43 protein-coding genes, 1 tRNA gene and 1 other RNA gene (1 of these 45 running past the window's edge) are annotated in these 57,671 nt (G+C 70.8%); 36 read left to right on the plus strand and 9 right to left on the minus strand.

Annotated features, from left to right (window positions below; genetic code table 11):
- Positions 1-185 precede the first annotated feature (185 nt).
- Both MT347_RS13065 and MT347_RS13070 read left to right on the plus strand, forming a co-directional pair.
- On the plus strand, positions 186-662 hold the full coding sequence (locus MT347_RS13065) for an NUDIX hydrolase (RefSeq protein WP_243501623.1): 477 nt from the start codon (positions 186-188) through the stop codon (positions 660-662).
- Positions 663-719: 57 nt separating this feature from the next.
- Positions 720-811 (plus strand) — tRNA-Ser (locus tag MT347_RS13070).
- Between the two features lie 164 nt (positions 812-975).
- Here MT347_RS13070 and MT347_RS13075 read toward each other — a convergent pair.
- Genes MT347_RS13075 through MT347_RS13085 form a run of 3 tightly spaced genes read right to left on the minus strand, consistent with a single transcriptional unit; the run spans position 976 to position 5,571 of the window.
- Positions 976-3,285, minus strand: coding sequence for a DUF3488 and transglutaminase-like domain-containing protein (locus tag MT347_RS13075; RefSeq protein ID WP_243501624.1), 2,310 nt, complete (start codon positions 3,283-3,285; stop codon positions 976-978).
- On the minus strand, positions 3,272-4,516 hold the full coding sequence (locus MT347_RS13080) for a DUF58 domain-containing protein (protein WP_243501625.1): 1,245 nt from the start codon (positions 4,514-4,516) through the stop codon (positions 3,272-3,274). The genes MT347_RS13075 and MT347_RS13080 overlap by 14 nt, the downstream gene beginning before the upstream one ends.
- An 8-nt stretch (positions 4,517-4,524) precedes the next feature.
- Positions 4,525-5,571, minus strand: a complete 1,047-nt coding sequence (locus MT347_RS13085; protein ID WP_243501626.1) for a MoxR family ATPase — start codon at positions 5,569-5,571, stop codon at positions 4,525-4,527.
- Between the two features lie 183 nt (positions 5,572-5,754).
- On the opposite strand from MT347_RS13085, the gene MT347_RS13090 reads away from it, so the two are divergent.
- From MT347_RS13090 to MT347_RS13115, 6 genes are all read left to right on the plus strand, one after another.
- Positions 5,755-6,687 (plus strand): ROK family protein, encoded by a 933-nt coding sequence (locus MT347_RS13090; protein WP_243501627.1) that lies wholly within the window; start codon positions 5,755-5,757, stop codon positions 6,685-6,687.
- Between the two features lie 223 nt (positions 6,688-6,910).
- Positions 6,911-8,116, plus strand: coding sequence for an ROK family transcriptional regulator (locus MT347_RS13095; RefSeq protein WP_243501628.1), 1,206 nt, complete (start codon positions 6,911-6,913; stop codon positions 8,114-8,116).
- 137 nt (positions 8,117-8,253) lie between these two features.
- Positions 8,254-9,612, plus strand: a complete 1,359-nt coding sequence (locus MT347_RS13100; protein WP_243501629.1) for an extracellular solute-binding protein — start codon at positions 8,254-8,256, stop codon at positions 9,610-9,612.
- Between the two features lie 2 nt (positions 9,613-9,614).
- Complete coding sequence (locus tag MT347_RS13105; protein ID WP_243501630.1) at positions 9,615-10,547, plus strand: carbohydrate ABC transporter permease; 933 nt, start codon at positions 9,615-9,617, stop codon at positions 10,545-10,547.
- The gene (locus tag MT347_RS13110) at positions 10,544-11,455 is read left to right on the plus strand and encodes a carbohydrate ABC transporter permease (protein ID WP_374206538.1); all 912 of its coding nucleotides are present in this window, start codon (positions 10,544-10,546) and stop codon (positions 11,453-11,455) included. The genes MT347_RS13105 and MT347_RS13110 overlap by 4 nt, the downstream gene beginning before the upstream one ends.
- A gap of 37 nt (positions 11,456-11,492) precedes the next feature.
- Complete coding sequence (locus MT347_RS13115) at positions 11,493-14,519, plus strand: glycoside hydrolase family 38 C-terminal domain-containing protein (protein WP_243501631.1); 3,027 nt, start codon at positions 11,493-11,495, stop codon at positions 14,517-14,519.
- A gap of 61 nt (positions 14,520-14,580) precedes the next feature.
- Here the strand turns inward: MT347_RS13115 and MT347_RS13120 are convergent, their stop codons facing one another.
- From MT347_RS13120 to MT347_RS13130, 3 genes are all read right to left on the minus strand, one after another.
- Positions 14,581-15,069, minus strand: coding sequence for a hypothetical protein (locus MT347_RS13120; protein WP_243501632.1), 489 nt, complete (start codon positions 15,067-15,069; stop codon positions 14,581-14,583).
- 4 nt (positions 15,070-15,073) lie between these two features.
- Positions 15,074-17,080 carry a primary-amine oxidase gene (locus MT347_RS13125; protein WP_243501633.1) on the minus strand — a complete coding sequence of 669 codons (2,007 nt, stop codon included), beginning with the start codon at positions 17,078-17,080 and terminating at the stop codon, positions 15,074-15,076.
- Positions 17,081-17,184: 104 nt separating this feature from the next.
- Positions 17,185-18,657 (minus strand): APC family permease, encoded by a 1,473-nt coding sequence (locus tag MT347_RS13130; RefSeq protein ID WP_243501634.1) that lies wholly within the window; start codon positions 18,655-18,657, stop codon positions 17,185-17,187.
- A gap of 201 nt (positions 18,658-18,858) precedes the next feature.
- Here MT347_RS13130 and MT347_RS13135 point away from each other — a divergent pair, with 201 nt between their 5' ends.
- The 3 genes from MT347_RS13135 (at position 18,859) to ffs (ending at position 21,218) form a co-directional block, all read left to right on the plus strand.
- Complete coding sequence (locus tag MT347_RS13135; RefSeq protein ID WP_243501635.1) at positions 18,859-20,358, plus strand: APC family permease; 1,500 nt, start codon at positions 18,859-18,861, stop codon at positions 20,356-20,358.
- Positions 20,351-21,055 carry a helix-turn-helix domain-containing protein gene (locus MT347_RS13140; protein ID WP_243501636.1) on the plus strand — a complete coding sequence of 235 codons (705 nt, stop codon included), beginning with the start codon at positions 20,351-20,353 and terminating at the stop codon, positions 21,053-21,055. The genes MT347_RS13135 and MT347_RS13140 overlap by 8 nt, the downstream gene beginning before the upstream one ends.
- Positions 21,056-21,121: 66 nt before the next feature.
- Positions 21,122-21,218, plus strand: an RNA gene (gene ffs / locus MT347_RS13145) — signal recognition particle sRNA small type.
- A 149-nt stretch (positions 21,219-21,367) separates the two neighbouring features.
- On the opposite strand, the gene MT347_RS13150 is transcribed toward ffs, so the two are convergent.
- Positions 21,368-22,414, minus strand: coding sequence for a LacI family DNA-binding transcriptional regulator (locus MT347_RS13150; RefSeq protein WP_243501637.1), 1,047 nt, complete (start codon positions 22,412-22,414; stop codon positions 21,368-21,370).
- A gap of 124 nt (positions 22,415-22,538) precedes the next feature.
- On the opposite strand from MT347_RS13150, the gene MT347_RS13155 reads away from it, so the two are divergent.
- From MT347_RS13155 to MT347_RS13175, 5 genes are all read left to right on the plus strand, one after another.
- Positions 22,539-23,648 carry a substrate-binding domain-containing protein gene (locus MT347_RS13155; protein ID WP_243501638.1) on the plus strand — a complete coding sequence of 370 codons (1,110 nt, stop codon included), beginning with the start codon at positions 22,539-22,541 and terminating at the stop codon, positions 23,646-23,648.
- Positions 23,649-23,710: 62 nt separating this feature from the next.
- Positions 23,711-24,760: an ABC transporter permease gene (locus MT347_RS13160; RefSeq protein ID WP_243501639.1), complete on the plus strand. Its 1,050-nt coding sequence runs from the start codon at positions 23,711-23,713 to the stop codon at positions 24,758-24,760.
- Entirely contained in the window at positions 24,757-25,536 is a 780-nt protein-coding gene (locus tag MT347_RS13165; protein ID WP_243501640.1) for an ATP-binding cassette domain-containing protein, read from the plus strand. Before MT347_RS13160 ends, MT347_RS13165 begins: the two co-directional genes overlap by 4 nt.
- Positions 25,533-25,829, plus strand: coding sequence for a putative quinol monooxygenase (locus MT347_RS13170; RefSeq protein ID WP_243501641.1), 297 nt, complete (start codon positions 25,533-25,535; stop codon positions 25,827-25,829). The genes MT347_RS13165 and MT347_RS13170 overlap by 4 nt, the downstream gene beginning before the upstream one ends.
- Positions 25,826-26,770: a carbohydrate kinase gene (locus MT347_RS13175; protein WP_243501642.1), complete on the plus strand. Its 945-nt coding sequence runs from the start codon at positions 25,826-25,828 to the stop codon at positions 26,768-26,770. The genes MT347_RS13170 and MT347_RS13175 overlap by 4 nt, the downstream gene beginning before the upstream one ends.
- Positions 26,771-26,836: 66 nt before the next feature.
- Here MT347_RS13175 and MT347_RS13180 read toward each other — a convergent pair whose 3' ends face one another.
- On the minus strand, positions 26,837-27,508 hold the full coding sequence (locus tag MT347_RS13180; protein ID WP_243501643.1) for an NUDIX domain-containing protein: 672 nt from the start codon (positions 27,506-27,508) through the stop codon (positions 26,837-26,839).
- A gap of 41 nt (positions 27,509-27,549) precedes the next feature.
- Between MT347_RS13180 and MT347_RS13185 the strand changes: the two genes are divergently transcribed.
- The 19 genes from MT347_RS13185 to MT347_RS13275 all read left to right on the plus strand — a co-directional run bounded on the left by MT347_RS13185 (position 27,550) and on the right by MT347_RS13275 (position 56,052).
- Positions 27,550-28,308 carry a DeoR/GlpR family DNA-binding transcription regulator gene (locus MT347_RS13185; protein WP_243501644.1) on the plus strand — a complete coding sequence of 253 codons (759 nt, stop codon included), beginning with the start codon at positions 27,550-27,552 and terminating at the stop codon, positions 28,306-28,308.
- A 58-nt stretch (positions 28,309-28,366) separates the two neighbouring features.
- The gene (gene pta, locus MT347_RS13190) at positions 28,367-30,514 is read left to right on the plus strand and encodes a phosphate acetyltransferase (RefSeq protein WP_243501645.1); all 2,148 of its coding nucleotides are present in this window, start codon (positions 28,367-28,369) and stop codon (positions 30,512-30,514) included.
- Entirely contained in the window at positions 30,511-31,740 is a 1,230-nt protein-coding gene (locus MT347_RS13195) for an acetate/propionate family kinase (RefSeq protein WP_243501646.1), read from the plus strand. The genes pta and MT347_RS13195 overlap by 4 nt, the downstream gene beginning before the upstream one ends.
- Positions 31,741-31,806: 66 nt before the next feature.
- Positions 31,807-32,541 carry an HAD family phosphatase gene (locus MT347_RS13200; RefSeq protein WP_243501647.1) on the plus strand — a complete coding sequence of 245 codons (735 nt, stop codon included), beginning with the start codon at positions 31,807-31,809 and terminating at the stop codon, positions 32,539-32,541.
- 120 nt (positions 32,542-32,661) lie between these two features.
- Positions 32,662-35,199, plus strand: a complete 2,538-nt coding sequence (locus MT347_RS13205) for a glycoside hydrolase family 65 protein (RefSeq protein ID WP_243501648.1) — start codon at positions 32,662-32,664, stop codon at positions 35,197-35,199.
- A 492-nt stretch (positions 35,200-35,691) separates the two neighbouring features.
- Positions 35,692-38,757 carry a DNA polymerase III subunit gamma and tau gene (locus tag MT347_RS18555; RefSeq protein ID WP_374206539.1) on the plus strand — a complete coding sequence of 1,022 codons (3,066 nt, stop codon included), beginning with the start codon at positions 35,692-35,694 and terminating at the stop codon, positions 38,755-38,757.
- The gene (recR, locus tag MT347_RS13215) at positions 38,757-39,350 is read left to right on the plus strand and encodes a recombination mediator RecR (RefSeq protein ID WP_243501649.1); all 594 of its coding nucleotides are present in this window, start codon (positions 38,757-38,759) and stop codon (positions 39,348-39,350) included. Before MT347_RS18555 ends, recR begins: the two co-directional genes overlap by 1 nt.
- 326 nt (positions 39,351-39,676) lie before the next feature.
- Complete coding sequence (locus tag MT347_RS13220; RefSeq protein ID WP_243501650.1) at positions 39,677-40,198, plus strand: hypothetical protein; 522 nt, start codon at positions 39,677-39,679, stop codon at positions 40,196-40,198.
- Positions 40,199-40,241: 43 nt separating this feature from the next.
- Positions 40,242-41,930 carry a PASTA domain-containing protein gene (locus MT347_RS13225; RefSeq protein WP_243501651.1) on the plus strand — a complete coding sequence of 563 codons (1,689 nt, stop codon included), beginning with the start codon at positions 40,242-40,244 and terminating at the stop codon, positions 41,928-41,930.
- Positions 41,931-42,184: 254 nt separating this feature from the next.
- Positions 42,185-43,195 carry a phosphate ABC transporter permease subunit PstC gene (pstC, locus tag MT347_RS13230; protein ID WP_243501652.1) on the plus strand — a complete coding sequence of 337 codons (1,011 nt, stop codon included), beginning with the start codon at positions 42,185-42,187 and terminating at the stop codon, positions 43,193-43,195.
- Positions 43,195-44,532, plus strand: a complete 1,338-nt coding sequence (gene pstA, locus MT347_RS13235) for a phosphate ABC transporter permease PstA (RefSeq protein WP_243501653.1) — start codon at positions 43,195-43,197, stop codon at positions 44,530-44,532. Before pstC ends, pstA begins: the two co-directional genes overlap by 1 nt.
- Positions 44,529-46,097, plus strand: coding sequence for a phosphate ABC transporter substrate-binding protein PstS (gene pstS / locus MT347_RS13240; protein WP_243501654.1), 1,569 nt, complete (start codon positions 44,529-44,531; stop codon positions 46,095-46,097). The genes pstA and pstS overlap by 4 nt, the downstream gene beginning before the upstream one ends.
- A 156-nt stretch (positions 46,098-46,253) precedes the next feature.
- Complete coding sequence (locus MT347_RS13245; RefSeq protein WP_243501655.1) at positions 46,254-48,875, plus strand: hypothetical protein; 2,622 nt, start codon at positions 46,254-46,256, stop codon at positions 48,873-48,875.
- Positions 48,876-48,965: 90 nt separating this feature from the next.
- Positions 48,966-50,066: a hypothetical protein gene (locus tag MT347_RS13250; protein ID WP_243501656.1), complete on the plus strand. Its 1,101-nt coding sequence runs from the start codon at positions 48,966-48,968 to the stop codon at positions 50,064-50,066.
- A 25-nt stretch (positions 50,067-50,091) separates the two neighbouring features.
- A complete protein-coding gene (locus MT347_RS13255; protein WP_243501657.1) occupies positions 50,092-51,633 on the plus strand; it encodes an Ig domain-containing protein in 1,542 nt (513 codons plus the stop codon).
- A gap of 284 nt (positions 51,634-51,917) precedes the next feature.
- Entirely contained in the window at positions 51,918-53,012 is a 1,095-nt protein-coding gene (locus MT347_RS13260) for a DUF916 domain-containing protein (protein ID WP_243501658.1), read from the plus strand.
- Positions 53,009-53,770, plus strand: a complete 762-nt coding sequence (locus MT347_RS13265) for a hypothetical protein (protein WP_243501659.1) — start codon at positions 53,009-53,011, stop codon at positions 53,768-53,770. The genes MT347_RS13260 and MT347_RS13265 overlap by 4 nt, the downstream gene beginning before the upstream one ends.
- Positions 53,767-54,738, plus strand: a complete 972-nt coding sequence (locus MT347_RS13270) for a sortase domain-bontaining protein (RefSeq protein WP_243501660.1) — start codon at positions 53,767-53,769, stop codon at positions 54,736-54,738. Before MT347_RS13265 ends, MT347_RS13270 begins: the two co-directional genes overlap by 4 nt.
- Positions 54,739-55,254: 516 nt before the next feature.
- Complete coding sequence (locus tag MT347_RS13275) at positions 55,255-56,052, plus strand: phosphate ABC transporter ATP-binding protein (RefSeq protein WP_243501849.1); 798 nt, start codon at positions 55,255-55,257, stop codon at positions 56,050-56,052.
- A gap of 14 nt (positions 56,053-56,066) precedes the next feature.
- Here MT347_RS13275 and MT347_RS13280 read toward each other — a convergent pair whose 3' ends face one another.
- Positions 56,067-57,467 (minus strand): threonine/serine exporter ThrE family protein, encoded by a 1,401-nt coding sequence (locus tag MT347_RS13280; RefSeq protein WP_243501661.1) that lies wholly within the window; start codon positions 57,465-57,467, stop codon positions 56,067-56,069.
- Between the two features lie 181 nt (positions 57,468-57,648).
- On the opposite strand from MT347_RS13280, the gene MT347_RS13285 reads away from it, so the two are divergent.
- On the plus strand, positions 57,649-57,671 hold the 5' end (the start) of the coding sequence (locus tag MT347_RS13285; protein ID WP_243501662.1) for an aspartate kinase. Its footprint extends 1,264 nt past the window's final position; only the first 23 of its 1,287 coding nucleotides appear in the window; its start codon is at positions 57,649-57,651; its stop codon lies off the right edge, out of view.

Here is a 57,671-nt window from a genome sequence, read left to right on the forward strand (position 1 = left end):
CACCCCCACCGAAGCCCTCGAACGACTACTCTCAACCCCACCAGACAACGGTGTTGCACTGACCGCCTGAAACCGCCGAGTCGCTCGGTCCTCCCTTCGCGGGTTCTCCTCCCGTCCCGGGCGCGGCTGTGGCATCCGGGCAGCTCCTCCGCGCGTCCCCGCACGCGCTCTGCAAGACTTCTCACGTGAGCGACGACACGACGGCGGGCGAGCCGAAGACCCGCAGAACGGCCCGCATCCTCGTCTTCGACGAGGACGGAGCGCTGCTGCTGATGAAGCAGCACTGGGGCCGTCGTGTGCGCCCGGCCCGCTGGCTCACCGTCGGCGGAGGGATCGATCCGGGGGAGGATGCCGAGACCGCTGCCGTCCGCGAGCTGTACGAAGAGACAGGTCTCCGGGTGGATGCCGTCGGCGAGCCGGTCGCGTTCCGCGACATCGCGCTCCCCCCGGCGGAGGAGTACGAGCGCCGTACCGCGGTGTACTTCGTGCTGCGCACCTCGCGCTTCGAGATCGCCCGGGATGCCTGGACCGCCAGCGAGCAGGACGACATCGTCGACCTGCGCTGGTTCACGCCCGAGGAGCTCGCCGCGTCGGACGACGTCTTCGATCCCGAGGACGTGCGGGGCATCGTGGCCGGCCTCGGATTGGGCGATCCCGTCTGACGTCGCGAGCCCGGACGCGGCGGGGGAGCGTCCCGTCGCCGTGTAAGCTTTCCTGTTGGAAGTGTGTCCGAGCGGCCTAAGGAGCATGGCTGGAATCCATGTAGGCGGGGTAACTCGCCTCGCAGGTTCAAATCCTGTCACTTCCGCCAGAAGAACCCCCGGTGAGCGATTGCTCGCCGGGGGTTCTTTTTTCGGCCGACCGGTATGGCGGCTCTCGGCCACCCTCGGTGTCGCGCTGCGGGTGGCCGCACCGCTGATCGACCACGTGCTGGTGACGAGCCTGCCCGGCTTTCGGCTCGGCTGACGGGGCCCCTCAGCTTCCGACCGTCTCGCGCTCCGCCTCCACGGCGCCGGGGCGCACGACGAGCGAGCGCGGGAACAGGCTCGCGATCGCGCGACGTGCGGGGGAGGCTCCGGCACGCAGGCGCGCCCGGATACGTTCCACGGCCGCGACCAGACCCGGCCCGCTCGCGGGATCCACGGCATCCTCGGCGTAGCTGACACGTTCCACCGCCGCCCGCAGCGGACCGACGTCGTCGGCGTCGATGCCGTGCTCGGCGGTCAGACGCGCGGCCAAAGCACGGGGCGACTCCGCGGCCGACGACCGGATGCCGAGGTCCGCCGCCTCGTCCTGGAGCGCCCTCCACGCGGCGACGGGGTCTCCGGCGCGCGCGGCGGCGAGGCGTCGACGGCGACGCAGGACGCGGAGGAGCGAGGGCACCAGCAGCAGCAGGACGACCGCGAGACCGGCGAGAGCGGGGGCGACCCATGACGTCGAGGTCCGTCCGCTCGCGGAGACACCGGGGCCGTCCTGGGCGTCGAGATCGGGTCGTGCCGCCTGAGACGCCGCCGTCGACGGCTCGGCGTCGGGCGCGGCGGCATCCTGATCCGGGGTGTCGGCCGGATTCGATCCGCCCGAGCCCGATCCCGACGCGAAGTTCGTCGGCACCCCGAGGCTGTTGGTCGGCTCGAACGGGACCCACCCGATCCCCTCGAACGACACCTCGGGCCAGGAGTGCAGCTGACTGGACGTGACCGTGTACTCGGTGCCGCCTTGCTGCGCGGTGCTCGTCGCCGTGCCCGGGAGGTAGCCGATGACGATGCGCGCGGGGATGCCGAGGGAGCGCGCCATCACCGCGAAGGCGGAGGCGTAGTGCACGCAGTAGCCCGCGCGCACCTCGAGGAAGTCGGCGACGGCGTCCAATCCGGCGCCGTCGAAACCGGAGTCGACGGGGGCATCGAGCGAGTACCGGAAAGCGCTGCTGCGGAACCAGGTCTGCAGAGCCGCCAACTGATCGTAGGGATTCTGCGCGCCCGCAGTCACCTCGCGCGCGGTCTCGCCGATGATCGCTGGCACGCCATCGGGGAGGCTCGTCAGCGCGGGATCGAGGTCCGGTCCGCCCACCCCGCGCGAGCGGATCTGCTCCAGTGTGGGCCGCGGCACGTCGGCCTGCACCTCGTAGACCTGCTCGCGTGTGGACCCCGCGCGGGTGACGACGGTGCGATTCTGCGGCATCCCGAGCCAGTCCCCGGTGAGCCCGGTCACGCTCGAGGCAGGGTAGGTGACCGGCAGCCACGGGCTGTCGAGCTGGTCGATGGTCACGGTCGTGTCGTAGTCCGCGACGGTGATGCCTTCATCGACGGCGACGGGATCGAACGCCGCGCCCTCGCCGGGGAGGGGGACGGTGTCGGAACTGTCGGGCTGCCACACCGCGCCGTCGAAGCGCGAGAGGGTCACCGCGCGGAGGTAGGGCGCGCTCGGTCCCGTGGTGCGGACGGACAGCACGTCGACGTCCTGCGGTTGGCGCAGGTCGTTGCCGAGTTCGAGGTTGGGGTTGATGGTCGTACCGATGCCGCCCGTGCCGCCGGTCGCGAAGCGCAGGCCCGGCTGGGGGAGCAGGGGAGTGGCGACCACCGCGACGATGACGGCCACGGCGGCGACGCCGAGGGCCGTCGCCGAGACGCCCCGCACCCGGCGGGAGCCGGCGCGGACAGCGGCGGGCGACCCGGCGGCGGCGCGGGCGCGCGTGTCGACGCGCAGCAGGAACAACAGCGCCGCCGCCAGCAACACGAAGCCCACGATGTCGATGTCGGAGGGGATGGCGATCGTGGGGATCAACGACACGGCGACGAGGCCGACGCCGGCCAGCAGCGGCATCCGGGCGGTCAGGACGACGTGATCGAGGACGATCGCCAGGCCGGCGATGGCGGCGACCAGCAGGAACGACAGGCCCGTCTGCGCGTCCACCGGTGCGACGCCGACACGGATCTCGTCTGCCGCTGCGGCCAGCAGGTCGGGCACCGACGCGATGGTCGCCGGGGTCGGGATCACCCCGAGCAGCGCGGTGGAGCGGCCGAAGATCGCCGTTAGCAGCACGATGCCCACCGCGATCTCGGCGACGCTCGCGAGGGCAGCGGGCAGTCGACCCACGCGCACCATCAGCCCGGCGCCCAGCACGCCCGCGGTGACGAAGAACGCCCCCACGGTCCACGCTCCGGGCGCGATGACCGAGAACACCGGCAGGATCGCACTCGCGATCGCGGCGAACAGCCCGACGGTCAGCAGGGTCGCGTCGCGTCGTCGCCGCGGGGTGCGCAGCACCGTCACGTCAGTGGTCGACACGGGCGTACCCCGCTTCCATCGCGTCGTCCCAGGCGGCGGCGATGTCACCGCCGGGCCGCAGGACGGTGGTGCGCCAGCCCCCGGCCCGCATGCCGTCGAGCTCGGCGTGCTCGCTCACCACCAGCAGTACCGGCAGAGCGGAGTGGTGGGCCACGCCTCCCAGGGCCAGGCGGTCGTCGGGCTCGAGAGCACCCGTGATCACCACGACCGGACCGGTCAGCGCCGCAGCGGATGCGGGCACGACACGACGTGCGGCGTCGTCGGGTCGTGCACGCAGGGTCGCGAAACCGGCCGCGGCCGCCCGCGCCTCCCCGTCGTCACCGCCCCCCACCGGGTCGGTCAGCAGGGTGCCGTCGCTGTCGACGACGTCGACGGTGTACCCCTCGTGCACGAGCCGCGCGACCACCGACACGCACGCCGTCACCGCCGTCTCGAACGCGGCGTCGGCACCGGTGTCGTGCGCCGCGAGCGGCGACCAGCGCGACAGCGCCCGGTCGAGCACCACGGTGGCGGCCGGGCTGGACTCCTGCTCCTCTTGGCGCACCATCAGGGTGTCGCGGTGGGCGCTCGCACGCCAATGGATGCGTCGCATCGAATCGCCCGGCGCGTACGGGCGCGCGACGAGGTTGTCGGCCCCCTGCCCGAGCTGCAGCGTGGTCGTCTGGCGACTGCCCCCGGCCTCTCCCGAGGCGGGAGGGAGAGCGGCGAGGTCGACGATGGCGGGGGCGACGGTGACGGGCGTCGCGCGTCCCAGGGCGAGACGTCGTCGCAGGAGCCCGAAGGGATCGGTGGTCGTCACCTCGAGGGGTCCGAGGGAATGGATGCCACGCGCCGCGCCGACCACGTCGTAGCGCACCTGCACGACGACGCCGGCGCCCGACAGAGTGGATCCGGTGGCGGGCGAGATCCCTTCGGCGCGGCCCGAGAGGCCCGGGGGGAGGGCGTCGACCCATCGCCCGGGGCCGCTCGGCAGCGCACTGCGCAACCCCGCCCGCACGACCACCGACGCGGTGCCGCCCACCTCGGGGACCTCGGGGGAGATGACGCGCGCGACGGTCCCCGCGCCCCGGGTCAGCAGCAGCGCGATCGCCGACGCGACCAGGAGCGCGGCGAGCAGGGTGGCGAAGTAGAGCAGTTCGGGGATGCCCGCGCGCTCGGCGATGAGGAACGCCGCGACGGCGAGCAGCAGGGCACCCGTCCCCCGCAAGGTGAAGGGCCACCAGCGCCTCACCGCCGACCTCACGACCGTGACGCGAGGGGCACCCGCACGCTCGCGGCGATGCGCTCGAGCGCGTCGACCACCACGGCGGCGCCGGCCCGCCCGCCCGCGGCGGAGCGGTTCGGGATGAGGCGGTGCGCGAACACCGGTGACAGCAGCTCGGTGATGTCGTCGGGGATGACGTACGAGCGCCCGTCGAGGGCAGCGCGCACCTTGGCCGCGCGCACGAGTTGCAGGGTCGCACGGGGGCTCGCACCGAGCCGGATGTCGGGGTGGCTGCGGGTGGCCTGGGCCAGGGCGACGACGTACTCCTCGAGAGCGGGGGCGACGTGCACGCCGCGCGCCCACGCGATCATCTCGGTGACCTCCCGTGCCGAAGCGACAGGGGTCAACGCGTCGAGGGGGTTCACCGTGTCGCGCTGGCGGAGCATGAGCGCCTCGGCGGCGGCATCCGGGTACCCCATCGAGATGCGCAGCAGGAACCGGTCGCGCTGCGCCTCGGGGAGCGCGTACGTGCCCTCCATCTCGAACGGATTCTGCGTCGCCACGACGAGGAAGGGCGAGGGCAGCACGTGCGTACGTCCGTCGACCGTGACCTGGCGCTCTTCCATCGCCTCCAGCAGCGAGGACTGGGTCTTGGGAGAGGAACGGTTGATCTCGTCGGCGATCACGATGTGCGCGAACACCGCCCCCGGGGTGAACTCGAACTGCCGCTGAACCGGGTTGAACACGGACACGCCGGTGATGTCGCCGGGCAGCAGGTCGGGCGTGAACTGGATGCGACGCACATCGGCATCGATGGTGGACGCGAGCGCCCGCGCGAGCATCGTCTTGCCCACGCCCGGGACGTCCTCGATGAGCAGGTGCCCCTCGGCCAGGAGGGCGATGAGGGCGCTGCGCACGGCCTCCGGCTTCCCGTCGATGACCCGCCCCACGGATGCCAGGATCTTCCCGGTCAGGCGTGCGAAACCATCGGCGTCGAGAGGGGTTTCCCGCACCCCTCGGGCGGGGGCGGAGTCGCTGCGGCGCAGCCGTGTTTCCGCCTCGGGCGTGACCGTCTCGTCCATGGCATCCCTTGTGTCGCGGGGCGGAGGTGTGTCGCGGGTGAAGGCGCGTCCTCGCCGCCGTGACCTGATCGTAACCCGCGCCGCGGACACGGGGGCTCGATTCGACGGAGCCCTCAGGGGTCACTCGGCGGATGCACCGGCCCCTAGGATCGGGGAGCGTTGGTCCACCCGAGGAGCCCGCGCATGTCCGATGCCCCCCTGTCCCTGCCCGCCTACACCCACGTGCTCGCCGTCGACATCGGCGGCACCAAGGTCGATGCGGCCGTCGTGTCGATCGATGGGGACGTCGTTCGTGCGAGCGTCTCGCGCCGCACAACCGGCCGCGATGCCGACCGCGCCCGGATCGCGCAACACGTCCGCGAGGCCGCCGCGGCCGCGCTCGCGGCAGCCCCCGACGTCCGCGTCGGGGCCATCGGCGTCGGCAGTGCCGGCCCGGTCGATCTGCCCTCGCGTTCGGTGTCTCCCCTGAACCTCCCGCTCGCCGCGGGGCTGGCGATCGACGAGGTCCTGGGGGGGCTCGTCGACGGACCGATCCACCTCGCCCTCGACGGCACGTGCATCGCGCTGGCGGAGCACTGGCGCGGCGCCCTGGTGGGCGTCGACGACGCGATGGCGATCGTTGTGTCCACGGGTGTCGGTGGCGGCTTCGTGCTGGGCGGTCAGCCGGTGACGGGCGCCAGCGGCAACGCGGGACATCTCGGCCAGACGTTCGTCCGCACGATCGAGGGCGACGAGGTCGTGGCCTCCACTCTCGAGGCGGTCGCCGCCGGGCCGGGCACCGTCGCCTGGGCCCGAGCGCGAGGTTGGGACGGCGAGACGGGTCAGGATCTGGCCGCCTCGTACGCGGCCGGCGACGAGATCGCGATCGCGGCCGTCCGGCGCTCGGCCACCGCGGTCGGTCAGGCCATCGCCGCCGCAGCCACCCTGTGCGACCTCGAGGCCGTCGCCATCGCGGGCGGCTTCTCGCACGTCGCGCCCGACTACATCGAACAGGTGCGCGAGGCCGCCCAGGCCTCGTCGCTGCACGCGTACGCGCGCCGCTGCCGCATCGTCGGGTCCGGCCTCGACGGCGACGGTCCCCTGCTGGGGGCGGCGGCGCTCGCGCTGCAGTCCTGACCTCCGGCCCCGGGCGTCGACCGGGAGCCGGAGGGCCCCGCGGGGTGCCCCGCCGTCGCGCGGCGATCCCGCCCGCGCGGCCCCCGGCTTCCGCGGTCCGGAGCCCGTGCGGCGATCCCGCCCCGCGTGACCCTCGGCATCCCGTGGCCGAGGGTCGGCGCGGCACGGGCGTACCCTGAAAGGCGAGGGCCGCGCCGCGGACCGGCGAACGAAGGCGGGGGCCATGCGTACGGGATCCAACCTGCCCGCGGTGGGTGAGTACAACCAGACCCTGGTGCTCGACCTCATCCGCCGCTCCCCTGAGGGGCTCAGCCGCGTCGAGCTCTCGGCCCGCACCGGCCTGAGCGCCCAGACGCTCAGCAACGTCACCCGACGGCTCGCCGACGAAGGACTCATCGTCGAGGCGGGCAAGGTCATCTCCGGACCCGGCAAGCCCCGCACGCTGCTCAAGCTCGACCCCCGTTCGCGCTTCGCCGTGGGTGTTCACCTCGACCCCGTCGTCGACACGATCGTCGTGGTCGACATGGCGGGCGAGGTCATCGTGCACGACGAGATCCCGCGCGCGCCGCACGCCTCCGCCGCCGATCTGGTGGATGCCGTGGGCGCCGCCGTCGACGCGATCGTCGAGCGCGCCGGCATCCCCCGCGATCTCGTGCTCGGTGTGGGCGTGGCGGCTCCCGGGCCCTTCGACGCGCGCGGCGGGCGCCTGCTGGATCCGCCGCTGCTTCCGCAGTGGCACAACGTCAACGTGCGCGAGGACCTCGGGGCGGTGACGGGACTGCCGGTGATCGTCGAGAAGGACGTCACGGCGGCGATGGTCGGCGAGATGTGGTTCGACCGCTCCGACGCGCTGACCGATGCGATGTTCCTGTACTACGGCGCCGGTGTGGGTCTGGGTGTGGCCATCGCGGGGGCACCCGTTCGCGGGCGCACGGGCAACGCCGGGGGCATCGCTCACGTCGTGGTCGACCCTGGTGGCCCGCGCTGCGAGTGCGGATCACGGGGATGCCTCGGCGTCTCGATCGAGCCGCGGGTGCTCCTCGCCGAGGCGGGGTACGACCCGACCGACACGGGCGACACGCGCCCGGACCTCGACCGGCTCGTGGCGGACGCCCGTCGGGGCAACGCCCGTGCGGTCGACGTGCTGGAGCGGGCGGGGGAGCGGATCGCGCGCGCCCTCGTGGTGACCAACAACCTTCTCGACGTCGATGAGGTGGTCCTGGGCGGGCCCGTGTGGGAGCGGTTGGCCGCGGTGCTCGGCGACACCGTGGCGGAGCGGGTGGCCACCGACCCGGTGTCGACATCGACGCGCGCGATCGTTGTGCGGCGCTCGCTCGTCGGGCTCGACGTGGCTGCCGTGGGCGCCGCATGCCTCATGCTCGACGGGGCGTTCGCGGCGCGACCGGCGCGCATGATGATCGCCCTCTGACCCGGAATCACGCGGCTCATAGCGGGCCGTGTCTGGATCGTTACCGGGAGTCGCGCCGTCGGACTTGCCGAGTTAGTCCATTTGATTTATAAAAGGTTCTGGCGACGCGGTGTCTCCACCCGAGCAAGGGAGCTTCCATGAAGAAACTGACGATGGCGACCGGTCTTCTGACCGCCACCGCCCTGACCGTGGCTCTGGCCGGCTGCTCCGGCGGCAGCGCCGACGCGGGCGACAGCACGACCATCCGAGTGGCCTACCAGACCACCGCGACATTCAACGCGATGCAGACGCTGATGGAGACGGCGAAGGAGCAGTACGAGGCCGCGCACGAGGGCATGACCGTCGAGCTCGTCCCGATCCAGGCCGAGGGCGCCGACTACTACACGAAGCTCGCGCTGATGAACAAGTCGGCCAGCACCGCTCCCGACGTGCAGTACGAAGACACGTTCAAGATCCAGTCCGACGCGGCGGCCGGCTACCTGCTGCCCCTCGACGACTACCTCGCGAAGTGGGAGGACTGGTCGCAGTTCGCCGACGGCGCCAAGCAGGCCGGTCTCGGCCCCGACGGCAAGACCTACGGCGTCTCGCTCGGCACCGACACCCGCGGCCTCTGGTACAACAAGGCCGTCTTCACGGCCGCCGGCATCCCCGTCCCGTGGCAGCCCGAGACGTGGGACGACGTGCTCTCGGCCGCCGAGAAGGTCAAGGCGTCGAACCCCGACGTCATCCCCCTCAACGTCTACTCCGGCAAGACCGCCGGCGAGGCGGCCTCCATGCAGGGCCTCGAGATGCTGCTCTACGGCACCGAGGACACCCTCTACGACACCGACAGCAAGAAGTGGGTCGTCGGCAGCCAGGGCTTCGAGGACTCGCTGCAGTTCGTCTCCGACGTCTACCAGGGCGGCCTCGGCCCGTCGCTGCAGCAGGCGCTCGACCCCAACATCTTCACCAGCGTGACCGCCGACTGGCTGCCCTCCGGCAAGCTCGCCATGGCTCTCGACGGTTCGTGGCAGTCGGCCGCGTGGGTCGAGGGCGGTTCGGCCGCATGGCCCGAGTGGAGCGACGCCCTCGGCATCGCCGCCATGCCCACCCAGGACGGTCAGGCCCCCGGCTCGACGAGCATGTCGGGCGGCTGGACCCTCGCCATCGGCAAGAACGCCAAGAACCCCGACGCCGCGTGGGACTTCCTCTCGACCGCGGTGAACAAGGACAACGCCACCGCGTACGGCATCGACAACAGCCAGATCGCCGTCCGCGCCGACGTCGCCGAGTCCAGCGAGTACCTCGACGCCAACCCGAGCTTCGCGACCTTCTCGAGCTTCGTCGACACCACGCACTTCCGTCCCGCGACCGAGGACTACGACAAGATCTCCAACCAGATCCAGGTCGCCATGGAAGCCGTCATGACCGGTCAGTCCAGCGTCTCGGACGCTGCCGCCGCGTACGACCAGGCCGTCATCGGCATCGTCGGCGAAGAGAACACCCAGAAGGGTTGACCGTGACCGCCCTGGCCCACACCGGGGCGACCGGCACCGGCCGGGGGTCGCGCGTGAAGACGCGCGGCCTCCGGTCGTCGGCCCGGGCGCTCCCCCTCCTGCCGGCAGCCGTGCTGCTGGCGGTGTTCCTGCTCGGCCCGATCCTGGTGTCGCTGTGGGGCTCTCTCACCAACGCGACCCTGTCGGGCTCGACCGCCGTCGCCAGCGAGTTCATCGGCTTCGACAACTACACCCAGCTCTTCAAGGCCCCCGACTTCCCGGTCTCGGTCATCAACACGATCGTGTTCGTGTTCTTCTCCGCCGTCATCGGGCAGAACGTGCTCGGCCTCGCCCTGGCGCTCATGATGCGCTCGGGCAACCGCGTCGTCACCGCCGTGGTCGGCACCATCGTCGTCACGGCGTGGGTGCTCCCCGAGATCGTCGCGGCCTTCGCCGCCTACGCGTTCTTCCGCGACAACGGCACCCTGAACGCCATCCTCGCCCTGTTCGGTGCCGAGCCGGTGAGCTGGCTCTTCACGCTGCCCGTGCTCATGGTCATCTTCGCCAACATCTGGCGCGGGACGGCGTTCTCGATGATGGTCTACTCCGCGGCCCTCGCCGACGTGCCGCCCGAGATCACCGAGGCCGCCGAGGTCGACGGCGCGAGCGGTATCAAGCGCCTCATCTTCATCACCATCCCCATGATCCGCTCCACCATCGGCACCAACTCGATGATCGTGACCCTGCAGACCCTCTCGGTCTTCACGCTGATCTTCGTCATGACCGGCGGTGGCCCCGGCAACGCGAGCACGACCCTGCCGATCCTCGCCTACCAGCAGGGTCTGAAATTCGGCGAGCTGGGCTACGGCACGGCCATCGCCACGATCATGCTGCTCATCGGTGCGGTGTTCTCGTTCTTCTACGTCCGCGCGCTGCGCGAGGAGGTCTCGTCGTGAGTGCCACCACCACCCTCCCCGAAGTGACGGCTCGCAGCCGGTCCGTCTCCCGGGCCCCGAAGAAGACCAAGGCGTCTCTGTCGTCACCGCGCACGCGCGCGCTGAGCGTGCTGTCGAACACGCTGCTGATCGTCGTCGGCATCCTGTTCGTCGTTCCGCTCATCTGGTTGGTGACCGCCTCGCTCGACGCGCAGCCGACGCTCGCGATCAAGATGCCCGAGGTGATCACGCTCGACAACTTCGCCGCCGTGATGAAGCCCGACCTGCTGTTCCTGCCGTTGTGGAACAGCGTGCTCCTCGCGGGCGGCACGGCCATCGCCACCGTCGTGCTCGCATCCCTCGCCGCCTACCCGCTGTCGCGGTACAAGATGCGCGTGGGCAAGCCGTTCCTCTACGCGGTGCTGTTCGGCACGTGCCTGCCGATCACGGCCATCATGGTTCCCGTCTACAGCCTGTTCGTGCAGCTGAACCTCATCGACTCCGTCGGCGGCACCATCCTCTTCCTCACCGCGAGCGCCCTGCCCATCGCGATCTGGATGATGAAGAACTTCATGGACGGCGTGCCCGTCGAGCTGGAGCACGCCGCCTGGATGGACGGCGCGGGATCCATGCGCACGCTCGTGCAGATCGTGCTCCCGCTCATGCGTCCTGGGATCGCGGTGGTGTTCATCTTCACGTTCATCCAGGCGTGGGGGAACTTCTTCGTGCCGTTCGTGCTGCTGCTCAGCCCCGACTACCAGCCGGCAGCCGTCAGCATCTTCAACTTCTTCGGATCGTTCGGCGCCGTGGCCTACGGCCAGCTCGCCGCGTACTCGATCGTCTACTCCCTGCCCGTCCTCGGACTGTACGTGCTCGTGCAGCGCGGGCTCGGCGGTCCGTCGGCCCTCGCCGGCGCCGTCAAGGGCTGATCCCCTCTCCCGTCTTCCCCCCAGCAAGGACTCCTTCATGCACGATCGCACCGCGCTCATCGAGATGCGCATCGAACGCTTCATCCGCGAGCGTCTCGCCCCCGCCGTCTACCGCACCCGCCAGCCCCTCACCGTCTCGGCCTGGGTGGCCCCGGGCGAACCCGTGACCTTCGACGAGGCTCAGGATGCCGAGTACCGCCCCTTCGCCGTCGGAACGCCGTGGGGTCGGGCGTGGGGGACGACCTGGTTCGCCGTGTCGGGAGAGATCCCGTCCGAGTGGCGTGACGCCTCCGGCGCCCTGCCGGCGGGAACCGTCGCCGAACTCGTCATCGACCTGGGCTTCACCGCCGGACAGAGCGGTTTCCAGTGCGAGGCGCTTGTGTGGAACCGCGAGGGGGCTCCGATCAAGGGTGTCTCGCCGTTCAACAATGCGAGCCCGGCCGCCGTCGACGCCGACGGTCGCGTCGACGTGCTCGTCGAGGCCGCCTCGAACCCCGACGTGGGCAGCCTCTTCACCTTCGAGCCCACTCACCTGGGCGACCTCGCGACCGCGGGTGACGCGCCGCTCTACACGCTCCGCGAGATGTCGATCGGCCTGCGCGACCTCACCGTCTGGGAGCTTCTGCAGGACTTCCGTCTCCTCCACGGCCTGCTGGCCGAACTCGACGCGACCTCCGCCCGTCGAGCGACCCTGCTCGAGGCCATGGATGCCGTCATCGACACCGTCGATCCGGACGACGTCGCCGGCACCGCCCGGGCCGGTCGCGACGTGCTCGCCCCGCTGATGCAGGCCCCCGCGGCCTCCAGCGCCCACGTGCTCCACGCCGTCGGTCACGCGCACATCGACTCGGCGTGGCTCTGGCCCGTGCGCGAGACCGCCCGAAAGGTCTCGCGCACGTTCAGCAACGTCCTCTCGCTGATGGACGAAGACCCCGAGTTCGTCTTCGCCAGCTCGTCGGCGCAGCAGTTCGCGTGGATGAAGGAGCACTACCCGGCCCTGTGGGAGCGTCTCAAGGCCCGCGTCGCCGAGGGTCGCTTCGTACCCGTGGGTGGCATGTGGGTCGAATCCGACACCAACATGGTCGGCGGTGAGGCGATGGCCCGTCAGTTCGTGGAGGGCAAGTCGTTCTTCCTCGAGGAGTTCGGCATCGACACCGAAGAGGTGTGGCTGCCCGACTCGTTCGGCTACAGCGGAGCCCTGCCGCAGATCATGAAGGCCGCCGGCGCTCGCTGGTTCCTCACGCAGAAGATCTCGTGGAACGAGACCAACCGCATCCCGCACCACACCTTCCGCTGGGAGGGCATCGACGGCTCGCGCATCTTCACGCACTTTCCGCCGGTCGACAAGTACAACTCCGAGGTCACCGCGGCCGATCTCGCTCACGCCGAGCGCAACTTCTCGGACAAGGGGCGCGCGCGCACCTCGCTCCTGCCCTACGGCTTCGGCGACGGTGGCGGCGGACCCACGCGCGAGATGACCGCGACGATCGCTCGCACGCACTCGCTCGAGGGCGCGCCGATCGTGAAGCACTCCACCCCGCGGGAGTTCTTCGAGACGGCCGAGGCCGAGTACGCCGACCCGGCCGTGTGGGCGGGGGAGCTGTACCTCGAGTTCCACCGCGGCACCTACACCAGTCAGCTGCGCACCAAGCAGGGCAACCGTCGCAGCGAGCACCTGCTGCGCGAGGCCGAGCTGTGGGCGGCGACCGCCACGGTGCGCACCGGCGCCGCCTACCCCGCCGAGACGTTCCAGCGACTCTGGCGCCTCGTGCTGCTGCAGCAGTTCCACGACATCCTTCCGGGCACCTCGATCGCCTGGGTGCATCGCGATGCCGAGCGCAACTACGACGCGATCGCGGCGGAGCTCGAGCAGGTCATCGCCGACAGCCTCCGTGCGCTGGTCGGGACCGGTGACCTGGCGGTCGTGGCCAACGCCGCCCCGCACCGCCGAGCCGGCACTCCCGCGCTGGCGATCGCCGCGGCGACCCCCGCCGGTGACGTCGCCCCCCGCGCCGCGGGAGACGGATGGGTGCTCGAGAACGGCATCGTCCGCGCCGAGGTCGACGGCCGCGGCCTGATCACCTCGCTCGTGGACCTGGCATCCGGTCGCGAGGTCGTGCCCGCGGGTCAGGTGGCGGGGCAGTTCGAGATCTTCCGCGACACCCCCACCCAGTGGGACGCGTGGGACATCGACGAGACCTACCGTCGCCACGCCACCGCCCTCGACACCGCCGAGCGGGTCGCGGTCGACGGCGACGCGATCGTGGTGGAACGCGCCGTCGGCGACTCCACCATCGTCCAGCGCATCGCCCTGGCCGAGGGCTCGCGCACGGTTCGCCTGTCGCTCGACATCGACTGGCACGAGCAGCAGAAGCTGCTCAAGCTCCGCGTCCCCGTCGACGTGCACACCGACCGCGCGGCATCCGAGATCCAGTTCGGACACATCGTGCGCCCGACTCACACGAACACCTCGTGGGATTCGGCGCGCTTCGAGACCGCGGCGCACCGCTGGGTGCGCGTCGGCGAGGCCGACTTCGGCGTCGCCGTCACCAACGACTCGACCTACGGTCACGACATCACGCGTCACGAGCGCGAGGCGGGCGGCACGTACTCGCTCGTGCGGCTGTCGATCATCCGCTCCGCCGTCTTCCCCGACCCGGGTCAGGACCAGGGGACACATCACCTCGAGGTGGGCATCGTGGTCGGCGCCGACGTCGTCGACGCGGTCGCCGAGGGCTATCGCACCAACCTGCCGGAGCGCGTCGTGACCGACGCCGCCGAGACGTCGGTGGCACCGCTCGTGTCGATCGATGAGCCCGGCGTCGTGGTCGAGGCGATCAAGCTCGCCCAGGACGGCTCGGGCGACGTGGTGGTGCGCCTCTACGAGGCGCTCGGCCAGCGCGTCCACGCCCGTCTCGAGGCCGGTTTCAACGTCGCGGGCGTCAGCGAGACCGACCTCCTCGAGCGAGAGGTCGACGCGACCGCGGTGTCGAGCGTCGCGGGCGGCGCGGTCGAGCTCGACCTGCGTCCGTTCCAGCTGGTGACGCTGCGCCTGAAGCGCTGACCCCAAGAGCGCGGTGCGGCCGGGGAGCGAGAAGCCCCCGGCCGCACCGTCATGTCCGCGGTCAGAGCGCGGCGACGCCCATGAGGATCACGGATGCCGCCATGGCGCCGATCTGCGTGCGGTCGAGCCGAGCCCGCATCCGTCGGCCGGCCGCGACCGAGAGGGCCGCGTAGCCGAGCACGGCGGCGGCGAGCACCGGGCCGAGCGCAGGACCGTGGGAATGTCCCGCAGCGGTCCCTCCCATGCCCAGTTGCAGCGCGGCCATGACGACCATGCCGAGCGTGGTGTGCAGGGTCATGAGCGCCGGGGTCCGCGGCGTGCGACGCTGCCGCGGCCGTCGCCAGACCGCGAGCGCCACCGCGGCCACGAGCAGCAGCGCCGTCCAGTACACCGGCGCGATCACGCTGAACGCGGCGGCATCCAGCATCGCCAGGAGCATCAGGACGGATGCCACGACCTCGGGCGGCCGCACCCGCGCGCGATCGGCGGCCAGACAGCAGGCACCGACCGCGGCGGGCGCGACCGCCCAGGCGTGGAGGATCTCGCTCATCGCCTCAGCAGTGGCATCCGGATGCGGGCTCGTCAGACGCGTGAGGACCGTGCCCGTGCGCGTCCGCGTGGGCCATGGGGGCGCAGTGCGTGTTCGCCGGCGCCGGGACGTTGAGCACCGGGTTGCGCTCGAAGAAGTTGTAGGGCTTCAACGTGAACTTCGCGTAGTCCATCGGCATGACTGGCCAATCCTCGTTGCGCGGGAAGTGCGTCAAGCCGAAGGTGTGCCAGAGCACCACGTCTTCGCCCACGAGCGGCTCGTCGCCCGCGATGAAGGCGGGGATTCCCGCGCCGCCGGGGTGCTGGTTGACGAAGTCGCCCGCGGCGTACCGCTCGTCGGGGTCGTACTTCGTGACGAAGAGGTTCTTCGTGGCGAACGCGGCGCGTGCGGCGATCGACGAGGAGTCGTCGGCCAGCAGCACCGGGGTCTCGGTGGGGAAGAGCATGTACGACGTCGCCTGGCCGCGTTCGGTCGTCTTCTCGGTCGAGGCGATCTGCCAGACGCGGTTGACGGCCCCGTCGGCGACGCGGCCCGACACCGCCTCGCTCGTGATGGGCGTCACCTTCTTGGTGAAGGCGTTGCCGGCGGGGTTGTCGGCCGAGATCGGCACGCGCACCGCGTCGATCTCGTTGACGACGTTCGCGACCCCGTCCACGGTCATGTCCAGCCGAGCCGAGAACAGGTGCTGGTGGTACGGCGCTCCGAGACCCGGCGCCACCTCCGAGGCGTAGGGGTAGTCCGCCCCCGGGTAGGCGGAGGTGAACAGGATGCCGGTGAGCTTCGCCTCGCACTCGATCGTGCCGTCGAGGTAGAGGTACCAGTAGAAGCCGTAGTCGTAGTTGCCCACGGTGGTGAAGAACGAGATGACCAGGCGGCGGGCGCGGCGCACTTCGCTGGCACCGGTGAAGATATCGGTGTGCTTCCAGAGGGTGCCGAAGTCCTCCTCGTGCATGCACACCGCGTTGCGGACGGTGCGCGGCATCCCGTTCTCGTCCGACAGCACGGCGTCGACGTAGGTGATGTCGCCGACGCAGTCGCATCCGAGTTCGAGCTCGTTCGTGTAGCGGCCGAACAGGTACTCGCCGGTGTCGAAGTAGTTCTGCCAGAAGCGGTTCGGGGCGGGGTCGGCGTAGGGCACGACCATCTCGCTGATCGATCCGCGGTACATCACCGGGCGGCCCGCGAACGACAGCTGGCGCAGGATGAGTCCCTCGCGGGTGTCGAAGCCGATGCGGAGGTCCCACTCGCCCCAGGTGACATGCTCGTCGTCGACGGTGAAGCTCGAGCCCTCGGGCTGGGTGATGACGATCGGCTTCAGACCGTCCAGCGGCGGGCCCTGCAGCTCGGGGTCGTCGAAGTTGCCGTGCGTCTCGGGCACGGTGAACCCGGGGGTGTCGACGATCTCGATGACCGCGCGGGCGGCGACGTCGATGTAGGCGGTGAGTCCGTCGACGGGATGCGCCCAGGGGTGATCGGCGGGGTGGTCCTGGCGGAACGCGAAGGTGCGCAGCACCCGTCGACCCACCTCGTTCTCGTAGCCGTAATGCCCCGCCGACAGCGGTACGAGCACGACGTCGGCGGTGGTCAGGCCCCGCGCCGCGAGGGCGGCGACCCAGACCTCGCTCTCGTTCGCGATGACGCCGACCTCCTCGAACTCCGCGTCCAGGATGGGCAGCTGCCCGTCGGAGCCGTCGAGCTCGGTGTTGCGCAGCGCGGCGCCGGTCGCGAGCGAGACGACGACGTCGAGCGAGTGGGCCGTGCGCAGGTTCAGCAGCTGCACGCGGGCGCGGCGCTCGGGGGCCGCGGCCTCGCCGCGTTCCCACGCCAGGACCTCGGCCTTGGGGGCTTCTTCCAGGCCCACGTACGCGAAGCGGGTCGCTTCATCGATGCCGGCGAGACCGGCGACGATGGCGTGGACGGCGGTGATCTCGGCGGCGGTGAGGGAGGCGAGGGGGTGGTTCGGTGCCGCGGGGGCGACGAAGGCGGTGGCGGTCGGATCGGTGAGGGTCATGGTGTCTCTCTCGGGTGGAACGGTCGGAGCGGGGGCGGGCGGGAACAGCGGGACAGGAGGCCGCGGCGCCGGGGGAGGAGCCGTAGGCGCCGCGGCCTCCCGAATCAACCGGCGATGGTGTCGGTGAGTTTCGCGTAGGCGGCGGGACGGCGGCGGCGGATCCACGCGGCCTGGGCGAAACCGAGCAGCGGGAAGACGACGACGAGCGCGAGGAGCGACCACGTCACGGCGCCGAAGACCGGGGCCCCGTCGCCGTCGACGTCGCCGACCATGATCGGGAAGTACACGACGATGATCACCGCCGACGCCAGCAGTCCCACGAACCCCAGCGCGGGGGCGACGATCGTGTTCCACACCCGGCGATCGGCGCGGGTGCGGGCGAAGTAGACGATCACCGCGACCGAGGTCGCCGCCATCAGCACCGCGATGGCGAGGGTCGCCACCCCGGCGAACCACGTGAACACCTGCAGCAGCGGATCGAGGTTCAGCACGGCGAACACCGCAGTGAGCACGCCCGCGGTCGCGGTCTGCGCGATCGAGGACACGTGCGGGGAGAGGTGGCGCGCGTGCACGGCGCCCACGCGGTCGGGCAGCACTCCGGCGCCCGCCATCGCGTGCTGGTAGCGGGTGAGCACGTTGTGGAACGACAGCACGCACGCGAACATCGAGGTCAGCAGGAGCACGTTCACGACGATCTCGCCGACCGAGCCCAGATAGAGCGCGACGGTGCGCAGCATGAGCGTGCCGGGATCTTCCGCGGCGGCGAGGATGCCGTCCGGACCCCACGCCATCACGAGCCCCCACGAGGCGAGGGTGTAGAAGATGCCGATGCCGATGACCGCACCGTAGGTCGCGCGCGGGATCGTGCGATCGGGGTCGCGCGCCTCGTCGCGGAAGATCGCGGTGGCCTCGAAGCCGATGAACGCCGCGATCGCGAACATCAGGCCCACCCCGGGAGAGCCGCTGAGGACGTTGTCGGGCTCGAAGGGCGCGGCGCTCAGCCCCTCGGGACCGCCGTCGAGCACCACGGCGGCCACCAACGCGAGCACGATGCCCACCTCGGCCACCAGCAGCACGCCGAGCACCTTGCTCGAGAGGTCGATGTGGCGATAGCCCAGGATGCCGACGAGCCCGACCACGAGGAGCGCGTACAGCCACCACGCGATCGCGGGACCGCCGAGCGAGACGACGGTGATGCTGAGCAGGTAGCCGATATAGCCGTACACCGACACCTGGATGGTCGTGTAGGTCAGCATCGCCGTCCAGGCGGCGGCGAGCCCGGCCGGGCGGCCCAGGCCGTAGCCGATGTAGGTGAAGAACGCCCCCGGGCGGGGGACACGGCGGGTCATCGCGGCCAGCCCCACGGCGAACAGCAGCAGCACGACGGCGCTGATGGCGTACAGCGCGGGGAAGCCCACCCCGTTTCCGATCAGGATGCCGAGCGGTGCGGCGCCGCCGACCACGGTGAGGGGTGAGGCGGCGGCGACCACCATGAAGACGATCGCCGTGACGCCGAGGGAGCCCTGCAGCGTCCGTTTCGCGGACGCCGCCACCCCCTTCGATTCGAGCTGGGTCATGAGGGTTCCTCCGGTTCTCGGGTGTGCAATCGAGAGTGCTCCGCGCCCGTTGCGGCGTTGTGAGGAGCGGATGAAGGTGCCGCGCCCGCGAGTGAGACCGTCTCCCGGGCCTGTCTCAGTCGACGACACGCCCCGGAAACACGCGTGTCGCGACGGGGCAACCCCCGCGGCGTACGGTCGGCTGATCCCGACGGAGATGACATGACCGCACTCTCCCGCGCCATCGCGCGGCCCGCTCCCGTCGCCGGGTTCGGCGAACGCTCCCCGCTGCACGGCCTGGAGCGCCGCCGCATCGGCATCCTGGATCTGGCCGCCCAGTCGGTGTCGGCCGTGGCCCCGGCGGCGGCGGCCACCACCGTGGTGCTGCTCGTGGCCGGCGTCGCGCCCGGCATGACCGTGGCGGCCATCGCCGCGGCGGCGGTGTTGAGCCTCGGGGTGTCCCGCACCGTCGCGCAGTTCGCCCGACGCTTCGCGGCGGCCGGGGGCCTGTACACCTACACCGCGCGGGGTCTCGGTACCCGCGCAGGCCTCGCCACCGGCGCCGCGATCGTCACCGGGTACGCGGCGGTGGCGATGTTCGCGCTGCTCGGCGGCGCCTACTACTCGACGTACCTCCTGGCGGGTCTCTGGCCCGCGCTCGACCGCCCGATCGTCGCGGCGGGCGCGATCCTCGCGCAGACGGCGATCGTCGCCTTCGTGCTCGTGCGCGGCATCCACGTGTCCGCCCGGGTGGCCCTCGTGGTCGAGGCGCTCTCGGTCGCCTTGATCGTCGTGCTGCTCGCGGTGTTGCTGGTGCACGTCGGGCCGCTTGACGTCGGGGTCGTGCTGGCGGTGCCGACGACAGGTGCAGAAGCGTTCGCCGTGGCCGCCGGGGCGGTGATCGCCGTCACCGCGTTCGTCGGTTTCGAATCGGCGGCGACGCTGGGGGTCGAAGCGGTCTCGCCGCTGCGCAACGTGCCACGGGCGATCACGGGCACCGTGGTCATCTCCGGGGCTCTCTATCTGCTCGCGGCCGTCACCCAGGTCGCGGGCTTCGACGCGCTGGGTGCCGACCTCGCCGCCAGCGCGTCGCCGGTGAACGACCTCGCTGCCGCCTACGGTCTGGGCGGGTGGGGCGTCGTGGCCGACGTGGGCATCGCGGCCTCGTTCGTCGCGTGCGCCATCGGATCGACGACGGCGCTCGTGCGCGTCCTGTTCTCCCTGAGCCGCGACGGAGTGCTCCCCGCGCGCGTCGGTCGTACGCACGCTCGCTTCGGGACGCCTTCCGCGGCCGTCTCGCTCGCGCTCCCGGCGATCGCCGCGGTGCCCCTGCTACTGGTGGGCGGGGGAGTCGACATGCGCGACGCGATGCACGTGACCCTGTCGGTCGGCGCCGCCGGGTACATCGTCGCCTACATCCTCGTGTGCCTGGCCGCGCCGGTCTTCCTGCACCGCATCGGCGAATCGACCGCCGGCGCCGCGATCGTCTCGGCGCTGGCCGCCGTGGCGCTCACGGCCGCTCTGGTGGCCTTCTTCATCGACGACACCGCGAGCGGGGGGAGCAGCCTGGCCGTGGTGGGCGTGCTCGCGGCCGTCTTCGTCGTGGTCGTCGTCGTGCTCCGCCGCCGCCACGGTTCGGACTCGATCGGCGCGTACGACGAGCCCGTCGCCGCCCAGGTGCTCGGGGGAGTCCCCTCGCCGAGGCCTCCCTACGATGGGTGAGCGCGCGGGCCCGGCCCTGACCGCCCGACAGCCCGGTGCGGTGCATTCGGCGCTGTCGGTGCTGGAGGCGGTGGCGCATCTGGGGGCGGGCGTCACGGCGCAGCGCCTGTCGACGGAGCTGGGCCTTCCCCGCGCAACGACCTATCGACTGCTCAACCTCCTCGTCGAAGACGAGTACCTCGTGCGCACCCTCGACCTGTCGGGCTTCGCACTCGGTGCCAAGGTCGCGCAGCTCGCCGCGCTCGCCGCTCCGCCGGCGCGACTGTCGTCGGCCGCGCGGGCGGTCGTGGACGATGCGCGCCGACGCGTGCGTGGCGGTGTGCACGTCGTCCTCTTCGTCGATGGACGCGTCGTCGTGCTCGACGCCGACCCTGACTTCCCTCTCTCCGACCACGCCCGCCTCGCCCGCGAGCCGGAGCGGTACGCGCTGGGACGCCTGATGCTCATCGGCGACGACAACGCCCGGGGCCCGGCCGTCGAGGCCGCCCGCCTCGACCTCGCACGGTGGGGTGCGACGCGTCAGAGCGGCGAGGTCACGGCCGCCGCCGGCTGCCTCGCGATCCCGTTGCGCGACGATTCCGGCGCGTTCGCCGGGGCGCTGGGTTTCTCCGGTGCGCGCCACCGCGTCGACGAGCCCGAGGCGACGCTGTCGGCGCTGCGGCCGGCGGCCGATGCCCTGGCTCCGCTGGTCGTATGAGGGGAGCCGGACCGCCCCGCAGAGGTGGCGCGGGGAAGGCGCGGGTCGCGCGTCGGGTAAGCTGTACTCGGCTCTCCGCGTGGCGGCATCCAGGCCAACTCCCCCAGGACGGAAACGTAGCAAGGGTAACCAGGCTCTACCGGGTGCGCGGAGGGTCTTTTTCGTGCCCGGAATCCCTATCGGCGCCCCGCCCCGTGGCGACGATCGGGCCGAGGCCGCGGGTCAGCGAGTTCGACCGCCGCGGTGCCTGATTCCGGGCGGCTGGTCGTGCCTGCGATGCCCTCCGCTCCCACGACCGCCGCGGACTCGCGGTCAGCGCGGGCGGATCTCGCCCGAACCGCGGGGGATGAGGTCGACGGGGACGACGACCCGGCGCGGGGTGATCCGCGTGACTCCGTCGAGGGTCTCGAAGAGCATCTCGGCCGCGCGCACCCCGATCTCCTGCGGGCGCTGGGCGATGACGCTGACGCCGGGCTCCATCAGATCGGCGAGGTCGATGTCGTCGAACCCGATGAGGGCGACGTCGTGGTGGCGCCCCAGTCGGCGGAGCGCGTGCACCGCGCCGATCGTGATGAGGTTCTGCCCGCTCACGATCGCGGTGGGAGGGGTCGGCAGGGCCATCAGTTCGAGCACGGCGCGCTCGGCGGCGCTCTGGTCGGTCAGGTCGCGCACGATGATCGTCGACGACTCCGGTAGGCCGAACTCCGCTGTCGCTTCGCGGAAGCCCCGCTCGCGCTCCCGCGCGGTCCAGATGTCGTGGCGGTCGATCAGCAGGGCGATCGTGCGGTGCCCGTAACCGAGCACGTGACGGGTGGCGAGCGCGGTGCCCCCGACGTTGTCGGCGTGCACGAGGTCGGCGGCCAGATCGGCCGGCTCGCGGTCGATGAACACCACCGGCATGGTCGCGGGGATCAGTTCGCTCAGGTAGCTCTGGCTCTCGGCGATGCACGTGAGGATCAGGCCGTCGACCTTCCGCCGGACGAACGCCCCCACCGCCGCGACCTCGCGATCGGGGTCGTCGTCGAGACTCGAGGCGAACACCGCGACATCGCGATGGATCGCGAGGTCTTCGATCGCGCGGTGGATCGTCGCCGAGAACGGGTTGGCCACGTTTCCGAGCAGCAGCCCGAGAGTCCGGGTGCGCGTCATGGTGCGCCGGAGATTGGCCGCGTGGGCGTCGGGCTCCCACTGCAGCTCTGCGATGGACGCGCGGATCCGCGCGGCTGTCGCCGTGGCCACATTGGGCTCGTTGTTGATGACGCGGGAGACGGTCTTGATCCCCACACCGGCGTGCTGCGCGACGTCGCGGATCGTGACGGTTCCCCCACGGGCATCGGGTCTGCCTGATAACGGTGTCATCACTTCGAACTCTTCTGATCGATTGGTTCTTGCACTCTATAAGGACATCGGGTACACCTGTCACTGACACCGTTGTCAGTCCGGTTTCGACAGAGAAGTCCCCGACCACCAAAGGACCACACCCATGCCGCTGCACCCGAAGTCCCGCGCTCTCCTCACGGTCGCCTCGATCGCCGCCGTCTCCGCCCTCGCGCTCACCGCGTGCTCGTCGCCCGCGGGTTCGGCCACCTCCGCCGCTCCGGCCGCCGCCGACGAGCAGGTCGGCGTGACCCTCATCGTCAAGACCACGAGCAACCCGTTCTTCGTCTCGATGGAAGAGGCCGCCCAGGCGGATGCCGAGAAGGCCAACGTCAAGCTGACGCTCGCCGCCGGCAAGAAGGACGGCGACACTGACAGTCAGATCCAGGCCATCGAGAACGCCATCTCGCGCGGAGACAAAGGCATCCTCATCACCCCCAACGGCTCCGCCGTCATCAACGAGATCGAGAAGGCCCGCAAGGCCGGTCTCTACGTCATCGCGCTGGACACCGTGCCCGACCCCGCCGATTCCGTCGACATCACCTTCGCCACCGATAACTTCGCCGCCGGTGAACTGATCGGCCAGTGGACCGCCGAGAAGCTGGCCGGGCAGACCGCCAACATCGCCATGCTCGATCTCTTCAGCGACCAGATCGTCACCGTCGACACAGCCCGCGACCAGGGCTTCCTCAAGGGCATGGGCATCGACGTCCCCGACCCGAGCAAGAACGGCTCCGAGGCCGCGTCGGGCACCTACACCGGCGGCAAGGGCGGCTCGTACACGATCGCCGGTCACCAGGCCACCCAGGGAGCCGAGGACGGCGGCCGATCCGCGATGGAGACGCTGCTGTCGAAGGACCCGAACATCAACGTGGTGTACACGATCAACGAGCCCGCGGCCTACGGCGCGTACCAGGCGCTGAAGGCCGCCGGCAAGGAGAAGGACGTCATCATCGTCTCGGTCGACGGTGGGTGCACGGGCGTCGGCTACGTCAAGGACGGCATCATCGGCGCCACGGCGCAGCAGTACCCCTCCAAGATGGCGTCGCTCGGAATGGAGGCCATCGCCGAGATCGCCCGCGGTGGCGAGGCTCCCCAGCCCAGCGACGGCCTCGACTTCTTCAGCACCGGCCAGCAGCTCGTCACCGACCAGCCGCAGACGGGTCTCGAGAGCCTCACGTCCGACGACGCCGCCAGCACCTGCTGGGGCAAGTGATCCCACGGGGGCGCGCCGCTCGGCGCGCCCCCGACCTCTCACCTGCGATCGGGAAGACCCTCATGTCACAAACGCCCTCCACCCCCCAGACCGCGCCGCCGACGTCGGCCCTGCACCTGGCCGACGAGTTCATCTCGCGTCAGACGCCGATGCAGCGCGTGCGCAACGTCCTCTACCGCTACCCGGCTGTCAGCCCGGCCCTCGTGCTCGTCGTCGCCGTCATCGTCTTCGGCATCATCAACCCCCGCTTCCTCGCCCCGGCCAACCTCTCGCTCATCACGCAGCAGGTGGCCGTCATCGGCACCCTGGGTGTCGCGCAGACGCTCGTCATCCTGACCGCGGGCATCGACCTGTCGGTCGGTGCGGCGATGATCCTCAGCTCGGTCGTGATGGGCAACGCCGCCGCAGGGCTCGGCATCCCGGGCCCCCTCGCCCTGGTGATCGGGCTGATCGCCGGTGTGCTGACCGGGTTGATCAACGGCATGCTGGTGACGCGCCTGAACCTGCCGCCCTTCATCGTGACCCTCGGCACGCTCAGCATCTTCACCGCGCTGCTGCTGCTGCTCTCCAACGGCGCGACCGTGCAGGGAAGCGACCTGCCCGAGATCCTCACCTTCACCGGAACGACCTTCCACATCGGCGTCGACGTGACGTTCGGGGTGTTCCTGATGATCCTCGTCTACGCCGTCGTCTCCTACGCCCTCGGACGCACCGCCTGGGGACGCCACGTGTACGCCGTCGGCGACGACAAGGAGGCCGCCCGCCTCAGCGGCATCCGGGTCAACCGCGTGCTGTTGAGCGTCTACCTCGCCGCGGGCGCCATCGTCGCCGTCGCCGCCTGGATCCAGATCGGCCGCGACTTCGGGTCGAGCCCCAACGCCGCCGTCGACGCCAACCTCAACGCGATCACGGCCGTCGTCATCGGTGGCATCAGCCTGTTCGGCGGACGCGGAAACGTGTGGGGCACCCTCCTCGGTGCGCTCATCGTCGGCGTCTTCCGCAACGGCCTCGCCCTCGCCGGCCTCGACGTGCTCTACCAGACCCTCGCCGTCGGTGTGCTCGTCATCGTCGCCGTCTCGATCGACCAGTGGATCCGGAAGGTTCGCAAATGAACGCCGCAGCAACCGACACGCGCACGCCCGTCCTCTCGGCCACCCGCCTCGTCAAGACCTACGGGCACGTCGTCGGCCTCGACGGCGTCAGCCTCGACCTCTACGCCGGCGAGGTGCTCGCCATCATCGGCGACAACGGTGCCGGCAAGACGACGCTCATCAAATGCCTGACGGGGGCGGAGATCCCCGACGGGGGCGAGCTGCGCCTCGACGGCCAGCCGGTGAACTTCCGGCGCCCGCAGGACGCACGGGAGGCCGGCATCGAGACCGTCTACCAGTCGCTCGCGGTCTCGCCCGCGCTGGACGTGGCCGCCAACATGTACCTCGGTCGCGAGATCCGGCGCGCGGGTCCGCTCGGGTCCGTCTTCCGCATGCTCGACACCAAGACCATGCGCAAGAACGCCCGCGACGAACTCACGCGTCTGGGTATCTCGACCCTCCAGGATGTGACGGTCGCCATCGAGAACCTCTCCGGCGGTCAGCGTCAGGCCGTCGCGGTCGCCCGCGCCGCGGCGTTCGGATCCAAGGTCGTGGTGCTCGATGAGCCCACCGCGGCCCTCGGTGTACGCGAGAGCAACCAGGTGCTCGAACTCATCAAGCGTCTGCGCGACAACGGGGTGCCCGTCATCCTGATCAGCCACAACATGCCCCACGTGTTCGAGGTGGCCGACCGCATCCACATCCAGCGTCTCGGCAAGCGCGCCGGCACCATCACCCCCTCCTCGCACACCATGAGCGAGGCCGTGGCGATCATGACGGGTGCGCAGACGCTGTGACCGGCAGGTACCTCTACGCGCAGTTCACGGCGGAGAAGGGGAAGGGCGACACCGTCGCCGACCTCCTCCGGGGCTATGGCGACGACGTCTCGGCCGAACCCGGCAACGTCCGCTTCGACGCCCACCGGCTGGCCGATGATCCCGACAGCTTCTTCGTCTACGAGGAGTACGCCGACGACGCCGCGTTCCGGGCGCACCTGGCGACGAGCCACTGCGCCGCGTTCAACGAGGCGTTCGCGCCCCACGTGGTCGGTGGCGGATCCACGCTGACGTGGTTGAATCCGGTGTCATGAGCGCATCTATTCCCTCGGTCCGAGCCCTCGTCATCGGCGAGGCGCTGATCGACATCGTCGACCGCGCCGGCGTCGAGAGCGAACACGTGGGCGGCAGCCCCCTGAACGTCGCGGTGGGCCTGTCGCGGCTCGGCGTCGACACGACCTTCGCCACCGAGTTCGCCGATGACGAGCGGGGGCGTCTGATCGCCGCCCACGTCGAGGACTCCGGCGTCGACGTCGTGCAGACAGCGGTCGATCAGGAGCGCACGTCGACCGCCCGGGCCCGCATCGGGGCCGACGGCTCGGCGACGTACGACTTCGACCTCTCGTGGGAGTTCGCCCGCGCACCGCGCACCGACGGCTTCGGCATCGTGCACGTCGGGTCGGTGGGCGCGCTGCGCCCTCCCGGCGCGCACCGGGTGGTCGAGCTCCTCGAGGCGCTGCCGCACGACGTGCTCGTGAGCTTCGACCCGAACGTGCGCCCGGCCCTGCTGCCGTCGGTGGCCGAGACGCGCGACCTCGTGCACCGGTACGCCGCCCGCGCGACGGTGGTGAAGCTGAGCGACGAGGACGCCGAGTGGCTCTACCCCGACGACCCGTCCTCGGCTGCAGCCCGCCTGCTCGAGCAGGGGGCGTCGATCGTCGTCGTCACCCGCGGTGCCCACGGGAGCACGCTCTCCACGCGCGCCGGCGATCTGCACGTGCCCACCCTCCCGGTCGAGGTCGTCGACACGATCGGCGCCGGCGACTCCTACATGTCGGGGCTGATCGCGGCCCTCGCCCAGAAGATCGGTGTCGAGCGCCTCGTCGAGGGGCGCTTCGAAGAGGTCGAGCTCCGGGCGGCCGTGCTCGCGGCCGCGACCGCCGCCGGCGTCACCGTCAGCCGCGCGGGCGCGAACCCGCCGACGACGGCTGAGCTCGACGCCGTCCTGCAGCAGAGCACCATCACCGCCTTCTGACCGCGTCCGGTGCGACGACGCCGCCGAGGGTGTCGTCGCACCGGACGGTCTCGGCTCACCGGCTCCTCACCGGCGAGCGAAGGGCCCGTCCAGCACCGCCCACTGCAGCAGCATGATGGTCTTGGCATCCTGGATCGAGCCCTCGCGGATCATCGACAGGGCCTCGTCGACGTCGTACTCGACGATCTCGATCTCCTCGTCCTCCTCGGCGAGGCCACCCCGGTCGCCGGTGCGGGTCGACCCGTCGTAGGCGGCGGCGAAGAAGTGCAGGCGCTCGGTCACCGAGCCGGGGCTCATGTACACGTCGAAGACGTGCTGCACCTCGTCGACGCGCACGGTCGTCTCCTCCTCGGCCTCGCGGCGGATCGCGGTGACGGGATCGTCGTCGTCGACGAGCCCGGCCGCCGTCTCGATCAGCATCCCGTCGGGGTGACCGTTGACGTAGACGGGGTAGCGGAACTGCCGGGTGAGAAGCACGGTGCGTCGCGCGGGGTCGTACAGCAGGATCGTCGCGCCGTTGCCGCGGTCGTAGGTCTCGCGCGTCTGCGTGATCCACTCGCCGTCGTCGCGGCGGTAGCGGAAGGTCGTCGCACGCAGCACATGCCACCCGGCGGCCAGCAGGTCGACGTCGTCGACCCGCACCCGCGGATTGCGGTCGAGGTCGCGGCCGGTGAGGTGCAGGCCGGTGCGTCCGCGGTGGTCGGGAACGGTGGTTCCGGGGCGGGGAGCGTCGCTCATAAACCGGAACGATAGTGCAGGAACGTGCAACAATGTGAAGCATGCTCGCCGCCGTCCGGAAAGACGTCCTCCTCGACCGTCTCCGCCGCGACGGGCGATTGGTCGTCAAAGACGTCGCCGTCGAGCTCGGCCTGTCCGAGGACAGCATCCGTCGTGATCTCCGAGAACTGGATGCCGCCGGCCTCGCCGTTCGCGTCTACGGCGGCGCCCTCCCCGCCTCGCCGGCCGTCGCCGACTACGCCGCGCGCCGAGCGGTCGCCCTCGACAGCAAGGCCCGCGTGGCCGCCGCCGCCGTGACCCTGATCGAGCCCGGAGCCACGGTCCTGCTGGACGGCGGCACCACGACTCGCGCGCTCGTCGAGGCTCTGCCGGTCTCGTTCCCGGGCACCGTCATCACCCACTCTCCGACGATCGCCGCGGCCCTCCTGCACCACGACGCCGAGGTCATCACGATCGGCGGCCGGGTGTACAAGCACTCCGCGATCGCGTGCGGCGCCGCGGCCGTCGAGGCGGCCCAGCGACTCAGCGCCGACGTCTTCTTCCTGGGAGTGACCGGCGTGCACCCCGCGGCGGGACTGACGACGGGGGATGCCGACGAGGCGGCGATGAAGCGCGTACTCGCTCAGCGCGCGGCCGAGACGTTCGTCCTCGCCAGTGACGAGAAGCTCGGGACGGCGTCGCGCTTCGGCATCCTGCCCCTCGACGGAGTGAGCGGCATCATCGCCGACATCGACGACGCGGCCCCCCTGGCGTCGCAGCTGCGCGCGGCGGGTGCACGGGTGATCCCGACACGCACCTGATCACTCGACGCCGAAACAACCCCGGGGCGATGTCGGGGGCCCGCAATAGGCTGAAGTTGTGACGCAGAGCATCTACATCACGTCGGCCGAAGGTCATTCGGGCAAGTCCTCCGTGGCATTGGGCGTGCTCGACGCGCTCAGTCGCGTCACTCCGCGCGCGGGGGTGTTCCGGCCCATCGCGCGCTCCATCGCCGAACGCGACTACGTGCTCGAGATGCTGCTCGACCACGACAGCGTCGATCTCGCCTACGACGACTGCGTCGGCGTCACCTATGACGACGTGCGCGACGACGCCGATGCGGCGCTCGCGCGCATCGTCGAGCGCTACAAAGCCGTCGAGGCTCAGTGCGACGCCGTCGTCATCATCGGCAGCGACTACACCGACGTCGGCAGCCCCGCCGAGCTCGCTTATAACGCCCGGATCGCCGCCAACCTCGGCGCTCCCGTCCTCCTGGTGCTCGGCGGTCGGGCGCAACAGGGGCACAGCGAGACGCTGGGCCTGTCGGTTGCCCGCACCCCCCAAGAGGTCGGACAGATCGCCTCGCTCGCCATCTCCGAGCTGCAGCACGAGCGTGCGGCGCTCTTCGCCGTCATCGCCAACCGCGCCGACGCCGACCGGCTCGACGAGGTCGTGGCATCCGTCCGCCACGTCGTCGACGCGGCCGCCGTCGTCGGCGGTACCACCGAGCAGCGCACCGTCCCGGTGTGGGCGCTTCCCGAAGACCGCTTCCTCATCGCCCCGTCCGTGCGCGGGGTGCTCCGCTCGGTCGAGGGCGAGCTGATCAAGGGCGACCCGGCGCTGCTCACCCGCGAGGTGCTCGGCGTGGTCGTCGCGGGCATGTCGATGGTCAACGTGCTGCCGCGCCTGAAGGAGTCGGCGGTCGTGGTCATCCCCGCCGACCGCACCGAGGTGCTCCTCGCCGCACTCCTGGCCAACGCCTCGGGCACCTTCCCCTCGCTCGCGGGCATCGTGCTCAACGGCGGGTTCGAGCTGCCCGACGCGATCGTCCGCCTCATCGACGGCCTCGGCTCGCCCCTGCCGATCATCGCCACCGACCTCGGCACGTACGACACCGCCGTGCGCATCATGAACACCCGCGGGCGTCTCGCCGCCGATTCGCAGCACCGCTACGACACCGCCCTGGCGCTGTTCGAGCGTCACATCGACACCGAACTGCTCACCAGCGAGCTCGGCCTCGCCCGCCCCAGCGTCGTCACCCCGCTCATGTTCGAGTACGGCCTCGTCGATCGGGCGCGCACCGATCGCCGCCGCATCGTGCTCCCCGAGGGCACCGACGACCGCGTGCTCCGCGCAGCCGCCACCGTGCTCTCGCGCGGCATCGCCGACCTCACCATCCTCGGTGAGCCGATCGAGGTGCGCGGGCGCGCGATCGAGCTCGGTATCGATCTGCGCGACGCCGAGGTGCTGAGCCCCTTCGACGCCGTCCACGTCGACAAGTTCGCCACCGAGTACGCCCGTCTCCGCGCCCACAAGGGCGTCACCTATGCGCAGGCCGCCGACACCGTGACCGACGTGTCCTATTTCGGCACGCTGATGGTGCACCTCGGACTGGCCGACGGCATGGTCTCCGGCGCGGCGCACACCACCGCCCACACCATCCGCCCCGCGTTCGAGATCATCAAGACGGCCCCGGGCGTCTCCGTCGTCTCGAGCGTGTTCCTCATGGCGCTCGCCGACCGTGTGCTCGTCTACGGCGACTGCGCCGTCATCCCCGATCCCACGAGCGAGCAACTGGCCGATATCGCGGTGTCGTCGGCGGCGACGGCCGAGCAGTTCGGCATCGCCCCCCGCGTCGCGATGCTGTCGTACTCCACGGGGGAGTCGGGCACCGGCGCCGACGTCGAGAAGGTGCGCACGGCCACGGCACTCGTCCGCGAACGTGCTCCCGAACTGCTGGTCGAGGGACCCATCCAATACGACGCCGCCGCTGACGCCGCGGTGGCGCGCGCCAAGATGCCGGGGTCCGCGGTCGCGGGCCGCGCCACGGTGTTCGTGTTCCCCGACCTCAACACCGGCAACAACACCTACAAGGCCGTTCAGCGCTCCGCCGGCGCGGTCGCGATCGGCCCCGTGCTGCAGGGGCTCAACAAACCCATCAACGACCTGTCGCGCGGCGCCCTCGTCGACGACATCGTCAACACGATCGCCATCACCGCGATCCAGGCCCAGGGGAGCCCCGAATGAGCGTCGTGCTCGTCGTCAACAGCGGTTCGTCGTCGTTCAAGTACCAACTGCTCGACATGAGGCACGAGCGTGTGCTCGCATCCGGACTGGTCGAGCGCATCGGCGAGGGCACGGGCATCGCCCGGCACACCGTCGAGGCGGCCGCCCTGGCGCCCGACGGCGCGGCGCCCGCCGTGACCGACGCCACGTACACGGTCGAACGCGACATCCCCGACCACACCGCCGGCTTCGCCGTCATGCTCGACGCTTTCGCCGCCCACGGTCCCTCGCTCGAGGATCACGCCCCCGTCGCGGTCGGGCATCGGGTCGTCCACGGCGGCGCCCGCTTCTTCGAGCCCACCGTCGTCACCCCGCTGGTGGAGATCAACATCGACGAGCTGTCCGTGCTCGCCCCCCTTCACAACCCGGCCAACCTGGCCGGCATCGTGGCGGCGAAGAAGGCTTTCCCCAACGTCCCGCACGTCGCGGTCTTCGACACCGCGTTCCATCAGTCGCTCGCCCCCGAGGCCTACACCTACGCCATCGACCGCGAGGTCGCCGAGGCGCACCGCATCCGCCGGTACGGCTTTCACGGCACGAGCCACAAGTTCGTCAGCGAGGCTGCCGCGCAGTTCGTCGGTCGCCCGCTCGGCGAGCTCAAGCAGATCGTCTTCCACCTGGGCAACGGAGCCTCGGTCACGGCGATCGAGGGTGGGCGTTCCGTCGACACCTCGATGGGCTTGACCCCGCTCGAGGGCCTGGTCATGGGCACGCGCTCCGGCGACCTCGACCCGGCCGTGCTCTTCCAGCTCGCGCGCCGCGCCGACATGTCGATCGCCGACCTCGACACCCTGCTCAACAAGCGCTCGGGGCTCAAGGGTCTCGCCGGGGTCAGCGACATGCGCGACATCGGAGAACGGCGGGATGCCGGCGACCCGGCCGCCCAGCTCGCCTTCGACGTCTACATCCACCGTCTGCGCGCCTACGCGGGTGCCTACCTCGCGCAGCTCGACGGCGTCGACGTCATCTCGTTCACCGCGGGCGTGGGCGAGAACTCGGTCCGCGTGCGCGAACACGCCATGGCCACCCTCGGTTTCGCGGGCGTCGAGATCGACGCCGAGCGCAATGAGCGCCGCGAGCGCGGGATCCGACGCATCTCCTCCGACGCCTCCCGTGTGACCGTGCTCGTCGTGCCCACCGACGAAGAGCTCGAGATCGCTCGGCAGACGCTGTCGGTCACCTCCTGAGTCACCCCGTCCCGCTACGCTGACGCCGCGACGGGTTCCCCGTCCTCACCCGACCCGGAGCGCACCATGACCGACACCGCCGACCTGCCCGACCTCACGTCCTTCGACGGCGTGCTCTTCGACCTCGACGGGGTGCTCACCCCCACCGCCGAGGTGCACATGCGCGCGTGGAAAGAGATGTTCGACGAGCTCTTCACCGCGTGGGAGATCGAGCCGGCCTACACGGACCGCGACTACTTCGAGTATGTCGACGGCAAGAAGCGCTACGACGGTGTCGCGAGCCTGCTGCGCAGCCGCGACGTCGAGGTGCCGTGGGGCGATCCCTCCGACGACCCGAGCGAAGACACCGTGTGCGGCGTCGGCAACCGCAAGAACGTGGTGTTCTCGCGAATCCTCCGCGGCGAGGGCATCCAGCCCTACGCGGGTTCCGTGGCCCTCCTCGACGTCCTCCAGGCGGCAGGCACCCCCATCGCCGTGGTGTCGAGCTCGAAGAACGCCGTCGAGGTCCTCGAGGCCGCTGGAATCCGAGGCCGCTTCCCCGTCGTCATGGACGGCGTCGTCGCCGAGCGCGACCACCTGGCATCCAAGCCCGCCCCCGACGTGTTCGCCGAGGCCGCGCGTCTGCTCGGCGTCGATCCCGCGCGATCGGTCGCCGTCGAAGACGCGCTGAGCGGCGTCGCATCGGCCGCCTCGGCCGGATACGCCGTCGTCGTGGGCGTGGATCGCGGCGTCGGAGCAGACGATCTCCGGGCCGCCGGGGCGACGGTGGTCGTCGACGACCTCGCCGCGTTCGTAGACTGAGCCGTCGCCTCCGCGCGACACCCCACCCGTCGTTCCCGAGCGGCGAACCCGAGCTCCATCTGCACGAGCGGCATGCCGTCGTCTCGCGCTAACTGAACCCTGCCACCGGAAGGCACCCCGATGATCGATCGCGATCGTTTCCCCGTCGACGAGTGGCGCCTCGTCGAAACGCAGTTCTCGCTCGACGACGTGGGGGTCACCGAGACCCTCTTCTCCGTCGGCAACGGCTATCTGGGCCTGCGTGGCAATTCGATCGAGGGCCGTTTCGCCCTCGAGCAGGGCACGTACATCAACGGGTTCCACGAGACGTTCCCCATCCGTCACGCCGAGCAGGCCTACGGATTCGCCGAGGTCGGCCAGACCATCATCAACGCACCGGATGCCAAGGTGCTGCGCGTCTACGTCGACGACGAGCCGCTCTCCCTCGACGTCGCCGACGTGCGCGAGTACGAGCGCGTGCTCGACATGCGCCAGGGGATCCTCCGCCGCAACCTCCTGTGGGTCACCCCCTCCGGCAAGCGCGTGCGCATCGAAGACGAGCGCTTCGTCTCGTTCGACGAGAAGCATCTCGCGGTGCTCCGTCTCACCGTGACCGTGCTCGACGCCGATGCGCCCGTCACCGTGAGCAGCCAGCTGCTGAACCGTCAGGACGGCGAGGGGATCTACGGCGGATCGCCGATGGCATCCAAGCAGTCCGGATTCGACCCTCGAAAGACCGAGAAGCTCAGTGACCGTGTGCTCCAGCCGCGGGAGTACTGGCAGGACGGCAACCGCTCGGCCCTGAGCTACGAGGTCAGCGAGTCCAACATGACGCTCGCCGTCATTGCCGACCACCTCGTCGACACGGCGAACGAGTACACCTCACGCCAGCTCGTCGAGCCCGACATCGCCAAGAACGTGTACCGCGTGCAGGCCCGAGCCGGTGTTCCCACCACGATCACCAAGCTCGTCAGCTACCACACCTCCCGGGGTGTGCCCACGGGTGAACTGCTCGACCGGTGCCGTCGCACGCTCGACCGCGCGGTCGAGACGGGCATCGAGGGACTGTTCGCCCAGCAGATCGCCTGGTACGCCGACTTCTGGGATCGCTCCGACGTGCGCATCGGCGGACACGGAGACCTGCAGCAGGCCACCCGCTGGTGCCTGTTCCAGCTCGCCCAGGCGGCGGCCCGCGCGGACGGGCAGGGCGTTCCGGCCAAGGGCGTGACCGGCTCGGGCTACAGCGGGCACTACTTCTGGGACACCGAGGTGTACGTGCTGCCCTTCTTGGCGTACACGTCGCCGCTCTGGGCCCGAAACGCCCTGCGGATGCGGTATCTGATGCTGCCCGCGGCGAGAAAGCGCGCGCACCAGCTGAACGAGGCGGGGGCGCTGTTCCCCTGGCGCACGATCAACGGCGAAGAGGCCTCGGCGTACTACGCCGCCGGCACCGCGCAGTACCACATCAACGCCGACGTCGCCTTCGCCCTGGCCAAGTACGTGCGGGCGACGGGCGACGAGGAATTCCTCGCCCGCGAGGGCGTGGACATCGCCGTCGACACCGCGCGACTGTGGTCCACCCTCGGTTTCTGGCGATCGAGCGACGCAGCCGACGACGGCGAGCACGACTCGTTCCACATCCACGGCGTCACGGGACCCGACGAGTACACCACCGTCGTCAACGACAACCTGTTCACCAACGTGATGGCGCGGTTCAATCTCCGCTTCGCCGCTCGCACCGTTCGCGACCTCGCCGAAAACGACCCCGACGCGTACGCGCACATGGCCGAGCGCATGAATCTCGACCCTTCCGAGCCCGAGCGCTGGGACCGCGCGGCCGAGGCGATGCACATCCCCTTCAGCGAGGCCCTCGGCATCCACCCGCAAGACGCCGTGTTCCTCGAGCGCGAGATCTGGGACCTCGAGAACACCCCGCCCGACCAGCGGCCGCTGCTGCTGCACTTCCACCCGCTGGTGATCTACCGCTACCAGGTGCTCAAGCAGGCCGACGTCGTGCTCGCCCTGTTCCTGCAGGGAAACCACTTCACGGATGCCGAGAAGCTCGCCGACTTCGAGTACTACGACCCGCTCACGACCGGTGACTCCACGCTGTCGGCGGTCGTGCAGTCGATCCTCGCCGCCGAGGTGGGCTACCAGGACCTTGCCCTGGAGTACTTCCGGCAGGCTGCTTTCGTCGATCTCGGTGACCTGCACCACAACGCGGCCGACGGGGTGCACGTGGCCTCGGCCGGCGGGGTGTGGACGGCTCTGATCAGCGGGTTCGGCGGCATGCGCGACCACTTCGGTCGACTCACGTTCGACCCGCGCCTGCCGGCAGACTGGCCGGAGCTGTCGTACGTGCTGCACTGGCACGGCACGCGCCTCGACATCACCCTGACGGCCCACGCTCTGACGCTGCGGGCCGGGAGCGAGGGAGAGCCCGTGGCCTTCGCCGTGCGCGACGTCGATTACACCGTCGCCCCCGGCGAGACGGTGCGCGTGCCGCTGCACGGCCAAGGGCCGGTGCGCCCCGGACGCCCGTCGATCCGACAGCTCGAGGGCTCCGTGCGCGAGGACGGATCGCTGCTGTCGGCCTCGGTGCCCATCGTCACCACGGCGATCCCGGTCGTCGGCGACGACGACGCGCCCATCGCGGTCGGCCTCGACGGCGGGTTCTGAATTCCCGGACGCGGCGGCTCCCTTCACGAGGGGGTCGCCGCGTTCGGCGTGTCCGGGCCGCTGGTGAGGCATTGCTGGTGCGGCATCGCGGGTGCGTCGAGAGCGGGGGTCCGGCACGCGGGCGTCTGTCGTCGTCGAGAGCAGGGGATTCGGTGGGGACAGGGGGAGATGCCCGCGGATCGTCCTGTTGTGGCGGGATCGCCTGTCTCGTGGCGGCGGGATGCTGCCGAAGTCGGCGTCGAGGTGCCGAGCCGGGGTCCGGCACGTGGGCGTCTGTCGTCGTCGAGGGCAGGGGATTCGGTGGGGACAGGGGGAGATGCGCGCGGATCGTCCTGCTGTGGCGGGATCTCCTGTTCTCATGGCGCCGGGGTGCTGACGAAGTCGGCGTCGAGGGCCGGAAACGGAGGTGCCGGATCGAGTGCGCGGCGGCCGCCGCACGCGGGAGAAGGATGCCACGGAGGCGATGTCGGAGGGACGCCGTAGGCTGTTCTGGTGACGACAGCCCTGTACCGCCGATACCGCCCCGAGGCGTTCGGCGAGATGATCGGGCAGTCGCAGGTGACCGAGCCGCTCATGACCGCCCTGCGCAGTGATCGCGTGGGTCACGCCTACCTGTTCTCGGGTCCGCGCGGCTGCGGAAAGACCACGTCCGCCCGCATTCTCGCCCGCTGCCTCAACTGCGCGGCGGGCCCCACCGACACCCCCTGCGGCACGTGCGACAGTTGCGTCGAGCTGGGCCGCGGCGGCGGGGGATCCCTCGACGTCGTCGAAATCGACGCCGCCAGCCACAACGGTGTCGACGACGCCCGCGATCTGCGGGAGCGCGCCATCTTCGCGCCGGCTCGCGATCGGTTCAAGATCTTCATCCTCGACGAGGCCCACATGGTCACGCAGCAGGGCTTCAACGCCCTGCTCAAGCTCGTCGAAGAGCCGCCCGCTCACGTGAAATTCATCTTCGCCACCACGGAGCCCGAGAAGGTGCTCGGCACCATCCGCTCGCGCACCCACCATTACCCCTTCCGTCTCGTGCCCCCCGCGGCGATGCTCGAGTACGTCCAAGAGCTGTGCGAAACCGAGGGTGTCGGCGTCGAGGCCGGCGTGCTCCCGCTCGTCGTCCGCGCCGGCGGGGGATCGCCGCGTGACACGCTGTCTCTGCTCGACCAGCTCATCGCGGGGTCCGATCCGTCGTCCGGGTCCGAGGCCGAGCCCGCGGGGCAGGTCGTGGTCCGCTACGAGCGGGCCGTCGCCCTGCTGGGTTACACGCATTCCGAACTCCTCGACGAGGTCGTCGACGCGTTCGCCGCGAACGACGGCGGGGGAGCCTTCTCGGCCGTCGACCGGGTCGTGCAGACGGGGCAAGACCCGCGCCGTTTCGTCGACGACCTGCTCGAGCGTCTGCGCGATCTCATCATCGTCGCGGCGACCGGTGCCGGTGCGTCCGCCGTGCTCCGGGGCGTGCCCGACGACGAGCTCGAGCGCATGGCCCGTCAGGCCATCGCGTTCGGGGCGCACCGGCTCTCTCGCACGGCCGACCTCGTGGTGGCCGCGCTCGACGAGATGACGGGCGCGACGTCGCCGCGTCTGCAGCTCGAACTCCTCGTCGCGCGCGTCTTGACCCACGCCGGGGTGTCCCATGGCACGTCGCCGGGCGCCGCCCATGACCACGAGGCGGCTCGGGGCGCGTCATCCGCCCCTCCGCAGCTGGCGCCCGCGACGGGTCGTCCCGCGTCCCCCGCCGCCGATGTCGCGGCGCCGGGGGCGACGGATCCCGCGACACCGACGGCCTTCGCCTCTCCGGCGATCGCGGCGCCGGGCGCCGGGTCGCGCGTGGCGTCGCCGTCTGTCGCGTCGCCGACCGCTCCCGCGTCGAGCGCGGGAGCACCGCGAATCGCCTCCCCGGGTGCGACCCCGCCCCGGTCAGCCGACCGGGCGACGCCCGCGGTGGCATCACCCGACATCGCCGCGCCCGGTGTCGCCGCGCCGAGAGTGGCATCACCCGACGTCGCGGCACCTGGCGTCACCGCGCCGAGCGTCGCGTCTCCGGCGATCGCGCCTCCCGACGGCGTGGCCGCGCGGCCTGTCGACCCGGTCTCCTCCCGCGCCACCGAGCGACCGTCGGCACGTCCGCAACCGGTCGGTCCGGAGTCGTTCGACGACGGCGCCCCGCCGCCGTTCACCGACGACGACGCGCCGCCCCCCTACGACGAGCCGGAGCCCACGGGCGACCGCGCCGTGCCCGCGCCGAACGCCCCCGCCGTGCCCGTGCCGAACGATCCGGCCGTGCCCGTGCCGAATGACCCGGCCGTGCCTGTGGCGAACGATCCGGCCGTGCGTTCGGTGCCCGGGCAGAACGACATCCCGGTGGTCGACGAACGTGCGTCCACCCCGGTCTCCCCGGCGGCGCCTGCGTCCCCGGCGCCTCCCGCCTCGCCCGCGCGCTCCGCTGCCGCGAACGACCCGGCCCCCGACGCGGCGACCGCGCGCGTGGACGAGATGACGACATCCCCCTCCACCGGCGATGATGAGCACCCCTTCGATGCGGCTCCGACCCCGGAGACGGCGGGGGCGGTCGCTGACGCGCCTGCTCCGTCGTCCCGCGACCGCGCCGCGGCGACCGCCCCCTCCCGAGCGGAGGTGGACGATGCGTCCGAGGTCGACGCCGGCTCCGACGACACCTCGCCCCTCGAGCCCTCCGCTCCGACTCCGCCGGTCACGCCCGTCGGCCCGATCGAGCTCGGGCACGTGCGCGATGCGTGGCCGGAGGTGCTCGGGCAACTCGAAGTCGCGAGCCGCGCCTCCTGGCTCGTGGTGTCGACGGCCACGGTCCGTGCCTTCGATGACGAGGTGCTGACCCTGTCGTTCCGCACCGCCGGTGATCTCACCGCCTTCAAGACCCGCGCCGCCGACGGCGGTCCGAGCGAAGACCTGCGTCAGGCCATCCACACCGTCCTCGGCGTACGCGTCAAGTACCTCGCACGCCTTGAGGGCGAGGGTCCGGGCGGCGCCGGCCCGGGCGCACCCCCGCGCACCCCCGCGCCGTCCTCTCCAACGGGGACGGACACCGCCCCGCGCGGCGGAGCGACGACAGGCGCGCCCGCCTCTCGCTCGTCGGCGCCGTACGCCGCGTCCGTGACCGAGTGGGCGGTGGCGCCGATCCCGTCCGCCGACGGGTCCACCACCCCGGCGTTCTCAGCCGCCGGTTCGGGCGGCCTCGTGCCGAGCGCGCTTTCGGCCACGGTCTCCGGATCCACCGCGCTCGCCGTCGACGACGAGCCCGACGAGGCCGCAGCCTCTCCCGCACCCGTCGCCGTACACCCCGGGATCGTGCTGCCGGCGCGCGAGGTCACTCCCTCGGTGCCCGCGCCCGAGGAGGTCGACGATGACGACGTCATCCCGCCGGCCGACGACGTCGAGGCGCCTCTTCCCCCGGTCGTCGTGCCGCGCATGACGCCGCTGAGCGGCGGGGTCCAGCGCTACGGCGAGGCGGTCATCCGACAGGTATTGGGTGCCACGTACGTCCGCGATGAGCCCTACGAGCCCCCGACGAGGTTCAACTGATGTACGACGGCATCGTGCAAGACCTGATCGACGAGTTCGGGCGCCTCCCCGGCATCGGCCCGAAGTCGGCGCAGCGCATCGCGTTCCACATCCTGCAGTCGCCCTCGTTCGACGTCTCGCGGCTATCCACGCTGCTCGGCGAGATCCGCGACAAGGTGAAGTTCTGCGAGATCTGCGGCAATGTGTCGGAGCAGGACCGGTGCTCGATCTGCCGCGACCCGCGTCGCAACCCCGTCCTCATCTGCGTCGTCGAAGACGCGAAAGACGTCTCGTCGATCGAGCGCACGCGGGAGTTCCGCGGGCTTTACCACGTGCTCGGCGGCGCGATCAGCCCCATTGCCGGCATCGGCCCCGACGACCTGCGCATCACGCAACTCATGCAGCGGCTCGCCGACGGCACGGTGCAGGAGGTCATCCTCGCGACCAATCCGAACCTCGAGGGCGAGGCCACGGCCACGTATCTGAGCCGGCTCCTGCACACGCTCGAGATCCGCGTCACCCGTCTGGCATCCGGTCTGCCCGTCGGCGGCGATCTCGAGTACGCCGACGAGGTCACGCTCGGGCGGGCCTTCGAGGGCCGTCGCTCGATCTGACGCGTTCGGCTGCGCTGCCGCGTCGGTCGACCTCACCCCGCGTGCCCTGAGATGTCCGGCTGCGCTGCCGCCCCGGTCGAGCTCTCGCCGCGCGCCCGCCTGAGCCTCGCGCTTTCTCTGGAGCTCGATCTCGCCGCCCCCGGTAGCCCGCACACGCTCGCGCCGACACGCGCCGCCCGCTACCGCGAACCGTTGCGGCGTGGTGAACCGCTCGTTCACGCGTTGATCGTGCCGCGGCAACGCGTGGGGAGCACCTTCTTCTCTGCGGAACAGTGCCGAGCGACCCGAAAGCCGGCGCGCAGGACCGTCAGACAGGGGCCCTTTCCGTGAGCGAACAGCTCGCCGACCCGCGCGTGCGTCGCGGGCGCATCATCTTCGACACCTTCCGGTCGGTACGCGACCCGCGGCTCGCCGCGTGGCTGATGTTCCGGTCGCAGCTGCTCCCCGACGACACGCTTGCGCCTCGGGTGTCGCCGACGTCGACGTCGCCGGTCGGCGTCTTCGGCGTGTGGCGGCTGCTGGCCACGAACAACCGCGAGCTGGCCCGGTGCGCCAGTGTGTTCGCCTCGCCCGAGGTGGCCGTCGAGACCGCGCTGGCCGAGCAATCCCGCGCGAGCGAGCTCCACGCGTCGCCGGTCCGCGGTCCGGCGGCGACGAAGCACGCGTGGGTGCTGCGCCGCGACGGTCAGCCGGTCGCCACCGCAGCGCGATGGTACGAGTCATCCGGTGAGGCCGCGGCGGCGGGCCGCGCAGCGGTGGTCGTGCTGAGTTCGGCCGAGGTGGTCCGCGGCGTGAGCATCGGGACCGAGTCGGGGCGGCGCTCGCGCATATCGGTCCCGAGCGCATGACGTTGCGGCAGGGGCGCGCGCCCGGCGCGCTCGGAGTTGATCGGTGACCGACTGTCGCCCGGGCCTCGTCGCGGGGCGCTTCCGCCTGGGTGGGCTCCTCGGTTCCGGGGGCACGGCGTCGGTGTTCTCGGCGCGTGACGAGCGCAGCGGCGAGATGGTGGCCGTGAAACTGCTGCACCCGCACCTCTCGCGGAGCGAGCTCGTCCGCGACGCCTTCCTCCTCGAGGCGCGACGGGCCGCCCGCGTGTCGCACCCGGGGATCGTGTCGGTGATCGACCTGGGCACGTTCGAAGACCACGGCGGCACGATCGCATGGATCGCGCAGAGTCTCCTTCCCGGGGTCAGCCTCGCCGAGCGCGTGCGCGAGTCGGGCGCCCTCGCCGTCGCGGACGCGGTGTCCGTCGTCCGCGATCTTCTCGACGCCCTCGGTGCCGTGCACGCCGCGGGTGTCGTGCACCGCGATGTGTCGCCGGCGAACGTGATGATCCACATCGACGACGACGGCAAGCCGCGTGCGACGCTGCTGGACTTCGGCCTGGCCGACGCGGTGGGCGCGACGGCGCTCGGCGACGACGTGCTGCGCAGCTCCGTCACGGCGGCGACCTCGGGCGTGGTCGCGAACGCCGAATACGCCTCGCCGGAACAGCTGAGCGGCCGCTCGGTCGGCCCCGCGGGCGACCTCTACCAGGCCGGGGGACTGCTGTATTTCGCGCTGACCGGTCGCCCACCCTTCTCGGGCGACGACCGGGCGGCCCTGGTGCGTGCGCACCTGTACGCGCCGCCCCCCGTGCCCTCGGTGGCGGTCCGCGGCATCCCTTCCGAGCTGGATCGCGTCGTCGTCCGGGCGCTGCTGAAGGAACCGGGCGACCGCTTCACGGATGCCGCCGAGATGCGCGACACGATCCTCGCGGCCACGACGACGCGCCGGCCGCCCGTCGCCCGAACGCGGGTCGCCGCCTCGGCGGGAACGCGACCGTCGGCCCCGCCCGATCTCCGGACGGCGGCGGCGCCCGCAGCCAGCACGCCGCCGGCAGGCGGCGCCGCGCCCGCCGGCAACGCGGCATCCGTCTCCGATCGGTCGGGCCCGGGCGGGGGGACGATCCTGGCCGTGGTCGTCCTGCTCGCGGCGGTCGCCACGGTGGTGCCCCTGGTCGCCGGCGCCGGCCGAGCTGCACCGACGAGCCACGTCGCGACGTTCGCCCCGCCGACCGCGGCGACGGCGCCCTCGCCGCCGCCCGCTCCCGTGGTCGACACCCCGGCGCCGGCGGCGGAGTCCGTGGTGCCCGCCGCCACCACGGTGGCCGACGCCCGGGCCGCCCTGGTGGCTGCCGGGTTCGACGTCGGCGACATCGTCGAGCAGCCGTCGGCGCAGGCCGCGGGCACGGTGCTGGCGTCCGACCCGCCGCCGGGGGTGACGGCACCGAGGGGGACGGCCGTGCGGCTGGTCGTGGCATCCGGATCCAACGTCGTCCCCGAGGTGTCGGGGATGGATGCCGCAGCGGCGGTGTCGACGCTACGGGCCGCGGGCTTCGCACCGACACAGACGACGGTCTTCTCCGACCGGCCGGCCGGGACGGTGGCGGCGATGGAGCCGGCGAGCGGATCGACCCTCCACCTCGGCAGCGGGGTGACCATCTCGCTCGCGATGCCGCAGGCCACCCCGGTCTCGACGACTCCGACACCCTCGCCGACGTCCTCGATCACCCCCACGCCGACGGTCGCCCCGCGCTGATCACGGGACGTGACGTCCGTCGTTCACCTCCGGTCCTTTCTCGTTCACCGCCGCGCCAGGCGGTGTGGCCGACCGCGGGGGTCGCCATTCACGACCGGCTCCTAGCCTCGCCACTGCCGGTCACCCCGAGCCGGCACCAGAGTGAGCGAGCACATCGCGACTCGGCCGGTCGACCGGCGCCCCGTGATCGCCTCGTCATCCGAGGGCGAGCGCCGAGGGTGTGGGCGGCGCCGAACGCGATCGATGGAGGGCGCATGACGGACACCATGACGGAGGTGCTGCCACCGGTCACGAAGCCGACCCCGCGGTCGCTGAAGAGCGCACCCGTGGTGGCCGACCGTGTGTTCCGCACCACCTCCTACGCCGCGGGAGCGATCACCGTGGCGATCATGCTGGCGGTGGGCGTCTTCCTCACCGCGCGCGCCGGCGATGCGCTCGCCGTCGCGGGCCCGTCGTTCCTGACCACTCAGGAGTGGTCGCCCGAAACGGGCACGTTCGGTGTGGCGGCGGTGCTCTTCGGCACGGTGACGATCGCTCTCGTCGCCATGGCCGTCTCGGTGCCGCTCGCCATGGGGACGGCCCTGCTCATCAGCGAGATCGCGCCGGTGACGGTGCGGGGCTTCCTGGTGACGATGGTCGATCTGATGGCGGCCGTCCCGAGCGTGGTCTTCGGCCTGTGGGGGGTGTTCTTCCTGCAGTCGGGCGTCATCCCCGTCGCCCAGTGGATCTCGATCTACTTCGGATGGATCCCCCTGTTCCAGGTGACCGATCCGGCGGGTGCGCGTCTGACGGAGGCCGGTGCCTTCACGTCGTCGGCCTTCATCGCCGGAATCGTCGTGGCGCTGATGGTGGTTCCGACACAGACCTCCGTCATGCGCGAGGCGTTCTCGCAGGCGCCCCTCGGTGAACGCGAGGGAGCCTTGGCGCTCGGCTCGACGCGGTGGGGGATGATCCGCGCCGTCGTCCTGCCGTTCGGCCGCGGCGGGATCATCGGCGGAACGATGCTGGGCCTGGGTCGCGCCCTGGGCGAGACGATCGCCGTCGTGATGATCATCTCGCCGATCTTCACCATCAACACGCAGCTGCTGAAGACGGGAACGAACTCGGTGTCGGCGCTCATCGCGCTGAGATACGGCGAGGCCAGTCAGTTCGGCCTGTCGGCACTGATGGCCGCGGGGCTGGTGCTGTTCATCATCACCCTCATCGTCAACTTCACCGCGTCGACGATCGTCGCGCGCAGCAGGTCCGGGGCGGAGAGCAACTGATGGCCATCATCACGCCCGAGGCGCCCCCGATGCCCCTCGACGACCAGCCGTCGGTCGAGCCGCCGCGAACGTCCCTCCCACGGCGGACGGGCGCCGTCGGCGCGCGGCGCGACGTGCGCTCCGTTCCGTTCGGCGATCGTTTCGACCTCATCGGCAGCGCGGCCGCCGCCGTCGCCGTCTCCACCCTCATGTTCGGGTGGCTGACCCCCATGACGGGCGTCGTCGGCTGGATCGTGCTGTCGTTCATCGCCTTCCTCGGGATCTATGCCGTGATGACGTCGATGCGCGCCGACCGCCTCGCCGTCAGCGAGCGGGTGATGACCGCGCTCTTCTACTCGGCCGGCGTCGTGCTGCTGGGCGCGCTGACGTTCGTGGTCTTCTTCACCCTCGGGCGCGGATCGTCGGCGCTGTTCCACCTCAACTTCTTCACCGAGACGATGAAGCTCGCCGGCCCGCTCGATCCGCTCACGATGGGTGGGATCACCCACGCGATCGTCGGGACCCTGATCCAGATCGGCATCGCCCTGGTCATCACCATCCCCCTCGGCATCACCACGGCGGTGTTCCTCAACGAGATCGGCGGTCCGTTCGCCCGTTTCGTCCGGACCATCTCGGATGCCATGACGGCGCTCCCCTCGATCGTCGCGGGGCTGTTCGTCTACGCCGCCGTCGTGACGCTCATCACGAACCAGCGCTCGGGGTTCGCGGCATCCCTCGCCATCAGCGTCATGATGCTGCCGATCATCATCCGGGCGTCCGACGTGGTGCTGCGGCTGGTGCCGAACAACCTGCGCGAGGCGTCGTACGCGCTGGGGACGAGCCGGTGGCGGACGGTGTGGAGCGTCGTGCTGCCCACCTCGCGCTCGGGGCTCGTCACCGCCGTCATTCTCGGCACCGCGCGCGGGATCGGCGAGACCTCGCCCGTGCTGCTGACCTCCGGTGTGACGGCGGAGATGAACGTCAACCCGTTCTCGGGGCCGATGATCTCGCTGCCGCTGCAGGTGTTCGACTTCGTCAAGTCGCCGGAGCCGAGCATGATCGCCCGCGGCTTCGGCGCCGCGGCGACTCTCGTCCTGCTCGTGCTGACGCTGTTCATGATCGCTCGTCTGATCGGCGGGCGCGGACCCGGGCAGCTCTCGGATCGTCAGCGCCGTGCCGCGGCGGCGGCATCCACCCGCGACCTCCGCCGCATCGAGGGCGCCGACGTGCCGGCATCCCGCGCCGACCGTCGCACCCGGCCCCCGCAGGGACGCCCCCCGAAGGACCTGGAGTGGCGCCTGAACGCACGCGCCCTCACGAAACGTTCCACCGCACCGACCGAGGAGAACCCGTCGTGAATGTCCGCTCCCGCCTCGCCCGGGTCGCCGCGGTGCTCGCGGTCGTCTCCCTCGTCGCGCTCTCACCGACACCCGCGCACGCCGAGGAGTACGTCACGATCACGGGCTCCGGCTCGACCTGGTCGGAGAATGCCCTCGCGCAATGGCGGAAGAATGTCGCGAGCAATTACGGCATGACGATCAACTACTCGGCCAGCGGGTCGAGCGCCGGCCGATCCGAGTTCATCAAGCAGACGGTGGACTTCGCCGTCAGTGAGATCCCGTTCCAGACGGAGTCGACGCCTGACAACCCGACGCCCGAGAGCGGCATGCCGCCGTACAAGTACATGCCGATCGTCGCCGGTGGTACCTCCCTGATGTACAACCTGAAAATCGGGGGAAAGAGAGTCACCAATCTTCGCCTGTCGGGGGAGGTGATCGCGAAGATCTTCTCCGGACAGATCTCGAAGTGGAACGACGCCGCCATCCAGGCGGACAATCCTGCCCTCGCGATGCCGGACCGCGACATCACCCCTGTGTACCGTTCCGACGGTTCCGGCACGAGCGCGCAGTTCACCCTGTGGATGAGCAAGCAGTTCGGCACCATCTGGACCCAGGGCATGCGCTCGCAGTTCCCGCAGGTCAACGCCTCGTTCAAGGGGCAGAGCGGTTCTCTGGGCGTCGCCGGGTATGTCTCCCAGGACTACGGCGAAGGAGCCATCACCTACGTCGAGTACTCCTATGCGATGAAGTCCGGCTTCCCCGTCGCCAAGGTCTTGAACAACGCGGGCTATTACGTCGAGCCGACGTTCCAGTCCGTCGCCGTGGCCCTGATGTCGGCGGGTATCAACGCCGACCTCACCCAGAATCTCGACGGCGTCTACAACAGCGGTGACCCGCGCTCGTACCCCATGTCGAGCTACTCGTACATGATCGTGCCGACCGCGCTCAACAAGACCTTCACGGAGAAGAAGGGCAAGACCCTCGGGAAATTCATCTCCTACATGCTGTGCGAGGGTCAGCAGCAGGCTTCGGCCCTGGGATACTCGCCGCTCCCGATGAATCTGGTGCAGGCCGGGTCGGACGTGATGTCCTCCATTCCGGGTTCGGGCGGAGGGATCGATTTCAGCGCCTGCAACAACCCCACCTTCAAAGCGGGCGACTCTCCGTCGAACAATCAGCTCGCCGCAACCGCCCCCAACCCTCCGGACTGCGACAAGCGCGGCCCGACGCAGTGCGTCGAAGGAACGGGTGGTGCCCAGGAGGCGACGGACGCGACGGGATCGGGCGGCGTCTCGGGCGGGGCCAGCAGCGCCGACGCGGGAGCCGGCACCACCACGACCACCGATCCAGCCGCAGCCGCGGGTGCTCAGGCGGCCGGCTCGGAACCGGTCTACGACGCCAACGGCAACCTGGTCTCCGGAGGCGGAGCGGTGAACGCCGCGACGTCACTGCCCTTCACGATCGCGGAGGGAGGGTGGGGACCGCAGGCGTACGTCATGCTCGCGGCGGCTCTGCTGCTGGTCGGGGCCATCCTCGTTCCCCCGCTCGTCCTACGCCGGCGTGGCTCGGGGGCTCGGCACTGACCCGAACCTGTCGTGCAGTCGCCGTGCGATGCCGTAAGGCCTGCAGTACGACGTGCTGACACCTCGTTCCCCCCTCATTCACATCGCCGCCACTCGCGGCTCGTTCTCTAGACGACGAGGCGCCGCGCGCCCGCGTCCGCAAAGGAAAGAATCGTGATGCACTCCGCAGATCGCCGCCACGTCGCCCGCCTCGGGTTGCGCCGCGGTGTGCTCGCCGTCGCCGTCGGCGTCACGGCGGGTCTGACGATCTTCGGGCTCACGGGAGGAACCGGCACCCTCCTGGCCACGACGAGCGCCGCCGCGGCCGAATCCTCGGCGGTCACGGTCACCGCGCGCCAGCAGGATTCCGACGTCGCGAACGCGCCGTTCCCCGATCTCTCCGTCACCGTTTCGCAGACGCGGGCACTCGAGGCGCAGGGCATCGTCGTGTCGTGGACGGGTGGCACGCGCTCGACCGTCCCGAACTCGCAGATCGGCGGGGCGGATTTCCTCCAGGTGTTCCAGTGCTGGGGCGACGATCCCGCGCGCCCCGGCACACCCGATAGAACGACGTGTCAATACGGAATGGCGGGGGTGCCGGGCTCGCACCGCGACGGCAACCGGGAGAACGACGCGTCCGTCGCGGACGAGGACAAGCCGTATTCGGTGCCCGGAAGCGGATTCACCAGTCCCACCTACACCGCGATCCCCTTTCGCGCCGCAGACGGCACGCTGATCGCGGCGGTGAAGGACGGCGCATACAACCTGGTGAAGGACACCTCCGGGAACGAAGTCCTGCCGGAGATGAACGACAACGAGTTCTTCTCCAAGTTCACCAACAACATGGTCACCTGGGCCGGTTCGGGGGGAGACGGCTCCGGTTCCGTCAAGTTCGAGGTCCAGACGGCCATGCAGTCGCAGGGGCTCGGCTGCGGGGCGCCGGTCACCGGTGCCGACGGAGCGGTGACGGGCAAGAGCTGTTGGCTCGTGATCGTGCCCCGCGGGAAGAAGGACTCCGGCTCGCCGTTCATCACCCAGTCGGGCCTGTTCTGGGACGCCTGGAAGCATCGGATCGCCGTGGAGCTGGATTTCAAGCCACTGGGCACCCGTTGCCCGATCGGCGCGGCAGAACGCCTGATGTCGGGCAGCGAACTCATCGGCCGAGCCGTGTCGTCGTGGCAGCCCGCCGTGTGTCAGCAGGCGGGTGGCAGCATCTACTCCGCCCTCACGGGCGCGGAGTCCGATGCGGCTCTCGCGGCCAACGGCACCGCCGCCGCGCCGCTCGCGCTCACGTCGAGAGCGCTCGACCCCGATCTCGCGACGGACTCCCTGCGGTACGCGCCGATCGGGATCACAGGCGCCGCGATCTCCTTCGCGATCGATCGCAATCCGCGCCCCGGGGATTCCACCGTCCCGGAAGACGTGCAGGCCCGGATCGGGCTGCCGTTCGAGAGCCTGAAGCTCACTCCCCGTCTCGTGGCGAAGCTGCTGACGAATTCGTATCTGGACTCGTTGCCCACCTTCGCCGACCGTGACCATCTCAGCCATCTCGTCGACACCGGGGAGGTGGGCGAGGACGAGAAGCCCGTGATGAAGCGCGTGTACAACCCGCGTAATCTCACGACGGATCCGGAGTTCCTCGCCATCAACGATCCGGAATGGGCGCACCAGTCGCTCGCCACCGTGTCTCTGGCGGACATGCTCGTGCCGCAAGGCCGCTCGGACGTGGCGTGGGCGCTGTGGACGTACGTCGTCAGCGACGACTCCGCCCGCGCGTTCCTCGAAGGCACGCCGGACGAGACCGGCATGACGGTCAATCCGTGGAGTGCCACAACGGCCGAGGCCAACCGGTCGGGACTGGCGATGCGGCTCCCGCGGGAGGAATTCCCGAAGGCCGACCCGGTCGAGCAGGCGGAGACCTCCAACGCGGGACCCGTCAACCTCGTGACGTGGCGCCCCTACACGAACGATTTCGACGCCGGCGCCTACGACACCCTGCGCGGCGATGGGTTGATCCTCGGGGGGTGGGAGCCGGGCGCCACTCCGCCCCGCTACGGCAAGTCGGAACGGCAGCTGCCCGGGCAGCAGAGCATGCTCGCCCTCACGGACACCGCCTCGGCGGCTCGCTATCAGGTCGTCACGGCCGAGCTCCGCAACCCCGCCGGAAACTTCGTCGCAGCCACGGCCCAGGCGATGGCCGCCGCCGCCGATGCGATGGTCAGCGACCCCCGTCAGGGGCAGGTCATGGCGTTCGACCCGGCATCGCCCGCGGCGAGACAGGCGACCGGGGCCTACCCGCTCACCCTCCCGGTCTACGCGGCGGCGAATCCACTGATGAAGGATGCCGAACTCCGCCGGAGCTACGCCGCATTCATCCGATTCGCCTCGACGACCGGCCAGTCGCCGGGAACCTCCCTCGGGCAGCTTCCCGAGGGCTACGTCCCGCTCCCCGATTCGTGGCGCTCTCGGGCGGCCATGGCGGCGGATGACATCGAGCTCGGGCGCGTTCCCACCACGGTGACCGAAGCTCCCGCGGCGACGGGAGGCGTGCCGTTCCCCGCCGGCGGGGTCGTCGGGAGCGCGCGCGCAGCCACATCGCCTCAGACGGCCGCGGCGCCCGCGGCAGAGACGACGAGTCCCGCCGCCGAGGGCTCCGCCGCGGCTGCTCTCGCCGGTGGAGTCACGCCGGCCGACCCCGACCCGGGCGCCTTGACGGCCGCCCTCCCGCTCAGCGTGCTGGGCGGTCTCGCCTGCGCACTGACGGTTCCCCTCTTCGGACGCCTGCGGCGACGCCTGTAGACCCGCGCTCCGACCCTCCGCCCTCCCTTCCCTCAACTGAACACCCGACAAAACCCGATAAACCCTGCAACACCTATGAAAGGTAATGAGTTGAAGCTCAAGAAGCTGGTCGCCATGGGGGCGGCTTGCGGTATCGCGATCGCCGGTTTCGGCGTCGCATCCATGGCCTCGGCGGAGCCGGTCTCGAACAGCTACGCGCTGGTCGGTTCGGACACGCTGCAGGACTCCGTGAACGCCATCACGAACGGAACGACCCTCACCGGCTCGCTCGTGCGCGTCACGTCCTCCAACAAGACCCTCGGCAACTTCGACGCGTTCGGTACCACCGCGATCCAGACCAAGCAGGCGGGCGCTTTCTTCGGTCGTCCGGCGGGTTCGAGCGCGGGCGTCAACGCCCTGCGCGCATCGATCAACGGCAAGCCCTACACCGGCAACTCGGCTGTTCCCGCGCGCATCATCACGGGTCAGGTCGACATCGCCCGGTCGTCGGGCGGCCCGGGCACGAACGCCAACGCCAACGGCTTGCTCGCGTACGTGCCCTACGGTCGCGACGCGGTCGGCTTCGCCTTCAAGGGCGGCGACGCGGCGTGGGCGAGCCTGACGGCAGCGCAGTTGAAGTCGATCTACGACTGCTCGAACACCACGGTGAATGGCGTCACCGTCAAGCCGCGCATCCCGCAGAGCGGTTCGGGCACGCGCAGCTTCTTCCTGAGCGCGATCGGCAACCCGACTCTGGGCTCGTGCGTGACCGACGCAACGGGCACGACGCCGGAGAACGACGCGTCCGTCCTCGGTGACAACGAGCTCATCCCGTTCAGCGCGGCGAGCTGGGTCGCGCAGGCGAACGGTGCGACCGGGACGAACAGCACCACGGCCACCGGCGTCTCGTTCGGATCGGCCGTCGCCGGTCAGACGGCGTTCACGGGAACCGCTCCGAATCTCGTCCCGAACAAGGCGTACTACGACGACGCCACCTTCGGTCGCGACACCTACCTCGTGGTCGAGTTCGCGCGCATCAGCTCGTCCGACGCCAAGTACGACGCGGGCCTGGCCAACCTGGTCAACCCCTCGGTCACCAACAGCCTGACCAGCTTCGGATCGCTGAACACCTCGGTGGGCGCGGTCAAGAAGAAGTTCGGCTTCCTCGCTCCCTCCACCACCGCCATCCAGCGCGCGTTCGCGACGCTCTGATCGACTGACGATAAGGATCTCCGACATGAACCTCAAGAAGCTCGGAACGATGGCTGCGGCCGTCGCCGCGCTCTCGCTCGTCGCGGGCGGCTTCACGGCCACCGCGGCCAACGCCGCCTCCGCCCCGCAGTTCTACCTTCTGGACGGTGGAGACGGGCACCTCATCGCCGACGACACGGTCCTGGAATGGGACTCGCAGGTGCTCGCAAGCCCCGGTACGCAGGTCGCCGACCTCGACACTCCGTTCGTCGGTACCGCGGATGCAACCGGTGCTGCGTACTTCCTCGCCAAGCCCGGCACCGAGTCGCAGCTGAACACCTGGACCGCCTCGAGTGACGGCGCTCTGACGCCCGGAACCACGAACATCCTCTCGCCCAACCTGACGCTCTCCGGCTTCCTCTTCGGCCAGTGGGCGGCGGTCAAGGCGAACGGCGGCGACTACAGCCTCGGCTTCGCGTGGACCAAGAACAACGGTCTGAACATCGCGGATGCCGGTGTGAAGTTCGTCAGCATCCACGTCAACCCGGGCGGGACCTGGACCTTCGACGACCAGGCGCCTGCCCAGACCACCGCCGTCAAGATCACGACAGCGTCGCTGCCGGCCGCCACCGTCGGAACGACGTACTCGCAGCAGCTCGCTGCAGACGGTGACGCGACCATCGCGTGGTCCGTCGACGCGGGCACCCTCCCCGCCGGCCTGACCCTGTCGGGCACCGGTCTCCTGTCGGGTACGCCGACCGCGGCCGCATCGAGCACGTTCACGGTCAAGGCGGACAACGGCAAGACGTCGGACACGAAGCAGTACACCGTCGTGGCATCCTCGACGGCTCCCACCAAGCCCGGCGCATCCACCCCGAACAAGGTCGACATCGCCGACCCCGCCAAGGGTGCGACGACGGTGACCGTGCCGGCCGGTGCCGCGCACGCGAACCAGACGCTGCAGGCGTGGGCGTGGTCCGACCCGACCAACCTGGGTCTCGCCACCGCTGACGCGAACGGCAACGTGACCGTCGACATCTCGTCGCTGACCGCCGGCGAGCACACCATCGCGCTCGTCGCGCCCGGTGACGCGGCGTTCACGGTCCTCGCGTGGGACACGATCACCAAGGTCTCCGCCGCCGGTGACACCGCCACCGACACGGTCGACCTGACCGCGGCCGTGACCGCGAGCGACCTGTGGTCGCTCAACGCCGAGTCCTCCAAGGTCGACTTCGGCAGCGTCGCGCGCGACAAGAGCGTCACCAAGCCCCTCGGCAAGGTGACGGTCGTCGACGACCGCAGCGTCCTCAAGGGCTGGGACCTGAAGGCCGCGTGGAGCTCCTTCAAGACCACCGCGGGCGACGAGATCCCCGACACGGCCCTCGCGGTCGCGCCGAAGTTCTACGCCGGTTACACCCCCGTCACCGGCGTGGCGCTGGGGATGGGCAGCCAGCTCGGCACCAGCTCGGCGGTCTCCACCCTCAGCACCGGTGCCCTGTTCGACGCCGACCTCACCTTCACGGCTCCCAAGGATGCCAAGACCGGTGACTACACCTCGACCCTGACCGTCACCCTCACCTCCAAGTGAGCTGACGGCCGGACAGGCCCGCACTGAGCCGTGCGGGGAGACGAACCCCGGTCTCCCCGCACGGTGCGTACCGCTGGAGACGATCCCCGGTCTCCGTACCCGGTGCGCCCCGCCGGAAGACCTCCCCCTGGTCTTCCGACACGGAGCGCCGCGCGGGAAGACTCACCCCGGTCTCCCCGCGCGGCGCATCCCGCGGGCCGGACGACATGTTCCGGCTCGCCCTCCATCAGACCTCGTTCACCCGCGCGACAGTCCTACGTCGCTCCCACCTGCGGAGATATACCGTGCTCTCCTCGACCTCGCGGCGCCGCTTCCCGGCTCTGGGTGCCGCTGTCATCGCCGTCGCGGCGATGTTCGCCCTCCTCGTCCCCACGGCGCCCGCGACGGCGGCCGAAGGGGACGCCCCGACGACCATCGGCGTGGCGACACGCCCGGCCGGTGACGACGGACGGCCCGACGGCCGCTCCCGGTTCTCGTACACCGCCGACCCCGGACAGGCGGTGACCGACCGCGTCCTGGTGGGCAATACCGGCTCGCAGCGCCAGGACTTCACCGTCTACGCCACCGACGCGTACAACGCCGCCGACGGCAGCTTCTCGCTGCTGGCGACGGCGGACGCCCCGACCTCCGTCGGCGCCTGGCTGCGCTTCGACGACGGCTCCGACCGGGTGCAGTTCTCGCTCGAGCCGAACGAGGTGCGTCTTCTTCCTTTCACCGTCGCCTTCCCGGCCGACGCCACGCCCGGCGACCACGTCGGCGGCCTCGTCGCCTCGGTGATCGAGGCGGGTGCACAGGTCAGCGTCGACCGCCGCGTCGCCACGTCGATCTTCGCCCGCGTCTCCGGCGAGCTGCAGCCGCAGCTGAGCATCGGTAGCTACGACGCCACGTACGAGGGCGACTGGTGGAATCCGTTCGCCGGCGACGTCCGCCTGCATTTCACCGTGACGAATCCGGGCAACGTGGCCCTCGCCGCGAATCTGACCTCCGGCGTCGTGACGTGGTTCGGAGCCCCCGTCGCGGGGCCGCAGGGCGGCGCCATCCCGGTCCTGCTCCCCGGCAACACCGCCACCTACGACGTGAACGTCGGGGGAGTCGCGCAGTGGCTCTACCTCAACCCCCGCACCGTGCTCAGCCCGTTCGTGGATTCTCCGGATGCCGCTCAGCAGCTCTCCGTCACCCCGATCTCCCGGGATGCCATCACCTTCGGCATCCCGTGGATGCTCTTCATCCTCACGGGGCTCGTCGGCGCCGCGGTGCTGTTCGTCCGCTGGCGGCGACGCCGTGACGAGGCGCGCGCGCAGGAATGGGTCGAGTACATGGAGCGTGCGGCTGCGGCGGAGGCGGACGAGCTCGCCAGCGCCGGAACGGGCTCCTCGTGACGCGCCGACCGCGGGCCGTCGTCCGCGCCGCGGTCGGAGTCGCGTTGGTGATGATGGGGGCGATCGCGGCGGCGCCCGTGTGGGCCGCGAGCGACGCCGGAACGGGGACGCCGCTGTCGGTCACGATCTCCGACGGGTCGACCCCGGCAGCCTCGTCCTCTGGCACGGCGGGCGGTGCGGTCCCGAATCCCGCCGCGACCTCCGGCGGCTCACGCGGCGGAGGGGCATCGACCGGTGCGTCCGTCGGAGGCGGCGGGACCGGGGGAGCACCCGTCCGCGGTGAGGCCGCGGCGGGGGAGACGAGCGTGGGCGGCGGGCTCTACGTCGGCGGTCTGAACGGGTCGGGCACCCCGCAGCTCGATCCGTCCGACGGCCGGGTCGACGTGTGGTTCACGGTGCGCAACGCGTCAACGTCCCCGATCGACGCGAGCGCGACGTTCTGGATGGATGCGCCGATCTTCGTCATCCGGATCGACAGCGACGACGTGGCCATCCCCGCGTTGCAACCCGGCGAGTCGCGCGTGGTGTCGGCCACCTTGCGCGGTGCCGGGCAGTGGACGCTCCTCAGCACCCACGTGACGTTCACCCCGCCCGACACGGTCGACGGCGCGGCGCTGACCCCGGTCACGCGAGACGCGCTCGTGCTGCTGTTCCCCTGGCTGGCCGTGATGATCGCGGTCGTCGTGATCGTGGCCGTGCTCGTGGTCCGCGCGACCAGAAGCGCCCTGGCGGCGGTTCCCGCCGTGGCGGCATCGTGACCCTCTTCGCGCCCCGCGGCGGTCACGCCTCCGGGTCCCACGCCTCCGGGGTGTCCTCGGCCGGCGCGCCTCCTCTCCCGCCCCGGCGCGTCCCTCGTCCCCGACCCACCTACGCGCCCCTGTCTCCGACCCAGGTGCTCGTGCGCGGGGTGCTGGTGTCGGTGTCGGTGCTCGTGCTGGTCTTCCTCATCAACCTCCTCGTGGTCAGCCATGTCACTCACTTCGCCGCCCAGCAGCAGCTCCGCGACACGTATCGCGCCCAGCTCTCAGCCGGTACCGCGCCGGTGAGCGAGGGGGACTTCGACGATCACCTCCTCGACGACGGCGCTCCCGTCGCAATCCTGTCGATCCCGCAGCTGGGCATCGACGAGGTGGTGTCCGAGGGGACCACCTCGGGCGTGCTCATGCAGGGCCCCGGTCATCGACGAGACACGGTCCTCCCCGGCCAGGCGGGGGTGAGCGTGATCATGGGGCGCACCGCGGCTTTCGGCGGCCCCTTCGGACGACTCCAGACCCTGCAGCCCGGCGAGACCTTCACCGTGCGCACGGGCCAGGGCGAGCAGGGCTTCCAGGTACTGGGAGTCCGGTACGCCGGAGACCCGACCCCGCCGGCGCCGGTGCGCGGCGAGAGCCGTCTCATCCTCATGTCGGCGCGCGGCGCTCCGTACCTGCCGACGGGGGTGGCCTACGTGGATGCCAGATCCACCGGCACCGTCCAGGCGGCGGGCACGCGCCAGACCACGTCGATGACCCTCCCGCTCCAGGCGAAGCCGCTCGCGACCGACATGACGACCGTGTGGGCCCTGGTGTTCGCCCTGCAGTTCCTCGTCGTCGCCGAGCTGCTCGCCGTGTGGGCCTATCGACGTGTGGGGTGGCGCAAGACGTGGATCGTCTTCGCCCCCGTCCTGCTGCTGGCGAGCGTCTTCGTCTCCGATCAGCTCGTCCGCCTCCTTCCCAACCTCCTCTGACCGGAGCCGTCGATGCCCCCTCTCCACGAACCCGACCCCGGCGACGTCGTCGCGCCCGGGCGTGCCCTGCCCTCGTTCTCGTCCGCGGACGGTGCCGGCGAGGGCATGGCGGACCCCCTCCGCACCGACGTGATGAACGTCGAGATCGCGACCGGCGATCCGTACATGACAGATGTCTTCACCGTGGAGGAGTTCGACGCTCTGACGCAGGCGACGAACGGAGCGATCCTTCCGGCGCCCGTGGTGGCCCCCGCGGAGGGCTCGGTCGCCGCCCAGGCGCGCCGGGCGCGACGGACCACTCGGCTGTTCGGTCGGCCACCGGGGTCCGGTTCCGAGGAGGTCACGGCCGTGATCGCCCCCGCCCCCGTGATCACTCCGGCCCCCGTGTTCGCGCCGCCGACCTCGTTCCCATCCGCAACGACGTCAGCCGGTTTTACGGTGCCGGCCGCGTCGGTGCGCGCATCGAGCGTGTCGCCCCTTGGCGGCACCGCGCCCGCACCCGCGAGCTTCCCGCCGATGCCCGTCGCTGAACCGCGCGCGCTATCCGAACTCGACGCGCGCTCCATCTCCGCGTGGTTCGGCGACCATCAGGTGCTCCTCGATGTCTCGCTCACGATGCCTCCGGGGCAGGTCACGGCGCTCATCGGCCCCTCGGGCTGCGGCAAGTCGACGTTCCTGCGCATCCTCAACCGCATGCACGAGCTCGTGCCATCGGCATCCCTCGCCGGTGAGGTGCGACTCGACGGCGACGACATCTACGACCCGAGCCACCGGCTCATCGATGCGCGCAAGCACATCGGCATGGTCTTCCAGAAGCCGAACCCGTTCCCGGCCATGTCGATCTACGACAACGTCATCGCCGGGTTGAAGCTCACCGGACGTCGGGCAGGCCGCGACGAGAAGGACCACCTCGTCGAAACCTCCCTGCACAGCGCCGGCCTGTGGAAAGAGGTCAAAGACCGTCTGCGCGCTCCCGGCGGCGGGCTGTCGGGCGGCCAGCAGCAGCGCCTTTGCATCGCGCGGTCGCTGGCGATCCGGCCCAAGGTCCTGCTCATGGACGAGCCCTGCTCCGCCCTCGATCCCACCTCGACGCGCGTCATCGAGGAGACGATGGGCGAACTGCAGAAGGAGCTCACGATCGTCATCGTCACGCACAACATGCAGCAGGCGCAGCGCGTCTCGCAGCAGTGCGCCTTCTTCCTGGCATCCCAGGGGCAGCCGGGCCACATCGTCGAGCACGGCGACACCGAGGCCATGTTCGACTCGCCCCTCGACCCCCGCACCTACGACTACGTCAACGGACGATTCGGGTAAACGTCCACCGCGCCCTACCCCCGCGTTCGCGCCCGTGCCCGGGTCACGCTCGACAGCGTCGCGCGCACCGGCTGACCGACGTAGATGCCGAGGGAAGCGCCCACGGCCAGGGCGATGCCGATCGTCGCGGCTCCGGCGAGCGTCGTGACGCCCGTCATGAGCACGGCCGCGTCCTCGCCCGACTCGACGATGCCGAGCAGGCCGCGGAACACCGCGGCACCGGGAACGAGCGGAAGGATCGCCGCGGTGGTGATCGCGACGGAGGGGACGTGCAACCGGTAGGCCACGACGATCCCCGCGAAGCTGCCGATGAAGGCGCCCACGCCGCTGGCGGCGGCCACCTCGAAGCCCAGGGCGGTCGCACCGACGTACCCGGCCCACGCGACCAGGCTGAGGGCGGCGCTGACCGCGATGATCCTGCCGCCCGCGCCGTTGTACACGGCCACCGCGACGGCGATCACCGCGGCACCGACGAACTGCACGGTGAGGGGGCCGAGCGGCAGCGCGTTCGACGGCGGCGACATACCCAGTCCGACGACGCGCACCGTCTCGAGGCCCGCCAGGATCCCGAGCACGACACCCAGGGTCTGCGTGGTGAGTTCCAAGATCCGTCCGGTGGCGGTCAGTGCGAAGCCGTCGATGGCGTCCTGCGCCGCGCCCACCACGGTGAGTCCCGCGAGCATGAGCACGATTCCGGATGCCACGATCACCGACGGCCGGATGTCGACGGCGGCGTCGAGGCCGGTGTACCGCAGCAGCGGCGAGAGCGCGGCGACGACGGTCAAGACGAATCCGCCGGCGATCTGGGCGAAGAAGTACGGGATGCGGGCGCGCGCCATCACGTGCTGGGTCGTGGCGGCCAGTGCCGCCGCGATGAACGACAGCACCAGCGCGAGCCAGTTGGCACCGAACATGATCGCGACACCGGCGGCCAGCGATGCCTGCGAGACGATCACGATCGCGGGGCGGTAGCGGAAGGGCAGTCGCCGGATCGCGCGGCAGCGGACGATCGCGTCGTCGAGGGCGAGTCCGTCGGCGACCTCGGTGACGAGGGCCTGCAGACGCTGCAGCTTGGCGTGGTCGGGTACGGACCCGCGCACCACGCGCAACAACGTGGTGGGGTGGTTCGCCCCCGGCCGGCTGTGCGCGATGGTGATGGAGTTGTACGTCACGTCCACGTGCACGGGATCGAGACCGTACGCCGCGCACACCCGCACGATCGTGAGCGTGACTTCGTTGGCGGGTGCGCCGACGACGAGCATCGTCTCGCCGATCCGGATGGCGAGGTCGAGGATGCGGGTGGCCAGTGCCTCGTCGATGACCGGGATCAGGGTCGTGTCGGGGGATGCCGAGTCGTCTGCGGACTGCGTGAGACGGCGCAGCGAAGACAGCCAGTGAGCAGGGGTGAGCGGCATGCGATCGCTCCAGGGGGGAGGGGGTGGAACGCGTCGATCCTATCCGCGGGCACCCGGGGGAACGCCCGGCGGCGGGCGCATGGCGGAGGCGGTATGCGTGCGCCTCTAGGATGTTCCAGGGCGCGGCACGAGCGCCGGCGTCGTGGCATCCCGACGCACGACCCCTCCGGGAGTTCTCCTCATGGCTCTGATCGTCCAGAAGTA

Source organism: Microbacterium sp. VKM Ac-2923 (genome assembly GCF_022815605.1).
In the GTDB taxonomy this organism is placed as follows: domain Bacteria; phylum Actinomycetota; class Actinomycetes; order Actinomycetales; family Microbacteriaceae; genus Microbacterium.

Bases quoted from the DNA above. Each gene is read 5' to 3' on its own strand.
- MT347_RS13085 (WP_243501626.1), bottom strand. From the start codon at position 5,571: ATGGACGAGACGGTCACGCCCGAGGCGGAAACACGGCTGCGCCGCAGC.
- MT347_RS13090 (WP_243501627.1), top strand. From the start codon at position 5,755: ATGTCCGATGCCCCCCTGTCCCTGCCCGCCTACACCCACGTGCTCGCC.
- MT347_RS13095 (WP_243501628.1), top strand. From the start codon at position 6,911: ATGCGTACGGGATCCAACCTGCCCGCGGTGGGTGAGTACAACCAGACC.
- MT347_RS13100 (WP_243501629.1), top strand. From the start codon at position 8,254: ATGAAGAAACTGACGATGGCGACCGGTCTTCTGACCGCCACCGCCCTG.
- MT347_RS13115 (WP_243501631.1), top strand. From the start codon at position 11,493: ATGCACGATCGCACCGCGCTCATCGAGATGCGCATCGAACGCTTCATC.
- MT347_RS13120 (WP_243501632.1), bottom strand. From the start codon at position 15,069: ATGAGCGAGATCCTCCACGCCTGGGCGGTCGCGCCCGCCGCGGTCGGT.
- MT347_RS13125 (WP_243501633.1), bottom strand. From the start codon at position 17,080: ATGACCCTCACCGATCCGACCGCCACCGCCTTCGTCGCCCCCGCGGCA.
- MT347_RS13130 (WP_243501634.1), bottom strand. From the start codon at position 18,657: ATGACCCAGCTCGAATCGAAGGGGGTGGCGGCGTCCGCGAAACGGACG.
- MT347_RS13135 (WP_243501635.1), top strand. From the start codon at position 18,859: ATGACCGCACTCTCCCGCGCCATCGCGCGGCCCGCTCCCGTCGCCGGG.
- MT347_RS13140 (WP_243501636.1), top strand. From the start codon at position 20,351: ATGGGTGAGCGCGCGGGCCCGGCCCTGACCGCCCGACAGCCCGGTGCG.
- MT347_RS13150 (WP_243501637.1), bottom strand. From the start codon at position 22,414: ATGACACCGTTATCAGGCAGACCCGATGCCCGTGGGGGAACCGTCACG.
- MT347_RS13155 (WP_243501638.1), top strand. From the start codon at position 22,539: ATGCCGCTGCACCCGAAGTCCCGCGCTCTCCTCACGGTCGCCTCGATC.
- MT347_RS13160 (WP_243501639.1), top strand. From the start codon at position 23,711: ATGTCACAAACGCCCTCCACCCCCCAGACCGCGCCGCCGACGTCGGCC.
- MT347_RS13165 (WP_243501640.1), top strand. From the start codon at position 24,757: ATGAACGCCGCAGCAACCGACACGCGCACGCCCGTCCTCTCGGCCACC.
- MT347_RS13175 (WP_243501642.1), top strand. From the start codon at position 25,826: ATGAGCGCATCTATTCCCTCGGTCCGAGCCCTCGTCATCGGCGAGGCG.
- MT347_RS13180 (WP_243501643.1), bottom strand. From the start codon at position 27,508: ATGAGCGACGCTCCCCGCCCCGGAACCACCGTTCCCGACCACCGCGGA.
- MT347_RS13185 (WP_243501644.1), top strand. From the start codon at position 27,550: ATGCTCGCCGCCGTCCGGAAAGACGTCCTCCTCGACCGTCTCCGCCGC.
- MT347_RS13195 (WP_243501646.1), top strand. From the start codon at position 30,511: ATGAGCGTCGTGCTCGTCGTCAACAGCGGTTCGTCGTCGTTCAAGTAC.
- MT347_RS13200 (WP_243501647.1), top strand. From the start codon at position 31,807: ATGACCGACACCGCCGACCTGCCCGACCTCACGTCCTTCGACGGCGTG.
- MT347_RS13205 (WP_243501648.1), top strand. From the start codon at position 32,662: ATGATCGATCGCGATCGTTTCCCCGTCGACGAGTGGCGCCTCGTCGAA.
- recR (WP_243501649.1), top strand. From the start codon at position 38,757: ATGTACGACGGCATCGTGCAAGACCTGATCGACGAGTTCGGGCGCCTC.
- pstC (WP_243501652.1), top strand. From the start codon at position 42,185: ATGACGGACACCATGACGGAGGTGCTGCCACCGGTCACGAAGCCGACC.
- pstA (WP_243501653.1), top strand. From the start codon at position 43,195: ATGGCCATCATCACGCCCGAGGCGCCCCCGATGCCCCTCGACGACCAG.
- MT347_RS13245 (WP_243501655.1), top strand. From the start codon at position 46,254: ATGCACTCCGCAGATCGCCGCCACGTCGCCCGCCTCGGGTTGCGCCGC.
- MT347_RS13255 (WP_243501657.1), top strand. From the start codon at position 50,092: ATGAACCTCAAGAAGCTCGGAACGATGGCTGCGGCCGTCGCCGCGCTC.
- MT347_RS13275 (WP_243501849.1), top strand. From the start codon at position 55,255: ATGCCCGTCGCTGAACCGCGCGCGCTATCCGAACTCGACGCGCGCTCC.
- MT347_RS13280 (WP_243501661.1), bottom strand. From the start codon at position 57,467: ATGCCGCTCACCCCTGCTCACTGGCTGTCTTCGCTGCGCCGTCTCACG.